The organism is Micromonospora sp. NPDC005194 (assembly GCF_040608335.1).
In the GTDB taxonomy this organism is placed as follows: Bacteria; Actinomycetota; Actinomycetes; order Mycobacteriales; family Micromonosporaceae; genus Micromonospora.
The window spans coordinates 167,099-223,360 of sequence record NZ_JBEXIA010000006.1 but is presented as its reverse complement, the minus strand read 5'-3'; the positions used below and the strand labels follow the sequence as shown (position 1 = coordinate 223,360).

Here is a 56,262-nt window from a genome sequence, read left to right as displayed (position 1 = left end):
TGGGCGTACGACTACACGCCCGGTCGGGCCCTCTGGTCCGGCGTGTTCCACGCCGTCCAGGCGTTCAACAACGGCGGCTTCTCGCTCTACTCGGACGGGCTGCTGGCCTTCGACCGCGATCCGTGGGTGTCGTTGCCGCTGGCGTTCGGCGCCATCGTCGGCGGGCTCGGGTTTCCGGCCCTGTTCGAGGCCGTGCGCGAGTGGCGCAGGCCGGCGGGCTGGGCGGTGGCGACCAAGCTGACCATCTGGGGCAGCGTGGCGCTGCTGATCCTCGGCGTCGTCGGCCTGCTCGCCGCCGAGTGGACCAACGTCAGCACCATCGGCTTGTACGACGCCGAGGGCAAGGTGCTCGCGTCCTTCACCCAGATCGCGTTGAGCCGTACCGGTGGCTTCAACGTGCTGAACATCACGGACCTGCAGGAGGAGAGCTACCCGCTGCTGATCGTGCTGATGTTCATCGGCGGCGGCAGCGCCAGCACGGCCGGTGGAATCAAGGTGTCCACGTTCTTCCTCCTGGCGTTCACCATCTGGGCGGAGCTGCGCGGCGAGCCCGACGTGACGGTCGGGCACCGCCGGGTGGCCACCGCCAGCCAGCGGCAGGCCATCACCGTGGCCCTGCTCAGCGTCGCGCTGGTCACGGCCGGAACGATGCTCCTGTTGCTGCTCACCGAGGGCGTGCGGTTCATCGCCGCCCTGTTCGAGGTCACCTCCGCGTTCAGCACCACCGGGCTGACCATCGGCCTGGCCAGCGAGTTGCCGCCCAGCGGCCAGGTGGTGTTGACCGTGCTGATGTTCATCGGCCGGGTCGGGCCGCTGACCCTCGGGTCGGCGATCGCCCTGAACACCCGGCGCAGGCTCTATCGCTATCCCCAGGAACAACCCATTGTCGGCTGACGAGAAGGAGGGTCGAGGTGTCGGCGAGACGATCGGACGGCAGCGGCATCGTGGTGATCGGGCTGGGTCGGTTCGGGTGCCACCTGGCCGGCGCTCTCACCCGGATGGACCGTGAGGTGCTGGCCATCGACCGCGACCCGGATCAGGTGCAGCGCTTCTCGACCCAACTCGACCGGGTGGTCCAGGCGGACACGACCGAGGAGGGCGCCCTGCGGCAGCTCGGCGTCACCAGCTTCGGCCGGGCCGTGGTGGCCATCGGGGCCTCGGTGGAGGCGAGCGTGCTCACCGTGCTGGCGCTGGTCGAGCTGGGTCTGCCGCAGATCTGGGCCCGCGCCACCTCGCAGAAGCACGCCAAGATCCTGTCGTCGGTGGGCGCGCACCACGTGATCTTTCCGGAGGCGGAGACCGGGGACCGCGTGGCCCACCTGATCGTCAGCCGGCTGCTCGACTTCATCGAGTTCGACGACGACTTCGCGATCGCCACCGTCCGTGTGCCACAGTCGCTGGCCGGTCGTACCCTGCTCGACCTGCGCCCGGAGGAGCGTTACGGGGTCCGGGTGATCGGCGCGAAGGTGCCGGGTGAACGCTTCCGGTACGCCTCGGACGACACCGAGCTGCAGCAGGGCGGGGTGCTGGTCGTGGAGGGTGGGATCGACCAGGTGCAGCGGTTCGCGGGGCGACGCTGACGCCTCATTTGTGGTGCGCGGCGCGCTTATGGGGCGCCTTCACCCTTTTCCCGGACCACCCGGCCCCTTGGCGTCGGTCGGCTTCGCGTGCTCCTTCGCGGGGGCCTTGGCGGGCTTCGGGGGCTTGGGCTTCGGCGCGGCACCGCCGGAGCCGCTGCGTACCGTCGTCTTCTTGGTCGGTGCCTTCGTCGGGGCCTTCGTCGGGGCAGCCTTGCTCGGCGGGGCCGTGGACGGGGTCGTCCCGGCCACCCCGGAGACGCGTACCCTGCAGGTCGCGTCGCCGAGCCGGAACTCCACCGGCAACGGGTTAGCCCCCTTGTACGTCCCGGCGAGGGTGAGCTTCTCGGCCGCGCCCGGCGCCAGAATCGTCCGCTGCGCAGCGGGCCGGATCTGCACCGATCCGCCCTGCTGCTGCACCGGGGCGGGCTCCGCCTTCGTCACCGTCTGTTGGCCGGGGAACGTGAAGTTCATCGTCCAGTCGCGCAGCTCGCGGTCACCGGTGTTGGTCAGGGTCAGCTCGGCGGTGAAGTCCTTGCCGGAGTCGGTGCGCAGCGCGTACGCCACCTCGCAGGGGGCCGTCTCGGGCAGGCCCATCCGCGCCTCGGTCGTGGGCCGGTCCTCGCCGCTGGCGGGGCTGCGGGAGGTGAACCCCCACATCGCCCCGGTGACCGCGATCAGCCCGACGGCTGCCACCCCGGCCTCCACCCGCCGCCGCCGCCGGTTCACCCGTCGGTCGCGGCTGCGCCGGGTACGCGAGAGCGGAAGCGCGTCCGTCTCCGCCGACCAGGGCAGGATCGTGGTGCCGGCGTTGGCCAGCTCGGCGGGATCCAGCGGACCGGCCGCCGGCGACACCGGCACCGCCGCCAGCATGCCGGCCGCCTCGGCGAGGGTGCGGGCCAGCTCGGCGGTGGTCGGCCGGTCGGCGGGGCGCTTGGCCAGGCAGCGCCGCACCAGGTCGGTCACCGCGTCGGGCAGTCCGGGCACCGCCGGCATCGGGTCCGGGTCGCTGTACATGTGCGCACGCAGCATCTGCGTGGTCGTGTTCGCCTCCCACGGCAGCCGGCCGGTGAGCATCCGGTAGAGCAGCAGCCCCACGGCGTACACGTCGGTGGCCGGGGAGACCTGGCCGTTGTCCAGCCGCTCCGGCGCGAGGTACGCGGGCGTGCCGAGCAGCGCGCCGTCCGGCCCCTTCTCGCTCTCCCCGACCAGCGCGGAGATGCCGAAGTCGACCACCTTCACCCCGGTCGAGGTGAGCATGACGTTGCCCGGGGTGACGTCGCGGTGCACGACCCCGCGAGCGTGCGCGGTGGCCAGCGCCGAGCTGACCTCCGCGCCGATGGTCACCGCCGCACGCCACGGCAGCCGCACCTCCCGGCCCAGTCGGCCGGCCAGCGAACCGCCGTCGACAAGCTCCATCACCACGTACGGCACGGTGATGCCGACCTGGTGGGACTCGCCGTAGTCGTACACGTTGGTGATGTTGGGGTGGCAGAGCCGCGCGGCGGCCTGCGCCTCGATGCGGATCCGGTGCCGGAAGGCCCGGTCGCTGGCCAGCCGCGAGGCCAGCACCTTCACCGCGACCTGGCGGCCCAGCACCTCGTCGTAACCGCGCCAGACCACCGACATGCCGCCCGCGCCGAGCTGCTCGATGAGCCGGTACCGCTCATCGAGGAGTTGTGCGCCGTTCCGGTCCCCACCGCCCATGGTGGCCGTTGTTGCCCGCAGGAGACCGGGCTACACCTGAAGGATCGGAATCGGTCAGGAATATCACCCGTTCAGGCGGTCGCCAGCAGTTGGTCCACCGGGGCGTAGTCGTCGGTCAGCACCGTCGCCTCCCCGACGAATTCCGTGAGGCCCGCGCCGGAGAGCAGGCTGACGCTCCGGTCGACCTCGTCGAGGCGGGCGCGGACGGCGGCCAGCGGCAACGGCGCGTCGGAGCCGACGATGAGGAAGTTGCTGCCCCGCTCCTCGGCGAGCGCCTCCGGCGGGGCGATCAACGCGACGTGGGTGAACTCGGCGGCCACCGTGGCCAGCTCGGCGCGGATGAACCGCAGCGGCGGGTAGTCGATGACGTTCTGCACGTACACGCCGCCGGGGCGGGTCACCCGCCGGATCTCGGCGGCCATCTCCCGGGTCGCCAGGTGCCAGGGCACCACCAGGTGACCGAACGCGTCGCCGACGACCAGGTCGCGGCTGTCCGCCGGCTCACCGGCGACCAGCATGCGGGCGTCGCCCACCACCGTTCGCAGGCCCGGCCCCGGGCGTACGCCCAGTTCCCGCTCGCCCAGCTCGACGAGCCCGCCGTCGATCTCGAACACCACGTTGTCGGTGCCCGGTCGGGTGGCGCTCAGGTACGTCGGCACGGTGAACCCGCCGCCGCCCAGGTGCAGCGCGTCCAACCGCTGCCCGGCCGGCGCGACCACGTCGGCGACCGCGCCGATCCACTTGGTGTACGCGTACTCCAGGTGTTTCGGGTCGGCCAGGTCGACGTACGAGTGCTGGGCCGAGTTGAGCAGCAGCGTCCGGCCGCTGGGCCGGAGCGGGTCCGTGGTGACCCGGGCGCAGTGGTACGCGGTCTCGATGTCGCACGGGTTCGGCGCGACGGTGGTCAGCCCCGCCCCGAGCAGGCCGAGGACGGCCAGCGCGGCCCGGGTACGGGCCGGACCGGGCAGGTCGGTGCGCGCCTGCCGCCGCAGATACCACCCCAGGCCGATGCCGGCCAGCCCGAGCGCCACCGCCAGCGACAGCAGGATGACCGTGCTGGGCAGGGCGGCGACCAGCACGAACCCGGTGAGCAGGGTGGCGGTGATGCCGCCCAGGGTGCCGATGCCGGACAGCCGGCCGACCACCTGGCCGGTACGACGCAGGTCGGCGAGCTGGAGCTTCACCACCAGCGGGGTGACCGCGGCCAGCAGCGCCGCCGGCACGAACACGGCGAGCGCCACCAGCAGCAGGATGGCGCTGGCCGCCCCGCCCCGCAGGACCTCCCCGGCGTAGCGCACCACGGGCAGGGTCACTGCGGTGGCGATCCCGGCCAGCACCAGGGCGGGCGCCAGCAGGCCGCGTGGGTCACGCCGGTCGGCGAGCCAGCCGCCGGCCCAGGCCCCGTACGCGATCGCGGCCAGCGCGATGCCGATGACCGAGCTGGTCACCTGGAGGGTCACCCCGACGTACGGGCCGACCAGGCGCAGCGCGACCGTCTCCAGCACCAGCACGGCGCCGCTTGCGAAGAAGACCAGGAAGGCGGCCAGGCCGCCGGGCAGCGCCCGGCCGGTGACCGGCACGGACGGGCCCGAGGAGACCGGCGTGGTCGCGACGTCGGACGGTGGGGAGCTCATCGTCGCGATGGTACGCAGCGAAGCGGGCGCTTCGGGTCAGTACATCGAAAGATGAACATGGTTTGTGTGGCTGGCGGCCGGGCTGCCGCTGCCGCTGTACGACCGCCAGCCCGTGCCCGGATGCCAGATCTGCCGGTACCAGATCACGTAGAGCACACCCAGTCGGTCGGCGTTGCGCACGTGCCAGGCGGCGAGGCTGTCCCCGTACGCCTTGTCGCCGCCGGTCGCGTTCTTGTCCTCGAAGCCGTTCGTGGCGGCCGAGAAGTCGCAGGCCCGCCCCTTTGGGTGCTCGCCGCCGCCGCCCTCACGCTTGCAGGAGACGTGCCGCTTGTAGCCGGCGGCCTGGGTCTGCTTGAGCGCGTTGAGGGTGCGCGGGGTGATGCAGCCCGAGGTCGTCGGGTCCTTCACCGAGCAGGACTCCGACGGCCAGGACCCGTCGGAGTTGCGCGGCGCGGGCTTCGCCGACGTGGAGCTGCCGCCGCTGAAACCGTTGCTGCTGCCCGAGCTGACCTCGGCGAGAGCCGCCTCGGCCTCCTTCTTCTTCTTCGCCATCACGGCGAGCTGCTTCTGCTGCTCACGGACCTCGGTGTCGATGGCGATCTTGGCCTGCTGGGCCTGCTGCCGGGCCTCGGTGAGATCGCGCAGCCGCTTGCTGTCCCGCTGGGCCATCAGGTCGAGGTCGGCGGCCCGTTGCAGGAACGCCTGCGGGGTGGCGGTGTTGAGCAGCATCGCCGTCGGGGTGAGCCGACCGGCCCGGTACGACTGCGCGGCCACCTCGCCGACCTGGGCGGTGAGCCCGACCAGCCGAACCTCGACGGCCTTCAGCTCGCCGGTCAGCGCCGTCTGCCGGCGCTTGGAGTTGTCCAGCTTGGCCTTGGCCTCGATGTGACCCTTGGCGGTCAGCTCCAGCGCGTCCTGCAGCTTCTTGGTGCCGCCCTCACCGGGCTCGGCGTACGCGGGCACCCCGCCGGCGAGCACCAGCGCGACGGCGGTGAGCAGAGGGAGCAGTACGCGGCGAACGCGCCGCTGGCTGAGCCTGGTCCTGGGCACGACAGCGTCCTTCCGTCGACCGCCGGCCCCCGGTGACCTCTGCGCGGCGGCGTCCCCGCCGGCGCCGGTCGGCGGCCTGCTGGCGGAGACCGCCGGTCACAATACCGGAACGCGCGCCGGTGACCAGCCCCGCGAGCGCCCGCCGGCCCCAGTGTCGACACAGCGTGCCGCCGTCGTCGCGCACTGCGCGCCGATGCCGCGCTGGCCGTCGTCGCACACCGGGCGGAGACGCCCCACGGCCGTCGTCGTCGACGGCCTGGAGTCGCGGCGCGGACGTCCGTCACACGGTCTGGAGACGTCGCGCGGTGTGCGGATCAGGAGCCGAGCAGGGCCTCGTGCACCTCGGCCCAGACCTGCTCGTTGGCCGCGACCAGCAGCCCGCGGCCATCGTCGGCCGGGTGGTAGTCGACGCCGTCGAACCGGCGGGCGACACCCCCCGCGGCGCGGACCAGCAGGGTGCCCGGCGCATGGTCCCACGGCAGGGTGCGCCAGAAGAGGGTGAACTGCTGCTCGCCGGTGAGGATGTCGAGGTATTCCCGGCCGGCACAGTGCTGGCCGGGCAGCAGCTCGCCGAGCCGCCGACCGCCGGCGCGGACCCGGTCGCGGGCCTCCGCCGGCAGGAACCGCGTCATCGCCGCGCCGCGCAGGTCGCCCAGTGGCGGCACGGCGTCGGCGGCGTCGACCGGCTGGCCGTTGACCAGGGTGCCCTCGTCGGCCCGACCGGCGGCCAGCGTCCCGGCCAACGGGTCGAGAATCCAGCCGGCGGTCGGGCGGCCGTCGGTCAGCAGGGCCACCATCAGGGCGAACGGCCGGCGGCCGGCGGCGAAGTTGGCGGTGCCGTCGACCGGGTCGACCAGCCACACGTCTCCGCTGTCGCGCAGGTGCCGCAGCAGCCCCGGATCGTCGGCGACACCCTCCTCCCCCACCACCGTCGAGCCCGGCCGCAGCCTGCGCAGCCCAGCGGAGATCAACTCTTCGGCGCGGCGGTCGGCGACGGTGACCACCTCGCCGGGCGCCTTCTCCGACACGTCGGCGTCGTCGAGCTTGCGGAACAGGGGCAGCACGACCTGGTCGGCGGCCTCCAGGAGCAGGTCACCGACGTCGTCGAGCAGGGTGTCAGCCACGAGGCGGCAGCTTGACCACGCTGACGAAGAACTCGTCGATCTGCCGGACCACGGCGATGAAGCGCTCGAAGTCCACCGGCTTGGTCACGTAGGCGTTGGCGTGCAGCTGGTAGCTGCGCAGGATGTCCTCGTCGGCCTGGGAGGTGGTGAGCACGACCACCGGAATCCGGCGCAGCTCGTCGTCCTTCTTGATCTCTTCGAGCACCTCGCGGCCGTCGCGGCGGGGCAGGTTGAGGTCGAGCAGGATCAGGTCGGGCGCCAGCGCGTCGGCGTACTGGCCCTCCCGCCGCAGGTAGGCGAGCGCCTCGGCGCCGTCGGAGACGACGGTCAGCCGGTTGCGCAGCTTGTGCTCCTCGAACGCCTCCTGGGTCATCAACACGTCACCCGGATCGTCCTCCACGAGCAGGACCTCGATCGGGCTCTTGCCGTCCGCCGGCGCGGTCATCCCACCGTCTCCCTCATGTCACCCGTTCTACCGCTTTCCGGCGACCCGTCGGCCCGGTCCGGCTGGTCCGCTCCGGCGGAGTGCTCCGGCAGCGCGGACGACGCCTCGTCCGCGGGCGTCGTGTCCCCCGGCGTGGCCGGCTGCGGCTGCTCGGCGGGGTCGGTGGCGGCAGCCGCCTCCACGTCCTCGGGACGTGCCGGGAGGGTGAACCGGATGGCCGTGCCCTCCGGTACGTCGGTGTCCACCCAGACCCGGCCGCCGTGATATTCCGCGATCTTCTTGACGATCGCCAACCCGATGCCGGTGCCCGGGTACGCGTCCTTCGAGTGCAGCCGCTGGAAGATCACGAAGATCTTGTCGGCGAACTCCGGCTCGATGCCGATGCCGTTGTCCTGGCAGCTGATCTCCCACTCGGCCCCGACCAGCCGGGCCGAGATGTGCACCTTCGGCGGCACGTCGGGACGGCGGAACTTGATCGAGTTGCTGACCAGGTTGGCCAGCAGGTTGGTGAGCAGCGGCTCCTCGCCACGGATCACCGGCAGCTCGGTCCAGGTCAGCTCGGCGTCGGCGTACTGCCGGGCAGCCTCGGTCTGACCGGCCACGTCGCCCATCACCTTGTTGAGGTCGACGTCGACGAAGCCGGTGGTGAGCCGGCCGATCCGGGAGAACGCGAGCAGGTCGTTGATCAGGCGCTGCATCCGCTGCGCGCCGTCCACCGCGAAGGCGATGTACTGGTCGGCCCGCTCGTCGAGCTGCCCGGCGTAGCGGCGCTGGAGCAGCTGGCAGAAGCTGGCCACCTTGCGCAGCGGCTCCTGCAGATCGTGGGAGGCCACGTACGCGAACTGCTCCAGGTCGCGGTTGGACCGGGTGAGCTCCTCGGCCTGCTTCTGGAGCTGGCTGTTGACCCACTCGATGCGCTCGCGGGCCTCCCGCACCTCGGCCAGGTCGGAGGCGATCTTCTGGCGCATCGCGTCCACGTCGTCGCCGAGCCGGATGAACTCGGGTGGGCCGACGGTGGCGATGCGGTGCTGGTAGTCGCCCTCGGCGACCTCGCGGACCTGGGTGGCCAGCCCGGTCAGCGGCCGGATCACCATCCGGTCCAGCGAGAGCAGCAGCACCGTGCCGGCCACGACCACCACCACGGCCGCGATGATCAACAGGATGACCAGCACGTTGCTGCTGTTGCGGACGTTCGCCGCGGACTGCTCCCGGGCGGCCAGGATCTCCTGCTGGAGGTCGTCGACGGCCGAGCGCACCTCGTCGAACCGCTGCCGGGCCTGCTCGGTGACCAACGCCTGGCCGGCGCGGGTGCCATCCTGTTCGGTCGTGGCGATGACCGGCTCGGCCACGGCCCCCCGCCACTGCTCGGCCCTCTCCTCGACTACCCGCAGCTCCTGGCCGATCTGCGGGTAGTCGTCGAGCAGCGCCCGCATCGCGCTGATGGTGGCCTTCTCCTGCTCGAGCCCCGCCTCGTACGGACTCAGATCAGCCGGGTCACCGCTGACCGCGTACCCGCGAACCGCCGTCTCCTGGTCGAGCACCGCGTTGAGCAGCTCCTGCGACTGCACCCGCAGCGGGCCGGTCTGGTTCAGGATGGCGTCGATCTGGGTGCGGTTGCGGGCGGCCATCGCCGCCTCCGCGGTGGCCAGGCCGATCAGCAGCACGCCCACGACGGTGAGCAGGGTGATGACCCGGCGGCGCAGACTCCAGCCGCCGCTCACCGGCTTCACCGGCCACCGCCCCGGCTGACCAGCAGCATGGCCACGTCGTCGGCGAGCGGGCCGCCGTTGATCTGCTCGGCCCGACCGACCAGCCAGGCCGGCAGTTCGGGCAGCGACACCTCCCGGTTGGCCGGCTCGTCGAGCAGCCCGCTCAGGCCCGGCACGTCGAGCCGTTCGTTGCCGGCGCCCACCCGCCCCTCGATCAGGCCGTCGGTGTACATCAGCAGGGACCAGTCATCGGTGTCGAACTCCAGGTCGTAGGCGATCGGCCGGCGAGGTCGTACGCCCAGCAGCAGGCCGCCGGGCGCGGGCACCGGGACGACCCGGCCACCGGAGAGCAGCAGCGGCGGCGGATGCCCGGCGAGTCGGACGGTGGCCCGGTTGGCGTCCAGGTCGAGTCGGGTGGTGGCCACCGTCGCGAAGATCTCCTGAAGTCGGCGCTCACTCATCAGCACCTGCTCCAGTGCGGGCAGCACCTCGTCGTCCGGCACCCCGGCGAGCACCAGGGCCCGCCAGGCCACCCGCAGTTCCACACCGAGCGCGGCCTCGTCCACCCCGTGCCCGCAGACGTCCCCGACGATCAGGTCGAGACGGTCCGGACGGGTCTGCACCACGTCGAAGAAGTCTCCGCCGATCAGCGCGGCGTGTCGACCCGGCCGGTAGAAGGTGTGCACCGCCACCTGGTCGGTCGTCATCAACGGTTGGGGCAGCAGGCCACGTTCGAGTCGGGCCGACTCGGCCTGGCGCAACTCGACCTCACGCAGCCGGCGGGCGTTCACGTCGGCGCGCTTGCGCTCGACCGCGTAGCGCAGCGCCCGCGTCAGCAGCACCCCGTCGACCTGGCCCTTGACCAGGTAGTCCTGTGCGCCCTCGGCGACGGCCACGATGCCCATGTGCTCGTCCGAGCGGCCGGTCAGCACACAGACGGCGGCCCCACTGGGCATCTCCAGCACCTGGCGCAGCCCGTCCAGCCCCTGCGCGTCGGGCAGGCCCAGGTCGAGCAGGACGCAGTCGACGCCGGTGATCCGCTGCCGCGCCTCGCTGAGGCTGGTGGCGACCACCAGGTCGATCATCGAGTTCGTCTCGGCGAGCAGCTCACCGACCAGGAAGGCGTCACCCTCGTCGTCCTCCACCAGCAGCACCCGCAACCGCTCGCCGGGCGGCAGGTTGGCGTGCCGCGCCAGGCCACCGTGCGGGTACGGCACAACTGGGGACGCGGCCAGGCCGCCTCCCCGGTGCGGCCGGGTCACCGCCGCGAGACGCGGGAGTTCGCTGGTGATGTCGGGCTCCTTCCGAGTGCCCTGCTGATCCTGTATTAGACAACGGTCGCACACAACACGATGGGCGCGGCACGGGCGGGGATGGGCCGGATCACTGCTCGTCACGGGGCAAACCGGGCGGCCGGGCGGTGCGCGGGTGGCCGAGCGCCCCCGCCGACGGGCGGGAGATCGGTGGACGCCCGGCCATCCCGTCCCCGGCCAGCGGAGGGCAGGATGGTGCCACCCCAGGCCCCACCACCTTCGAGGAGTTCGGATGGGCGCACCCCCCACCCCCGTCACGGCGGGCGTACCGCTCCGGCCGGGTCCGGGCGTACCCCCGGCCGACCGTGCGCTGACCCGACCGCGCCGACGGCTCCTGGCCGCCGCGGCGGCGCTGGTCGCGCTGGCGGCCGTCGGCGCCGGCAGCCTGCTCGACCTGCGCACCCCGGCGCCGAGGCCGGCGGACGCGCCGGCGGGCGAGTTCAGCGCCACCCGGGCGTACGAGGACGTCCAGGTGATCGCGGCCCGGTCGCACGTCGCCGGGAGCCCGGCCAACGACCAGGTTCGCGCGCACGTCGAGCAGCAGTTGCGCGGCCTGGGCCTGGAGACGGAGGTGCAGGACACCGTCGCGCCGGAGGCCGGCCAGCTCAGTGGCGCGGCCGGCGGGGCGACCCTGGCCCGGGTGCGCAACGTGGTGGCCCGACTGCCCGGCACCGACCCGACGGGTCGGGTGTTCCTGGTCGCCCACTACGACTCGGTGCAGACCGGGCCGGGCGGCAACGACGACGCGGCCGGCACCTCGGCCATCCTGGAGGTGGCCCGCGCGCTGACCACCGGCCCCCGGCCCCGCAACGACATCGTCTTCGTGCTGACCGACGCCGAGGAGGCGTGTCTCTGCGGGGCGGCCGCGTTCGCCGCGAGCCACCCGCTCGCCGCCGACGGCGGTGTGGTGCTCAACCTGGAGGCGCGCGGCTCCACCGGCCCGGTGATCATGTTCGAGACGTCGAAGAACAACGCGAAGCTGGTGGACGTCTTCGGCCGGGCCGCCCCGCACCCGGTCGGCACCTCGTTCGCGGTGGAGATCTACCGGGCGCTGCCCAACGACACCGACTTCACCGCCTTCCTGGACCAGAAGTTCGTCGGGCTGAACTCGGCGTACATCGACGGCGGCGCGATCTACCACACGCCGCTGGACACCCCGGCCGCGATGGATCGGAGCAGCCTCCAGCAGCACGGGGACAACGCGCTGGGCCTGGCCCGGGAGTTCGGCCGCACCGATCTCACCGACCTGCGCTCCGGGTACGACGCCACCTACTTCCCGGTCCCGCGTGGGCTGGTCCGCTACCCGGGCTGGCTCGTCCTGCCGCTGGCCCTGCTCGCGGTACTCGCCGTCGCGGCCCTGGGTTGGCTGACCCGCCGCAGCGGTCGGGCCAGCACGGGACAGCTCGCCGCCGGTTTCGGCCTCGCTCTCGGGCCGATCGTGGCCGCGCCGGTCGCCGCCCAACTGCTCTGGCTGGCGATCACCGCGATCCGTCCGGGGTACGCCGAACTGCTCGACCCGTACCGGCCGATCTGGTACCGGATGGCCGTGCTGGCGCTCGCCGCCGCCATCCTGTTCACCTGGTACGCGCTGGTCCGCCGCCGGATCGGCCCGGCCGCGCTCGCCGTCGGCGGGCTGGCCTGGCTGGCCCTGCTCGGGGTGCTGCTCGCCGTGGCGGTGCCCGGCGGGGCGTACCTCACCACCCTGCCGGCCCTGGCCGGCGCCCTCGGCGGGCTGGTCGCGCTGCGGACCCGGCAGACCGGGCCGTGGCCGGTGGTGGCGGTGACGGCCGCCGCCGCGGCCGGCGTGGTGATCCTGCTGCCGACAGTGGTGCTGCTCTTTCCCGCGTTGGGCATGGCGATGGGTGGGGTGGCCGCGCTGGTCGCGGTGCTGCTCGGCCTGACCGCGCTGCCGGTGGTCGACCTGCTGCACCCGCAGGCCGGCGGGCAGCGCGGCCTGGTGGCGCTGCGGGCCCGACGACTCGCGGCGCTGCCGGCCGGGGCCGCCGCCCTGGCGGCGGTGGTGCTCGCCGGGGTCGGGCTGGCCGTGGACCGGTTCGACGCCGCCCACCCCGCGCCCACCCACCTGATGTACGCCCTGGACGCCGGCACCGGGCAGGCCCGCTGGCTGAGCCACGAGACCGACCCGCAGCCGTGGACGGACGGCTACGTGGACGGGGTGGCCAGCGTGGCGGACGACTTCCCCGGCCTGGGCGACGCGGAGCTGCGCGCCGGCCCGGCGCAGGCGGCGAACCTGCCGGCGCCGAAGCTCGACGTGCTGGCCGACACCAGCGCCGGCGGTGAGCGCACGCTCCGGCTGCGGCTCACCCCGCAGCGGGCGGTCCGGCTCGCCACCCTGCACGTCGACACGGCGACCGCCACCGTGGTGCGCGCCGAGGTGGCCGGCCGTCCGGTGCCCGTGGAGCCCCGCGCGGGCAGGTGGGGCTTCGGACTGGTCTTCCACGCCCCACCGCCGGAGGGCGTCGAGGTCACGTTGACGCTGCGGCCGATCGCCGCGCAGGTGGCGCTGCGGGCGATGGACGCCAGTGACGGGCTGGACGCGCTGCCCGGCTTCCGGCCCCGGCCGCCGGCCGTCGGCGTCGTCGGATCACACAGCTCCGAGATGCTGGCGGTCGCCCGCACGTATCCCCTCTGAGAAGAAAAACCGGTGGTCCGGCGGCACGAATCAGCCGCCGGACCACAGTCGTTGGAATTGCGTTTCGGTCAGCTCACCGGCTCGGGTTGACCGGAGCCGATACGCCGCCAGCGGTTTCCGTCATGATCGGTGAAGGTGAGCTCCACCAGAACGGTGTCGGTCGCCGCTTGTAGCCGATGCTCCGCCGTGACGGTGACGAACAGATCCGAACTTTCCCGGCCGTGGATCCGGCGGACCTGTTTCGCACCGGCCAGGTCCACGGGGGTGCCCTCCGGATCGTCGGACGGGACCAGTCGCGGCAGCGCCGTCACGTCCAGGACCGGCGCGTCACTCTCGTTGGCCACGGTCACCCGCAGCACCGACTTGCCCCGGATCTCGGCCACCGCCGAGACCAGCCGGGCCTGGGTGGCGCGGAACCGCAGCTCGTCGGTGCGCCGGGCGCGGATCTCCCGGCGCAGCCCGAGATAGACGAAGAGCACACTCGCGATGGAGCCGAGCGCGCCGAACCAGTCCGGCACCGAACCCCAGTCGGTCACATCGTCGTACGGCAACCAGTTCATGCGTCCATCGTGGAACCGCCGCGCGAGGAACGAGCACGGCGGATCGGCCCGAATGGACGGCGAATTGGAATTCCCGGTGCCGATTCCGGTCAGCCGGGCGACCTAAACGGAGAGTGTGCAAGCCAGCACAGTGGTGGATACCCTTGCGGTTGACGTAGGGCGGGTAACTATCCCTCCGAATGTCCACTCAGTGGACATGATCTTTTCTGCCACCCGCCGCGCCGCAATTTCGCCACCGAAGGGGGACCGCATTGACTGCGGACGTTCCACCCGAGGATGCGGGCGTGCGCCGGCCGGCCTACGACCGACCGAGTCGCGTCTCCGTCGACCCGCCACTCGGGCGCCTGGACAGCCCGCTGCACGGCCGGGACGACCTGATCGACGAGATCATGCATCCGGCAGACGCCGACGGCGAACAGCCGTCGGTGCACATCCTGTGCGGCATGGGCGGCTCCGGCAAGAGCCACGTGGCCCTGGAGATCGCCCGCCGGGCCCGAGCGGACGGCCGGACCGTCTGGTGGGTGCAGGCCGGCCGGCTCAACTCCGGAATGCGCGAGGTGGTCAGTCAGCTCGGCGCCTCGGAGAGCCAGGTCGACCAGGCGTGGGCCGGCATGATCAGCGCGACGGACCTGGTCTGGCGCTACCTCAACCAGGCCCAGCAGCCCTGGCTGCTGATCTTCGACAGCGTGGACGAGCCCGGCACGCTCGGCCCCACCGACGGGGTGCTCGCCGACGGCACCGGCTGGCTGCGCAGGCCGGAGGCCGAGGACGGGATGGTCCTGGTGACCACCCGGGACGGCAACCGGGCGACCTGGGGCACCTGGTCGATTCTGCACCAGGTGCGCCCGCTCGACGCCGACGCCGGGGCGCAGGTGCTCATCGACCGGGCCGGCGCGCAGGCCGGCGGCCTCGACGACGCCCGCGAACTGGCCCGCGAGCTGGGCGGGTTGCCGCTGGCGCTGCGGGCGGCCGGCAACTACCTCCGCTCGGTCAACGCCAGCCCGGTCTGGCGCGGCTCGTCCACCATCACCACCTTCGCCGACTACCGCTGGGCGGTGCAACGCCGGTTCCGCTCGCCGCGCGACGCCGCCGACGTCGACCTCGACGAGTCGCTCGGTCTGGAGATCGTCCGCGAGGTCGACGACATCTCACTGGACCTGCTGGCCCGCCGCCAGCTCCAGCAGAGCCGACCGCTGCTCAACGTGCTGGCCTGCCTCAGCATCTCCCCGGTGCCCTACGAGGTGGTGCTCAAGCCGGCCATCCTGGCCGGGTCGCCCCTGTTCGAAGGGCTGACCGCCCGGCAGCGGGTGAAGGTGCTGGAGGGCATCGGCGACCTCGCCCTGGTCGACTTCGACGTCCAGGAGGACGTCACCGACCCGGCCTTCGCGCACGTGCTGTCGCTGCACCCGCTGGTGCACGCGATGTTCCGCGACCGCGACGAGGTTCGCGAGCAGATCGCCGAATACCACGGCGTGGTCATGAAGCTGCTGCTCGCCGCCACCGAGGGGCAGAGCCCGGACGACTCGGCGGTCTGGGCCAACTGGGACGTGCTGGTGCCGCACCTCGTCGAGGCGGTACGCGAATACCTCGTGCCGCAGCGACAGAAGCACGACCCCGAGACCGTACGCCGGGCGCTGGAGCTGACCCGGCTCACCGCCCGCTACCTCATCGCGATCGGCCTGCCGGGCTCGGCCTTCGACATCCTCGACCCGATCGTGCGGGGCTGCGCCGCGTACGACCACGACCTGGACCGGCCCCAGGTGCTGGCGCTGCGCCACGAGCTGGGCCGCACCTGGCTGGAGCGCAACCAACCGGAGATGGCCGACCGGGTGCTGCGCGACGTGATCGCCGACCGCACCCGCGTGCTGGGCAGCGACGACCCCGACACCCTCGCCAGCCGGCACAAGCTCACCAAGGCGATCATGGCGCAGCGCCAGTGGCCGGAGGCCGAGTCGGAGCTGCGGCAGATCGTCGCCGCCGAGGACCAGGTCCGTGGGCCCGAGCACTGGGACACGATGATCGTGCGGCACAGCCTCGCGCTGGCCGTCCTCGCCCAGCACCGGGCCCCCGAGGCGGAGGAGATGCTGCACGCCATCCTGGAGGTCCGCTACCGGCTGTGGCCGCTCAACCAGCCCGAGACGTGGCAGGCCCGGCACACGCTGGCCCGGTGCATGCAGGAGCAGGGCCGCCTCGCCGAGGCGGAGGCGGAGCTGCGGGCCACCCTGGCCACCGTGGAGCCCCGGCACGCCGACCGCAGCGAGGTGCTCGCCATCCGGGCCACGCTCGCCGTGGTGCTGCTGCTCGACGGGCAGGTCGACGCGGCGATCGGGGTGTACGAGCACCTGCTGGCCGACCGGCGGCGGCTGCTCGGGGACACCCACCTGGACACCCTCCAGGTGGAGCACGCCCTGCGCCGCCTGCGCAACGGCGGCTGACCCGTCAGTGCGGCGCCGCCGGGCCCAGGTCGCTCGGGTCGGTGTTGCCACCGCAGACGATCAGCGCCACGCGCTCCCCCGCCTGCGGCACGTACGCCCCGCCGACCAGCGCGGCCAACGCGGCGGCGCCGCCCAGCTCGGCGGCGACCCGCAGCTCCGACCAGAGCAGCCGACGCGCCCGCACCAGGTCCTCGTCGCGCACCAGCACGGACACCACGCCGGTACGACGGGCGGTGTCGAACGCGATGTCGCCGATCCGGCGAGCGCCCAGTGAGTCCGTGGCGATGCCGCCCACCTCGATGTCGACCGGTCGGCCCGCCTTGAGGGCGGCGTGCAGGGTGGGGATCTGCTCCGGCTCGACGGCGACGACGCGTACCGACCCGTCGAACCAGGTCGCGATGCCCGACACCAGCCCGCCGCCGCCGACCGCCACCAGCACGGTGTCGATCCCGTCGAGCTGGCGTTCCAACTCCCGACCCACGGTGCCCTGACCGGCCACCACCTCCGGCTGGTCGTACGCGTGAACCACCAGCGCCCCGGTCTCGCCGGCCCGCTCGGTGCTGGCCGCCAACGCCTCGGCGTAGTGCTGGCCCACCTGCCGCACCTGCGCGCCCAGGCCGGCCAGCCGCTGCACCTTGACCGGCGAGGCGGTGACCGGCACGAAGACCTCCGCCGGCACGCCCAGCGACCGGGCCGCGTACGCGACCGCGAGGCCGTGATTGCCCCCCGAGGCGGCGATCACCCCGGCCGACGGCAGCGAACCCTGGAGCATCCGGTTGAACGCGCCGCGCGGCTTGAACGAGCCGGTGTGCTGGTGCAGCTCCAGCTTGAGGCTCAGCAGACCGGGCACGCCCAGGTCGGCACCGTCGACGGAGATGACCGGCGTCTGCCGGACCCGACCCTGCACCAGCGCCGCAGCCGCCTCGACGTCGCTCTTGTCCACCATGGGGAAACGCCCTTCGCTACGACCAGAGAGCCAGTCGACCGTCGTCGGTGAGCCCGACGAAGCATCCTATGGAGATTCGCCGGCCATCCGTCGCCGGACGCACCGTGTGATAGTGACGCGGGTCAAACAGAAATCCCTCTCCCAGTTCGGGCCGCAACGTCAACGACTGCGCGCCGTCGGCCACCGACTCGTGATAGCCGTACCCGCCGGGAATCCGCAGGTCCTCGTCGCTCGGCTGCCACCGGCGACGCCACAGCACCGTCTCACCGCCGACGGGCGGCACCCGGACGTAGATGTTGAACGCCAACTGGGCCACCACCTCCGCGTCGAGCAGCCGGCCGGCGTACTCCCGGACCGCGTCGTCGAAGTGCACCTGCAGGCCGGCGTTGATCTCGCGGACGACGCCGACGTGCATCTCCCGCCGCTCCCGCCGCCCGGGCGCCACATCCGGCCAGGCGGACCGGAACGCGGCCACGCACAGCTCGCGCGGCGCGTCCGGCAGACCCAGCGTGGACCAGCCCTTCTCGGCGGCACGAGCCGCCTCCCAGTAGTCGTCGCGCAGGTCGCCGCCGTCCCGGTGATCGTTGATGGCCGGGCCGAACTTGGCGACGACGGGAAACACCCGGCTCTCGTCGTAACGGTCCATCTCCGCGTCGGCGAGTGCGGCGGTGATCGCGTGGCAGCGGGCGGCGGGCAGCAGCCCCGGCACCCGGACGGCGGCGATCCGCCCCGCCACGAGTCCGGCGACGTCTGCCCGGGTGATCGCCGCGGACACGACGGCCACGAACAACGGATCGGTTCTGCTCGGTTGCCGCACGGCGGTCCTCCCGTACCGAAGATCCCTCACCGGACAAGTCGCGCCCCCCGACCCGCGCACGGTGCAATGTAGCCACCGGCGGCAAACCCGCACCTCACCATTGACCGCAGCGCATGTCGTGAACACTTCCGCAGTTCAAGGGCGGGGTGGCGGATGCGCCGTTACCATCGGCCCCACCAGGGGTACGTCACACAGGGCCGTACGGCGGGTCGATTCCACCGATCGGGGAATGGTGACGGCTCCCGGCCCGGTGGATGATGCGAGTAGTTCGAATGCGGACGAGGAGTTCGATTATGGCTGGCGCCGGCCCGACCGATCTTGACGCGTACGTCGACCGCCTGGAGATGGCGCGTCGAATAGCCCGGGAAATGATCGAGTCCGACCACCTCGCTCTGGAGCTGGCCGTACGGCAGCGCCCACAGTGCTGGTCCCGTCGCCCGGTCGTGCACACCTCCCGCACCGACGCCTGACTCGCGGGGCCACCAAATGTGGCACGGCCGGGCAGAATGCCACCCATGCGCCGGCTCGCCACCGTTCTCTGCCTGCTGACTGCCGCGGTGCCGGGAGTGGTTGCCTGCGCGGCTCCCCAGACAAGGCCCGGAGACGGCTCCGCCGTGTGGGGCACCTACGAGGCCGAGGTGAGCGGCGTGACCCCCGGTCCGGGCGACCGGGCGGTCACCGTGCACGTCAAGGCGCTCGCCGGTCGCTACGGCTGCTCGCGCAACGTCCAGGTCGGCCACCACGAGGAGGAGAACGGCGTCATCTTCGCCAACATCGTGCAGGAATCGGCCGAGTCGGACACGTTCGGCGCCTGCCCGACCTTCGCGCCCGCCGAGGTGACCCTCACGTCGGCGGAGCCGACCGGCGACCGTCCGCTGTCGCTCAACCAGAAGACGTGGGCGCTGAAGAACGGCGCCTACACCCGGTGTGACGAGAACCTGGGTTGCAACCCACCGAAGGACCGCTGCGACCCGACCTGGACGCGCGCGGCCGTACGCGGGATGGACGTGTCCCGCCACTCGCAGGGTCACGTCGAAGCCTGCGACGGGACGTGGCTGGTCATGACGGTGGCCGACGACCCGACATCGTGCGGCGCCGAGCCACGCCCTGGGTGCGAGGTGAACACCGCCGTGCGGCGCTACTTCCTGCGTAACGAGCCGGCCGGATGGTCGATTGTCGCCCGAACCACGTCGGGTGGGTGCGACGCGGTCTGCGAGGCCGCGCCTGCCTTCCCCCGGAATCTCTGTGCCAACCTGGAACCGACGCCCCGGCTCGTCACCGTGGCACCAACGCCGCCGCCCGATCGGCCGGGCGGCTGATCAGACGACAGCCGCTACTTCCAGCGGCATTGATCTTTGCCGGGGATGCTTCCGAAGGACGAGATTGCGATTGGCATTCCGACAGAGGAAAGCTTGTTTGGCAGGCTACGCACAGCGGTCAAAGTTGAGTCAAACCAGCATCAAGTTGCCCCAACTCAGCGTCCTCGGCCGTCCAGTCCAGCCACCCCGGCCACATCCGATCGCCCCTGGCCATCCCGTCGGCCTTCGTCCGCGCCTCGGTGGAGTGGGTGGGGCCTGCCCGGACGGAGGTGGTCGGGATGGCGTCACATCCCGGAGTGCCCGAGGACCCCGCCAGAGGCCCCGCCCTCCCTGGCACAGCCGGAAGAACTGGCCGCAGCATGCCTAGGCGTGCTGCGGGTAGGCGTGCACGCGGCAGCGTTGCCACCTGGTACCACAGGTAGTACCATCGAGGCGTGCCCTCGGTAAACAAGATCATAGAAGCGATGCGAAGCAACCCGCAGAACATCGCCTACAACGATCTCAAGAGGGTCTGCAAGCACTACTTCGGGGAGCCCCGACAAGACGGGACTTCCCACGCGGTTTTCAAGATGCCGTGGGCGGGGGACCCGCGCGTGAATATTCAAGACGATAGAGGCAAGGCAAAGGCATACCAGGTACGGCAAGTGCTAAAGGCGATCGAGAAGAAGGAGGCCATGTGATGCAGACCGTTGCCGATCCAGAGGTAACTCACTATACCTACCGCGTTACATGGTCGGCCCAGGACAACGAGTTCGTCGCCACCTGCGCCGAGTTTCCTTCCCTTTCGTGGCTGGCTTCCTCTCAAATCGAGGCCCTGCAGGGACTCGAACAGCTACTGCGTGAGGTGATCGCGGACATGGAGCAGCAAGGCGAGGAGGTGCCGGAGCCATTCGCCGAACGTAGCTACTCAGGCAAGTTCAATGTCCGCGTCGGAGAAAGCCTGCACCGCGAGCTGGCAACCCATGCCGCCGAGGATGGACTGAGCCTCAACCAATATGTCGTACGGAAGCTGACAGCAGCCTGATCAACGCGAAAGGCCCGGCTCCCGCAAGGAAGCCGGGCCGCGTCGGATACCACTTCAGCCGATGCAGGGCGAGCCCCGACGCCGGAAACCGTGGTCAATGCGAAGCCGCACTGATTGGTGGATCTGCAGATCCTCTAGTTCGTCGTGAGCCACCTGCTGCCGACGAGCGAGGACCGCACCCGCCGCGTCATCGACAAGGCGCTAGGCGAGGACCAGGACCCGGAGGACGCTCCCGAGCCCGGCAACGGCCTGGAGACGGCATGATCTTGTTTCGGACCCGCCGCCAAAGACCTCAGCCGCAGGTCAGGGCGCATGCCGTCGCTACTTCCAGCGGAAGTGGACGAAGAGGCGGCCGAAGTTCTTCGAGTCCTTCTCGACGCGGTGGTAGAGCTGTTTGACGTCCTTCTGGTCGAGGAACCGCAGCACCCGCTTCTTGAGCTGCCCCGACCCCTTGCCCGGGATGATCTCCACGAGGGTGGCCTTCTTCGCCACCGCCTCGTCCATGATCCCGCGCAGCGCGCGGTCGATGTCCTGGCCCTTGTTGAAGATGTCGTGCAGGTCCAGCTTGAGCTTCATGCCGCAGCCCCCGGCCGGTCAGGTCCCATGTCCGCCATCCTAGGCACGCCCGTCGGCCCGTCCGCCGGACGACGAAGGGGCGGTCCGCAGGACCGCCCCTTCGTCATCACCAGGTCTCCGCTCAGCGCGTGCCGCCCACTCGGGTCTCCACCCGCTGCAGCGCGATCCGGTAGTCGTCGTTGGCCGCGTACATCGCTGCGGCGATCCGCAGGTGCCGCAGCGCGTCGGTGTGCCGGTTCAGCCGCTCCAGCGTCCGGCCCAGCACGTGGTGCGCGTAGTGGTCGCTCGGGTCCCGGTCGACGAGCTCCCGCAGCTGCTCCTCGGCCCGGTTGAGCTGGGCAGACTGGAAGTACGCCCGGGCCAGCAGCTGCCGGACAGCGGCGTTGCCGGGTTCGGCGTCGACGATCGGCTCCAGCAGTCGGGCCGCTCGGCTCGGGTCACCGGTTTCGAAGAACATGGTCGCCCGCCGGTAGTCCGCCAGAAGATCCATCTGCCCACCTCCTCGGGTCGCGCCGTCACCTGTTCCGACGCTGGCACAACACTCGACGTTTGGCGACTGTTCCCCGGGTGGAAATAGGGTCAGGCGCGAGCGTCCCGGCGGCCGGCGGCCAGCTCCCAGGCGCGGACGCCGCCGACGATCCCGGCCGTGTTCGGCACCACCACCACATCGTCGCCCATCCGGGCCAGCTGCTCCGGCCGGATCAGCCGGGAGTTGCCCCCGCCCAGGTAGAGCCGGTCCCACCGGAACACCGGGCGCAGCCCGTCCACCACCTGCCGGATCCGCCGGGACCAGAAGGCGTCGCCGAGCCGCCGACGCTCCGGCTCACCCACGTACGTGTCGTAGGTGGTGCCCCAGCGCACCGGCGCGTGCGACAGCTCCAGGTGCGGTGCGAGCACGCCGCCGTCGAAGAGGGCGCTGCCCAGCCCGGTTCCCAGGGTCAACACCAGTTCACAGCCGGTGCCGGCGACCACACCCGCTCCGTGCACCTCGGCGTCGTTGAGCACCAGCGCGGGCACCCCGAACGCGTCGGCCAGCGCGCCTCGCGCGTCCCAGCCGGACCACTCGGCCAGCAGGTCCGGGTCGATGCGGGAGCGGGGGCCGCTGCGGGTGACGTAGTGCGGGGTGGCCACCACCACGCCGTGCCGGATCATCCCGGGTACGCCGACCGTCAGCCGGTCCGCCGTGGGCAGCCGCCCGCCCAGCTCCAGCAGGGTCCGGACGAACAGGGCGGGAGGCAGCGGGTACGGGGTCGGCACCCGCAGCGGGCGGGCGCGCATCGTGCCGGCCTCGTCGAGGACCGACGCCTTGATGCCCCCGCCACCGCAGTCGATCGCCAGAGTGGTCACCACGCCGTTGAGTCTGCCCGCTGCCGTCGGCTCTTATGCGAGCAGCCGGATAGGCTGCCGTCCTGATGAGCGCCACGATGATCGTCAAGGACCTGGCCGCCGGGCACGGGGACCGCCCACTCTTCTCCGGGTTGGACCTGGTCGTCGCCCCGGGCGACGTGGTCGGCCTGGTCGGGCCGAACGGGGCCGGCAAGTCGACGCTGCTGCGTACCCTCGCCGGATTGTTGCCGGTCGAGGCCGGCAGCGTGCGACTCAGCCCGCCCACCGCGAGCGTCGGGCACCTGCCGCAGGAGCCGGAACGGCGACCGGGCGAGACCGTACGCGACTTCCTGGCCCGCCGGACCGGGGTGACCGCCGCCCAGGCGGCGCTGGACGCGGCCACCGAGGCGCTGACCGCCGGGACGGCGGGCGCCGACGACGCGTACGCCGACGCGCTGGAGCGCTGGCTCGCCCTCGGCGGCGCGGACCTGGACGAACGCGCCGAGCAGGTGAGCGCCGACCTCGGGCTCGCGGTCGACCTGGACCACCCGACGACCGGGCTCTCCGGCGGTCAGGCCGCCCGCGCCGGGCTGGCGTCGCTGCTGCTCAGCCGGTACGACGTGTTCCTGCTCGACGAGCCGACCAACGACCTGGACCTGGCCGGCCTGGAGCGGCTGGAGGAGTTCGTCACCGGGTTGCGGGCCGGCACGGTGCTGGTCAGCCACGACCGGGAGTTCCTCACCCGCACCGTGACCCGGGTGGTGGAGCTGGACCTGCCGCAGCAGCAGGTGCACCACTACGGCGGCGGTTACGCGGCCTATCTGGAGGAGCGCGAGGTGGCGCGGCGGCACGCCCGCGCCGACTTCGAGGAGTACGCCGACACCAAGGCCGGCCTGGAGGCGCGGGCCCGCACCCAGCGCGGCTGGATGGACAAGGGCGTGAAGAACGCCCGCCGCAAGGCCACCGACAACGACAAGATCGGCCGCAAGTTCCGCAGCGAGGCGAGCGAGAAGCAGGCCGCCAAGGCCAAGCAGACCGAGCGGCTGATCGAACGGCTCGACGTGGTCGAGGAGCCCCGCAAGGAGTGGGAGCTGCGGATGGAGATCGCCGCCGCGCCCCGCGCCGGCGCCGTCGTGGCCACCCTGCGACATGCGGTGGTACGCCGGGGAGGCTTCACCCTCGGGCCGGTCGACCTCCAGATCGACTGGGCGGACCGGGTCGCGGTGACCGGGGCGAACGGTTCGGGCAAGTCCACCCTGCTGGCCGCACTGCTCGGGCGGCTGCCGCTTGACGAGGGCACCGCCTCGCTCGGGCCGGGCGTAGTGGTCGGCGAGGTGGACCAGGCTCGGGGACTGTTCCTCGGCGACGCGCCGCTGATCGACGCGTTCCACGCGGCCGTACCGCATCTGTCGCCGGCGGACGCGCGGACCCTGCTGGCCAAGTTCGGGCTGCGGTCGGCGCACGTGCCGCGGCCGGCGGCGACCCTCTCCCCCGGCGAGCGGACCCGCGCGGCGCTGGCCCTGCTCCAGGGGCGCGGGGTCAACCTGCTGGTGCTCGACGAGCCCACCAACCACCTCGACCTGCCCGCCATCGAGCAGCTCGAATCGGCGCTGGCCAGCTACCCCGGCACGCTGCTGCTGGTCACCCACGACCGGCGGATGCTGGCCGCCATCGAGACGAACCGTCGGCTGCGGGTCGACGCCGGGCGGATCGCCGAGGATTGATCCGTGCCGGAGGGCCGGGCCGGGGTGAGAATGACGCCATGCTCAAGTGGGAGTACGCGCTGCTGGTCCGCCGCCGCCAGGCGGCGACCAACGACCTCGGCTGGGAGGTCGTCTTCGTCTGGTACGGCCCGGACGGCTCGATGGTCGACGTGACGCCGTACGGCGACACGGCGCTGGCTCACCTGAACCGGGCCGGCGACCAGGGCTGGGAACTGGTCGCGATGAGCGAGGACCCGTCCCTGCCCGGCCACAACGAGTTGCACCGCTATCACCTGAAGCGGCCGAGGGCCGCCGCCCCGCAACCCCGCCAGCGGATGCGCGGCAGCCGGCGCACCCTGTCCGGCTGACCCGGCCGTCCGCGGGGCCGATGGCCCTGGTGAGCGGTATACCTGTGAGTCATATTGATGACTCACAGGTATACGGCTCACCACGGTGGCCGCCGTGGGCTGCGACACGCCTGCGACGAGGCGGCGGCCCTACGGCGTGGTGGACGAGCGGGGCATACCGGGCGCGAATGCGGGTAACGCGCGGCGGGAGGTGGCCCGAATGGTCGCTTTGGCACAGACTCCGCCCTCGGCCGACCGGCTGCGGTTGATCGACGAATCCCTCGCGCAGGCGTGGGCGGACCAGGCCCGGCACGACGACCGGCTGCGTGCTCTGGCGGTCGAGGTGCGGTTCGACCGGGGGGTCGCCCATCTCACCGGCGAGGTGGCCGAGCCGGCCGAGCTGCGGCTGGTACGGGACCTGGTGGGACGGCTGGCCGGCGTCTACGGCGTCTGGTGCCGGGTCGGCGTCGGCGGTCGGGCGCCGGTGGTGGTGGACCTCGGTTGCGGTCCGACCAAGCAGTGGTCGGGCAACCTGGGGCTGGACATCTACCCGGCGCCGGGGGTGGACGCGGTCGCGGATCTGTCCGGCTCGCTGCCGCTCGCCGACGATTCGGTGGACGTCCTCTTCGCGGTGCACATCCTGGAGCACCTGATCGACTTCCTGCCGCTGGTGGACGAGTGCCATCGGGTCCTCCGTCCGGGTGGCGTGCTGCACGTGATGAGCCCCTGGTGGGGGCACGTGAACGCGGTTGCCGACCCGACTCACGTCCGGCTGATGGATGTGCAGACGTTCAAGGGGATCTGCCAGCTCCGCCCGCCGGGCACCCCGCGGTGGTACCCGCTGCACGCGGGCTGCGACGGCGCCTCGATCTTCGCCGATCTGACCCCCCTCCCCCCAGAGGCCGACCCGGCACCCCGACCCCACCTGGCCCGCTTCTTCGACTAGGGCCTGGTGGACTCGCGGATCTCCAGGCGGTACGGGGCGGAGAGCTCCTTTGCCGGGGCGGCGCGGTCGCCGTCCAGGCGGTGGGCCAGGAGTTCGACGGCCAGTTGGGCGATCCGCTCCTTGTCCGGGGCGACCGTGCTCAGTGTCGGGATCGAGAACCGGCCGTCCTCGATGTCGTCGAAGCCGACCACCGCCACGTCCTCGGGCACCCGCAGGCCGGCCTCGTGCAGGGCGCGCAGGGCGCCCAGGGCGAGCGTGTCGTTGAAGCAGAAGACGGCGTCGGGGCGTACCCCCGCGGTGAGCAGGCCGCGCATCGCGGCCGCGCCGTCGGCGCGGTGCCAGGCCGGCGCGGGCGCCACGAGGGCTTCGTCGTAGGCCAGGCCGGCGGCGCGCAGCGCCTCGGCGTAGCCGGCCAGGCGCAGGCGGGCGCTGGCGCCCTCGTCGGTGCGCTGCGAGCCGATCGCCGCGATCCGGCGGTGGCCGAGCTGGATCAGGTGGTCGGTGATCTCGCGGGCGGCGGTCACGTTGTCGATCACCACGCGATCGGCGGGGCCGTGGTCGACACGCTCGCCGAGCAGCACCATCGGGGTGCCGTCCAGACCGGCCAGGTCCTCGGCGGTGAGCGCCAGCGGGCTGAAGATCAGCCCGTCGATCAGGTGGTCGGTGATGCCGGAGGCGACCACCCGTTCCTGCTCGCGCCGGCCGCCGGTCTGGTCGATGAGCACCGTCCAGCCGTAGTCGGCGGCGGCGGTGACCACGTAGCGGGCGAGTTCCGCGAAGTACGGGATGTCCAGTTCCGGCACCGCCAGGGCGATCACCCCGGTACGTCCCTTGCGCAGGTGGCGGGCGGAGAGGTTGGGCCGGTAGTTCAGTTCGGCGATGGCCTCCTCGACCCGGGCGCGGGTGTCCGGACGTACGTGCACGTAGCCGTTCACCACGTTGGAGACGGTCTTCACCGAGACGCCCGCCCGTTCGGCCACGTCCTTGAGCCTGTTTCGCACGCCGCAACCTCCCCGATGCAACCCAGCGCACCATACCTCGTCATCAGCTCTTTACAACGTTGACTACAACGTTGTAGAAACGAGGGACGCCGGGTGGGCGGTGACTGCGGTCACCCGGTTCCGGCACTGAGGAAAGGTGGCATCCCTTGCGGACCGCGCAGCTCACGATCGACCCGGCCTTCTCGATCGGGCCGGCCGACCGACGTCTCTTCGGCTCGTTCGTCGAGCACATGGGGCGGTGCGTCTACGGCGGCATCTACGAGCCCGGCCACCCCAACGCCGACTCCCGCGGCCTGCGCCGCGACGTGCTGGACCTGACCCGCGAGCTGGGCGTCTCGGTGGTCCGCTACCCGGGCGGCAACTTCGTCTCCGGCTACCGCTGGGAGGACGGCGTCGGCCCGGTCGGGAACCGGCCGCGCCGGCTCGACCTGGCGTGGAAGACGATCGAGACCAACGCGTTCGGGCTGGACGAGTTCATGACCTGGGCCGCCGAGGCCGGTGTCGAGCCGATGATGGCGGTCAACCTGGGCACCCGGGGCGTCCAGGAGGCGCTCGACCTGCTGGAGTACGCGAACCACCCGGGCGGCACCGAGCTGTCCGACCTGCGCCGCAAGCACGGCGCGGAGGACCCGTACGGCGTGCAGCTGTGGTGCCTGGGCAACGAGATGGACGGCCCGTGGCAGGTCGGCCACAAGACCGCCGACGAGTACGGGCGGCTGGCCGCCGAGGCGGCCCGCGCGATGAAGATGATCGACCCGTCGATCAGCCTGGTCGCCTGCGGCAGCTCCAACCGGCGGATGCCCACGTTCGCCGCGTGGGAGGCGACCGTGCTGGAGCACACCTACGAGCACGTCGACTACATCTCGGCGCACACCTACTACGACCCGTCCGACGGCGACCAGGCAAGCATCCTGGCGTCGGCCGTCGACATGGACAACTTCATCACCGAGGTCGTCGCGACGGCCGACCACGTGGCCGCCAAGCGGCGGCAGAAGCGCAAGCTGAAGATCTCGTTCGACGAGTGGAACGTCTGGTACGAGTCCCGCCTCCAGGCCGACCTGGACCGGCGTGGCTGGGTCGAGGCGCCCGCGCTGATCGAGGACGACTTCACGGCGGTGGACGCGGTGGTGGTCGGCGACCTGCTGATCACCCTGCTCCGGCACGCCGACCGGGTCGGGGTCGCCGCCCAAGCCCAGTTGGCCAACGTGATCGCGCCGATCCGCACCCGCAACGGCGGCCCGGCCTGGCGGCAGAGCATCTTCCACCCGTTCGCGCTGACCGCCCGGTACGCCCGGGGCACCGTGCTGCGCACCGAGCCGGTGTCGCCGCGCTACGACACGAAGAAGTACGGGGACGTGCCGGTGCTCGACACGGTCGCCGTGCACGACGAGGAGACCGGCGAGCTGACCATCTTCGCGACGAACCGTGACACGACGGACCTCGCATTGGACATCGACCTGCGCGGCCTGCCGGGACTATCCGGTCAATCTTTCCAGAGCATCGCTGCCGGGTCCGACCCGTCGGCGACGAACACCGAGGCCGAGCCCGACCGGGTGACGCCGCGGGAACTGCCCACCCCCACCCCCGACGGCGGCCGGTGCACCGTGCGCCTGCCCGCCGTGTCGTGGAGCGTGCTGCGCTTCGGCCCGACCGGCGTCTGAAGTCGTAACGGTTCTGCGCAGGCACAATTCATCCCGTCCCCCTCCAAGGAGAGATACAGCATGATCCAGAACGACATGAGCCGGCGACGCCTGCTCGGCCTCGGTCTCGGAATCGGTGCCGCGGCCTCGCTGACCCTCGCCGGCTGCGGCGGCGACGACAGCACCTCCGGGCCGGCCGTCGGTAACGGCGGCAAGGAGTACACCGGCCCGAAGGTCGACCTGAAGCTGTGGAACGGGTTCACCGGCGGCGACGGCGACATCTTCAAGGCGCTGGTCAACCAGTTCAACACCGAGCACAAGAACATCGCGGTGTCGGTGGCCACGTACCAGTGGGAGGACTACTACAACAAGCTCCCCGGTGCTGCCTCCAGCGGCAACGGCCCGGACATCGCGGTCATGCACATGGACCAGCTCGCCACCTTCGCCGCTCGTGGCGTGATCACCGAGCTGGACGACGTGGCCAAGAACCTGGAGCTCTCCGAGGGCGACTTCGCCCCGACCGTCTGGAAGGGCGGGATCTACAACAACAAGCGGTACGGCATCCCGCTGGACATGCACCCGCTGGGCTTCTACTACAACAAGGCCGTCATGCAGAAGGCCGGCCTCGACCCGAACAAGCCGCCGACGACGAAGGACGACTACACGGCGGCCCTGGTCGAGCTGAAGAAGGCCGGTGTGCAGGGCTTCTGGGTCAGCCCGTTCCAGTTCACCGGCGGCATGACGTTCTACTCGCTGCTTAACCAGTGGGGCGCCACCCTCTTCGACGCCGAGGTGGCCAAGGCGACGTTCAACTCCGACCCGGCGGTCGAGGCGTGCACCTGGCTGGTCGACGTGATCAAGCAGGGCTACTCGCCGGCCAACGTCGGACAGGACGCCGACTACCTGGCGTTCAAGAGCGGCAAGAACGCCTTCACCTGGAACGGCATCTGGCAGATCAACGACCTCAAGAAGAGCCCCGAGGTCCAGTGGGGTGTCGCCCCGCTCCCCCAGATCGGCAGCAAGCCGTCGGCCTGGGCCAACTCGCACAACTTCACGATCGTGAAGCAGCGGGCCAACGACGCCAACAAGGTCTCCGGGGCGAAGGTCTTCATCAACTGGCTGAGCCAGCACTCGCTGGACTGGGCCAAGGGCGGGCAGATCCCGGCCCGCAAGGAGGTCCGTGACGGCGCCGAGTTCAAGGCGCTGCCGGAGATCTCGTCGCTCGCTCCCGAGCTGGAGTACGCGGCCTTCCCGCCGGCGGCCCCGGGGCTGGGCGAGGTCATGACGACCTTCTACAACTCGTTCAACGAGGCCGCGCTGGGCAAGAAGTCGCCCAAGCAGGCGCTCGACGACGGCGTGTCCAAGGCCAACAAGCAGCTTGAGGACAACCGCAAGAAGTACGGGAGCTGATAACCCGTGGCGGACGTGATCGAGGTCGGGGCGGCGCGCGGTGACGCGCCGCCCCCGGCGGCCACCGCAGCCCGCCGGGGCGCCTCGGCGCGCCGGACCGGACGGGCGACGCCATACCTGTTCCTCGCCCCGTACCTGGTCCTGTTCGGGGTCTTCGGCCTGCTGCCGATCATCCTCGGCCTCTGGCTGAGCGTGCACCAGTGGGACTTCCAGCTCCCCAACCGACCCTTCGTCGGGTGGGACAACTACAAGCAGCTGTTCTCCAGCGACTCCGCCGTCTACGGCGACTGGTGGCAGAGCGTCCGGGCCACCGCGATCTTCACGGTGCTGTCGGTGCCGCTGCTGGTGGTCGTACCCCTCGGGCTGGCGCTGCTGTTGAACCGCTCCTTCCCGGGCCGCACCTTCTTCCGGGCGATCTACTTCGCCCCGTACGTGCTGGGCGTGGCGGTGATCGGCCTGCTCTGGCGGTTCCTGCTCGACGCCAACCTGGGCCTGGTCAACCGGCTCCTCGGAGTCGTCGGGTTGCCGTCGGACACCCCGTGGGTGACCAACATGCCGTGGGCGTGGATCTCCCTGGTCGGGGTGACCGTCTGGTGGACCTCCGGCTTCAACGCGGTGATCTACCTGGCCGGTCTGCAGGACATCTCGCCGGAGCTGTACGAGGCGGCCCGGATGGACGGCGCCAACGCGTGGCAGCGGTTCCGCAACGTCACCCTGCCCGGGCTGCGGCCGGTGCTGCTCTTCGTGATCACCACGACGGTGCTCGCCTCGGCGAACATGTTCGGCCAGTCGTTCCTGATCACCCAGGGAGCGCCGGGCACGGAGACCCGCACTGTGGTGTGGTTCATCGTCGAGGAGGGCCTGCGCAACAACAACGCCGGTCGAGCCGCCGCGATGAGCATCGTGTTCGCCCTGCTGCTGGCGGTCGTGAGCATCGCCAACTTCCGCCTCTTCCGCTACCGGGAAGACTGAGGGGACCGCCATGACGACGCCTACGCCGACCACCAACGGCTCCGCCTCCGGGCTGCGCCGGGTCGTCTTCTACGCCACTCTGGTCGCGCTCACCCTGATCTTCCTGACCCCGCTGGTGTGGATGGTCATCACCTCGCTGAAGACCTACACCGCCGCCCAGCAGATCCCGCCGAGCTGGCTGCCGGACCCGCTGGCGGGGTACGGCTACGAACAGATCATCAACAACTCGGCGAACCCGGTGCTGCGCTGGTTCCTCAACAGCATGCTGGCCGCCACGCTGCACTCGCTGCTGGTGCTGGTCACCGCCTCGATGGCCGCGTACGCGCTGGCCCGGCTGAAGTTCCGGGGACGCGGGGTGAGCTTCGCGCTGATCGTCGGGACGCTGTTCATCCCGCCGACCTCGCTGATCATCCCGAACTTCCTGATCGTCGACCAGCTCAACTGGATCGACACCCTCGCCGTGGTGGTGGTGCCCGGCGCGGCCAGCGCGTTCGGGGTGTTCTTCCTGCGGCAGTTCTTCCTGTCGCTGCCGAGCGAGCTGGAGGAGGCCGCCACTCTCGACGGCGCCAACCAGTGGCAGATCTTCTTCAAGGTGGTGCTGCCGCTGTCCAAGCCGGCGCTGGCCACCCTGGCCGTGCTGTCGTTCCTGACCAACTGGAACGACTTCCTGTGGCCGATCTTCGTGCTCTTCAGCCCGGAGAAGCTGACGCTGCCTCCGGGCCTGGGCCTGCTCCAGGGCTCGTACGTCACCGACTACCCGGTGATCATGGCGGGTGCGGTGCTGGCCAGCCTGCCGGTGCTGATCCTCTTCGTGCTCGCGCAGCGGCACATCATCCAGGGCGTCTCCCGCAGCGGTCTGAAGGGATGACGCGGGCGACAACTCGGCGAGTCGGCGCGGCGGCGATCACCCTCGCCGCCGCGCTGCTCGCCACGGGCTGTTCCGACGGCGACGAACCCACCTACACGAGCAACGGGAGCGGCACCAGGATGTTCACCAACCCCGTCGTCAGCACCGACGCCCCGGACCCGCAGGCGATCCAGGTGGGCGACACCTGGTACCTGTTCCACACCAACTCGCAGGGCCGCAACGTCCCGGTGCGCACCTCGACGAATCTGGTCGACTGGACCGAGGCGGAGGACGCCCTGCCGACGCTGCCGGACTGGGCGGACCCCGGCAAGACCTGGGCGCCGGAGGCGATCGAGCTGGCACCGGAGAAGTTCCTGCTCTACTACACCGTCGCGGGCCGGGAGTCGGGCCGGCAGTGCGTCGGGCGGGCGGTGGCCAGCGCGCCGCAGGGGCCGTACTCCGACGACGCGACCGGCCCGCTGATCTGCCAGGCCGAGTTGGGCGGGGCGATCGACGCCAGCCCGTACCGGGACACCGACGGCAGCCTCTGGCTGCTGTGGAAGAACGACGGCAACGCCATCGGGGTGGACACCTGGCTCTGGTCGCAGCGCCTCGCCGACGACGGCCTGACCCTCGTCGGTGAGCCGACGAAGCTGCTCAAGCAGACCGAGCCGTGGGAGGGCACCCTGATCGAGGGGCCGTTCTTCCACCGCCAGGACGGTCGGCTGCTGCTGTTCTTCGCCGCCAACGCCTATGACCGGGCCGAGTACGCCGAGGGCTACGCGGTCTGCGAGAGCCCGAGCGGGCCGTGCGTGAAGGCCGCCGAGAACCCGATCCTGAAGAGCAACGAGGCCGCCTCCGGCCCGGGCCACGCCTCGATGGTGGTCAAGGACGGCCGCACCTGGCTGCTGTACCACGCCTGGCCTCCGGGCCAGGAGGGCAGCACCGACCCCGGTCGTCAGGTGTGGCTCGACGAGGTGACCTGGGTCGACGGCAAGCCGGTCGTCAAGGGTCCGACGGCCACGCCGCAGACCCGCCCCTGACCTGGTCAGACGGAAGGGCCCCCGGATCGGGGGCCCTTCCGGCGTTCGTGGGTCAGGCGCTCGGTTCGCGCGGCGCCGGGGCGACGGCGGGTTCGTGCCGGGCCAGCCGGTTGCGGCGGTAGCCGTAGCCGAAGTAGATGACCGCGCCGAGCAGCATCCAGGCCAGGAACCGCAGCCAGGTCTCCACCGACAGGTTGAGCATCAGGTAGAAGCAGGCCAGCGCCGAGACGACCGGCAGCACCGGGGAGAACGGCACCCGGAACGGCCGCTCCAGGTCGGGGCGCTTGCGGCGCAGGATCGGCACCGCGATCGAGACCAGCACGAACGCGCAGAGCGCGCCGATGCTGACCAGGTCGGCCAGGGCGGAGAGCGGCAGGAAGCCGGCCAGCAGCGCGACCGCCACCGTCATGATCGCCGAGATCCGGTACGGGGTGCCCCAGCGCGGGTGCACGGCCGCGATCGAGGGCGGGATCAGGCCGTCCCGGGCGATGGCGAAGCCGATCCGGCCCATCGCCACCAGGTCGACCAGGATGACGCTGGTCAGGCCGGCAACCGCGGCGATGGAGACGAGCGTCGCCGCCCAGCCGGCGCCCACCGACTCGAACGCCGAGGCGATCGGGGCGCCCCGGTCGATCTCGGTGTACGGCACCATGCCGACGAGCACCAGCGAGACGCCGATGTAGAGCACGGTGGAGATCAGCAGCGTGCCGAGCAGGCCCAGGGTGAGGTCCCGCTTGGGCTTGCGCGTCTCCTCGCCCAGGTTGGCGACGGCCTCGAAGCCGGTGTACGCGAAGAAGACCACCGCGGCGGCGCTGAGCACCCCGACGAAACCGAAGACCGACGGCTCCAACCCGAACAGCGCCTGCGTCACCGGCTGCTTGATGCCATCGTCGCCACTGCCGGCGGGCTCGGCCGGCGGGATGAACGGGGTGAGGTTGGCGGCCTTGACGAAGAACAGGCCAGCGACCACCACGAAGACGCAGATCGACACCTTGACCAGCACCAGCAGGTTGGTGATCCGGGCGGACTCCCGGATGCCGACGATCGCCACGATGCCGAGGATCAGCACGATGGCGATCGCGCCGATGTTGACCGTGCTGCCCTCCTCGCCGAACCACCGGGTCGGCAGGTCGAGCAGCTCGGCGAGGTAGCCCGACCAGCCGCGGGCCACCACCGCCGCGCCGAGCGCGAACTCCAGCAGCAGGTCCCACCCGATGATCCAGGCGACGATCTCGCCCATCGTGGCGTACGCGTAGGTGTAGGCGCTGCCGGCCGTCGGCACGCTGGAGGCCAGCTCGGCGTAGCAGAGGGCGGCGAGCAGGGCGACCACGCCGGCGATGGCGAAGGAGATCACCACGCCCGGACCGGCGCTGTCGCGGGCCTCGATCCCGGTGAGCGTGAAGATGCCCGTGCCGATCACGATGCCGATGCCGAAGCCGGTGAGGTCGATCGCGCCGAGCCGCCGCTTGAGCCCCAGTCGGCCGTCGGTGCCGTCGGCGTCGCCCTGGGCTATGACGTCCTTGATTGGTTTGGTTCGCAGCACCGACATGCGCTCACCCCTCCCACCGTGCGACCACCACCATGGCGGCCGGTGACCGGCGTTGCTACCCACCCCGGATCCCGGCCAACCGCCACGGATCATGCCGATCAGGTCACGACGCGGCGTGCGGTCCCGATCACTACCCGCAATCGGGCGCTCGGCGCGAATCGTCCGATCCGGTGACCGGGGAATCGATCAGGCCCGGCCCCTTGCGGGACCGTGCCGAGTGTGAAAATTTCCTACCAGCGGCACATTGCCCACGGCGAATCTTGCCGGGACGCCGCGAGAACCCCTGACACGGGAGCCCCAACGAAGGGACACACCGCATGAAGGCACCTCGACTCGGAGCGGCCGGGCTGGTCGCAGCCCTGCTCGGCACGCTGGTCGCCGCCACCCCCGCCCACCCCGCGAGCGCCGCGACCGATGCCGCCACCACCACCACCTGCGTCACCGACCCGGCCACGCCGAAACGACAGTTCCGGGCGATGTGGATCTCGTCGGTGGTCAACATCGACTGGCCCAGCAAGGCGTCCCAGACCAGCCCGGACCGGATCGCGGCCCAGCAGGCCGAGTACCGGGAACTGCTCGACCTCGCCGAACGGCTGCACCACAACGCCGTCGTGGTGCAGGTCCGACCGACCGCCGACGCGCTCTGGCCCTCGCCGTACGAGCCGTGGTCGGAGTACCTGACCGGCGTACGCGGCCAGGACCCGGGCTGGGACCCGCTGGCCTTTCTGGTCGACGAGTCGCACAAGCGCAACCTGGAGTTCCACGCCTGGTTCAACCCGTACCGCGTCTCCATGCCGGCCCCCGGCGGCGCCGGCGCCGACCTCAACCTGCTCGCCCCCGGCCACCCGGCCCGGGCGCACCCCGACTGGACCTTCGCCTACCCACCGGCCGGCGTGGCCGGCAGCCGGCTCTACTACAACCCCGGCATTCCCGAGGTCCGCGAGTTCGTCCAGACCGCGATGATGGACGCGGTCAAGCGGTACGACATCGATGGCGTGCACTTCGACGACTACTTCTACCCCTACCCCAGCGGCACCTACCAGGTGCCCGACGATGCCGCCTTCGCGGCGTACAACCGGGGCTTCACCGACCGGGCGGACTGGCGGCGGGACAACATCAACCTGCTGATCCAGGAGATGAACGGCAAGATCAAGGCGGCGAAGCCGTGGGTGAAGTTCGGCGTCAGCCCGTTCGGCATCTGGCGCAACAAGAGCGCCGACCCGCTCGGCTCGGACACCACCGGCAGCCAGTCGTACGACATCATCTCCGCCGACACCCGCAAGTGGGTCAAGCAGGAGTGGATCGACTACGTGGTGCCGCAGCTCTACTGGTACATCGGCCAGTACCCGGCGGCCGACTACGCGCGGCTGGTCCCGTGGTGGGCCGAGACCGTGCGCGGCACCCGTGTCCAGCTCTACATCGGCCAGGCCGACTACAAGAGCGGCGACCCGGCGTACGGGCCGTACTGGCAGAACCCGCGTGAGCTGTCCGACCACCTGACGCTCAACCGGTCGTACCCCGAGGTGCAGGGCAACGTGCACTTCTCGGCCGTCCAGGTGCGGGCCAACCGGCTCGGCGCCACCGACATCTACGCGGCCGAGCACTACTCCCGCCCGGCTCTCGTGCCGGCCATGCCGCACCTGCCGTCGAAGCCGTTGCTCCTCCCGGTGGTCACCAGGGTCGCCCGGGAGGCCGACGGGGTGCGGCTGACCTGGCGCCAGCCCGCCGACGGCGTGGGCCCGCTGGGCACGGCCACGTCGTACGCGATCTACCGGTTCGACGGCACCACGCTGCCCGGGCGGTGCGCCACGGCGGACGCCACGCACCTGGTCGACACCGTCCGGGCCACCCCCGGCGGCACCCAGTCCTGGGTGGACACGTCGGCCGAGCCCGGCCGGCGCTACACCTACCGGGTGACCGCGCTGGACCGTACCGCCAACGAGAGCCCGGCCAGCCCGCCGGCGTTCCTGCTGCACTGACCCGTTCCGCGGAATGCCCCGGGTGCCTCGCGCACCCGGGGCATTCGTCTGTTTGAACGTATGTCACCAATAGTTGGCGGCGCACATACCGCCCAGTTGATCAGCTGATCGACACTCATCGACATCCGGTAACCCGCCGGTAACTTCCGTCCCACCGCTCACCCCGCGGAGGTAAACCGTGCCCCGACGTCTCGCCACCCTGTTCGCCTCGGGCGCGCTAGCGCTGCTCGCCACCCTCGCCGTCGCCTCCCCCGCCGCCGCCGTCACCCCCGCGGAGCGACTGTCCGTGCTGTCGAGCTGGACCCAGACCAGCGCGTCCAGCTACAACTCCTGGAACAGCGCCCGCGTCAACCGGGCCCCCTGGGCCGAGTACAACTTCGACTGGTCCACCGACTACTGCTCGTCCAGCCCGGACAACCCGCTCGGGTTCACCTTCAACCTGAGCTGCTACCGACACGACTTCGGCTACCGCAACTACAAGGCGGTCGGCCAGTTCTCCGCCAACAAGTCCCGCCTGGACAGCGCCTTCTACGAGGACCTGAAGCGGGTCTGCGCCACGTACAACTCGGTCGTCCGCCCGGCCTGCTACAGCCTGGCCTGGACGTACTACCAGGCGGTCCACATCTTCGGCTCGGTGGCCGCCGTCCAGCAGGCCGACATCGACCGAGCCGCCCGCATGAAGGCCCAAGCCGAAGCCAAGGCCGCAACCCACTAACCCCACCCCACCCCCACCCGGCCCACCCACCCCACCCCACCCCCGTCGCGGTGATCATGAAGTTATTGCCCGTCCGCCCGGCGTGTCGTGGCAATAACTTCATGATCAACAAGCAGGGGTCAGGCGCGTTCCGTTCGGGTTGCGGGGTGGCGGTTGGGGTCGGCGGGGCGCGGGGGCGGCGCGTGTTGGGACAGGTCGGTGCTGAATCGGGTCGAATCCGCTGCCAGGTCCGGGTGTTCCACGTCGAGCGCCAGTGCCACGGCCTCGTCCAGGCCCATCTCGGCACCCTCCCCGTACGCGTCGTCGAACGCGGCGTCACCCGCCATCGACCGCAGCTCCGCCTGCTGGTCGGCCCAGTAGCCGCCGTAGATACCCGGCGTCGCTCGCATGCTCGCCCGGGTGGCCTGGGCCGCCCCGAACAGTCGCGCGGCCGTCAACCGGTCTCCACCGAGAGCGCAGCGCACCGCGATCGCGTTCAGCGTGTCGCAGGCCCGGCCGTGGTAGCCGTGACCCATCCGTGAGCGCAGCGCCACCAGCAGGTGCTCGTGCGCGGCGATCACGTCGCCCCGGGCCAGCGCGACCATCCCGAGCAGCATGTCCACCGAACGCCGGCCCCGCTCGACCGGCCGGGCGGCCTCCACCGGACGCGCCGCTCCCAGCAGCTCCGCCGCCTCCTCCAACGCGCCGCGCCGCCACAGCAGCTCGGCCAGGCTGAACACCGCGAACAGCGCCTCGCCAACCACGTCCTGCCCGTGGGCCCAGTCGATGACCTCCCGACAGACCCGCTCGGCCTCGAAGAACTGGCCCATGTCCACCAACGGCGCGGCCCTGCCGGCGAGCACCCGGGCCAGCAGCCCGGCGTCGCCGGCCTGTCGGGCGGCTGCCTCCGCCCGCTGCGAGTAGCGCAGCTCCTCGGCGAACTCGCCGTCGGCGCCGGCGTGCAGCGAGTGCATGTGGTACGCCGCCGCCAGCTCCGCGTCGGGGATCCGCTCGCCGGTCTCGGCGATCCGTCCGTACAGCCGGAACAGCCAGAGTCGACCCTCCCGGGCCAGCCCGCGCTCGCGCCACCACTGGTCCAGCCCACCGGCCAGGCGGAGACCGGCACGGGCGCTGCCGCCGGTGGCGCACCAGCGCAGCGCGGCCCGCAGCTCGTCGGCCAGCGGGTCGAGGGTGTAGAGCGACAACGTCACCGGCCGGCCGTCCGGCCCCAGGTGGGCCCGCTCCAGCGCGTGCGCCGACCAGGCCACGTGCCGGTCCCGGGCAGCCTGCTCCTCACCCGCCTCGGCCAACCGCCGTGCCGCGTACGCCCGAATCGGGTCGAGCATCCGGTACGAACTGCCGGCGGCGCGCGGCTCGGCCAACACCATCGACTTGTCCACCAGCACCGACAGTGGATCCAGCGGATCGTCGCCCAGCAGCCACTCCACAGTCGGCAGATCCACCGGCCCCGCGAAGACCGCCAGCCAGCGCAGCAGCCGCGCGGCCCGCGGCCCCAACGTGCGGTACGACCACGTGACGGTCGCCTGCATGGTCAGGTGCCGTTCGGTGGCCGAGCGCTGCACGGCCCTGCTCGCCGGGGTCGGCGGCGGTGTCCCGATCGCCGCGGCCACGAGGTCCACGGTGTCCTGCTGGTTGCCGGACCAGCCCCGCTCGACCGGCGGTGGATCCGGATCCTCCCGGCCGGCGTCCAGCGTGCCGAGGACGTCGTCCAACCGCTCGGCCAGCTGACCCACGGAGAGCACCCGCAGCCGGGCGGCCGCCAACTCGATGGCGAGGGGCAGCCCGTCCAGCCGCTGCACCACCCGGCGCAGGTCGGCCGACTCGGACGGGTCGGGCCGCCGACCGCCGCGGGCCGCCGCCGTACGGTCCAGCAGCAGCGCGACCGCGTCGCTCTCCGCGCCGTCCGGGCGGGGATCGACCGAGAGCGGCGGGATCCGCCAGACCACCTCGCCGGGCAGGCTGAACGACTCGCGGCTGGTCGCCAGCACCCGCACGCCACCCCCGCCGGAGAGCAGCCGCGAAATGACCTCGCCGCAGGCCGCCGGTTGCGTGTCGCAGGTGTCCAGCACGACCAGCATCCGGCGGGCGGCCGCGTACTCGACGAGGGTGTCCAGCATCGGACGGCCCGGCTCGGGCCGCAGCCCGAGCACCGCGGCGATGGCGAACGCCACCAACCCCGGGTCGGTCACCGCGGCGATGTCGACGAACCAGACCCCGTCCGGGTACGCCTCGACGACGCCACCGGCCAACTCCACGGCGAGCCGGGTCTTCCCCGCGCCGCCCGCGCCCAGCACGGTGACCAGTCGGTGCCGCTCCACCAACCGGCCCAGCTCGGCCCGCTCGACCTCCCGCCCGACGAACGAGGTCACCTGGGTCGGCAGGTTGTGCGCCACCGCGTCGGCGGTGCGGGGGCGGGGGAACTGCCGCTCCAGGCCGGGCGCGACCAGTTGGAACAACCGCTCCCGGTCGTCGAAGCCACGCAGCCGGTGCAGGCCCAGGTCCAGCAGGGTGGCGCCCGGGGGCAGCGGCTCGGCCCGGCGGGCCGTGGACGCCGAACAGAGCACCTGTCCGCCGTGCGCGGCCGCGGCCACCCGGGCGGCCCGATGCACCTCGGGGCTCGCGTACTCCCCGTCGCGGGGCTCGGCGTAACCGGTGTGCAAGCCCATCCGCACCCGGGGCGCGGCCTCCTCGGTCGGCCAGTCGTGGCTCGCCAACGCCCGCTGGGCGGTCAGGCAGGCGGTCAGCGCCGCCGCCGCGTCGTCGAAGGCCAGGAAGAACGAGTCGCCCTCGGTCAGCAGCTCCGCGCCACCGGTGGTGGCCAGGGTGCGACGCAGCAACCGGCGGTGCTCGGCGAGCACCGGGCGGTAGTCCGCGCCGAGCAGTTGGGCCAGCCGGGTCGAGCCCTCGATGTCGGTGAACACGAAGGTCACCCAACCGCTCGGGAGCTGGATCCGTGGCGACATGCGTGGAACCTCCGCCCGTGACGTCGGGTTCATGCTGCCTGACTCCGAGCGGTCACGCATCGTGAGAACGGCCGGGCACGTGCCGCCTCAAGGTGCCACTCGAACCCGCTCCCGGCAAGGCCGGCCCACCGGCCGGTCACCGGAACGCCCGGCTCAGCAGCCGCAGGCACCCCCGCAGCAGCCACCGCCACCAGCGGGAGCTTGCGCGCCACCAGCGCCCCGACCGGTGACCGACACCGCCGAGAGCAGCTTGACCGTGTCGACATGGCCCTGCGGGCAGGTGGCCGGCGCGCCGGCCTCCGCCATCGGACGGTTGACCTCGAAAGTGTCGCCGCAGGCGCGGCAGCGGAACTCGTACCGGGGCATGGCGATCAGGGTACGTGGGCCTGACGGTCGCCGGGGACATGAGTGATACTCGACGGGTGGTGGACGGCGAGGACAAGACGCGTGTGCAACCGCTTCGGCCGGCCGCGCCGCTGGACGGGCCGCTGGCCGAGTCGGGCGCCGCGCCGGATCCGGTGCCCGCGGCCATGCCCCGCCCCCGCCGGCCCTGGCTCAGCGGCCGCACGACCGACGCGAAGGCCAAGACCCCCGCGACGCCCGTGACCGCACCCCTGCCCCCGAGCGTCGATGCCGCGACCGGTGACCAGCTGGGGGACACCGCCACCGGCGACATCACCGCGGCCAAGCCCACTTCGGACACCACCGCCGCCCCGCCGACCACCCCAGCCGCCGACGTCCCAGCCGCCGCCGACGACGCCCCAACCGCCGACACCGACACCGACGCCGCCAACGCCGACAGCGCCGACGCGAAGGCCGACGACGGGGCAGTCACGGTCGCGGCGGGCGCCACCGCCACCGACCTGACGGCGACCAAGGTAGACGGTGTCGCAGTGGTGCCGACGCCCGAGCGCGGCCGCCGGCGGCGGGTGCCGTTCGCGCACGCCGTACGGGTGCCACCGCCACGTCAGGCCGCGGTGACCGCCGCCCGGGCGACCCGCGACTGGGCCCGCCGGCCCAGCGGTCGACTCACGGTCCCGGGGGTCTTCCTGCTGGTCCTGGTGGCCGCGACCGCCGCGGCGGGGGCGTTGCTCGTCCCGGCCACGATCCGTGGGTCCCGACCGGTGGCGGTCGACGTCACTGCCGCGCCGACCGTGGCCGTGCCGCCGGCGGTGCCGCTCGACCCGCGGCCCACCGGCCCACTGCCCACCGGCCCTCTGCCCACCGGGCCGATGCCGACCGCACCGCTGCCCACCGGAGCGTTCCCGAGCGGCGGCATGCCGACCGGGCCGGCCGTCGGTCCGACGACCGGCGGCCGTCCGTCGGACTCCCTGGCCGCCTGGGCGCAGCAGGTCGGGGCCAAGGTCAACATTCCCGCGACCGCGATGCAGGCGTACGGGTACGCCGAGCTGATGCTCGCCCAGACCAACCGCAGCTGCGCGTTGAGCTGGACGACGTTGGCCGCGATCGGCCAGGTCGAGTCCGGCCACGGCTCGGCCAACGGCGCGCGGTTGGGGACGGACGGCAAGGCGCTGCCCCAGATCATCGGGCTGCCGCTGGACGGGAACGGCGGCCGGATGCGGATCATCGACACCGACCGTGGGTTGCTCGACAAGGACAGCACCTACGACCGGGCGATCGGGCCGATGCAGTTCATCCCGACCACGTGGCAGGAGATCGGCGCGGACGCCGACGCCGACGGCGTGAAGGACCCTCACGACCTGGACGACGCCGCCCTGGCGGCCGGCAACTACCTGTGCAAGGGCGGCCGCAACCTGAGCATCCCGGGCGACTGGTGGAACGCGATCCTGTCGTACAACGACGTGCGGCGGTACGCCCAGGCCGTCTACGACACCGCTGACCGGTACGGACGGGCCAGCCGTACGTGATGTGATCGTCCGCGTACATTGGAGAACTGGACACTTCCCCCGAGCAGCCGTTAGCGGCAAGCTAGACGGGTGATGGTGCGCGAGTGGGACCCCAGGACCGCGTCGTCCGCCGAGATCGCGTCGCTGCTGACAACGCTGAACGCGGTGCTGGCGGCCGATCTGCCGCAGGACCCGCCGTGGCGGGAGACCTCCCTGCGGGAGTATCTCGGCGAGGTGATGCCCGGTGAGCGACGGATCTCCTGGCTCGCCCAGGCCGAACCGAGCGCTCCCGGCGAGACCGGCGCCGTCCTCGGGCAGGTCCACGTGCTGCTCCTCGGCGACATCGGGGTGCTCGAGGTGCTGGTGCATCCCTCCGTACGACGCAACGGCCTCGGCCGTGAGCTGGTGCTACGCGCCGCCCGCCGCGTCTACCAGGAGGGTTTCCAGTCGATCGGGGTCGAGGTGGTCGGCGACACGCCGGCGGTGGGCTTCTACGAGTCGCTCGGCTTCACCCGGGAGTACGTGGAGACGCGCAGCGTGCTCGACCTGACCTCGGTGGACTGGGCCGAGCTGGCCGAGATGGCCATCGGGATCGGCGCGGGCTACCACCTGGAGTTCTACCCCGGTGGGCCACCGGACGACCTGATCGAGTCGTACGCGCGGGCCAAGGCCGAGGTGCGCGACGTCGACGACGGCGAGTTGCGTCCCAGCTCGTATGACCCGGAGCGGCTGCGGGACAGCCTGGACACCCTGCACCGGCGGGGCATGAAGCCGTACATCGTCCTGGCCCAGCACGAGCAGAGTGGCGAGGTGGCCGGCCTGACCGAGGTCGTGGTGCCGGCGCAGCACCCGACCCGCGCCGATCAGTACGACACGATCGTCGCGCAGGACCACCGGGGTTACGGCATCGACCGGGCGATCAAGGCGCGGATGCTGCTGGAGCTGCGCTCCGCCGAGCCGGAACTGGCCGAGGTGCAGACCTGGAACGCCCAGGCCAACGAGGCGATGCTCAAGGTCAACGCGGAGCTGGGCTACCGGCCCGACCGGGACTGGTGCGAATACAGCGTCGACGTCGCCGAGCTGGTGCACCGCCTCGACCAGCCGCGCTGAGGAATTCACGAAACTGTCCGGTGGGGGATGGACGATGGACGGTTACGCACCTTAACGTGCGTTGACCCCCATCCACCCATCGTGGAGGCCCTATGCGCCCGCGCCGCACGACAGCCGCGCTCGCGATCGCCACCGCCGCAGTGACCGTCACGGCCCTCGGCGTCACACCCACCGCGGCCAGCGCCGCGCCTACCGACCTGTTCATCTCGGAGTACGTCGAAGGCTCGTCGAACAACAAGGCGATCGAGCTGTTCAACGGCACCGGCACCGCCGTGGACCTCACCGCGGGCGGCTACCAGCTCCAGCTCTACTTCAACGGCTCCACCACCCCGACCACCATCGCGCTGGCCGGGAACGTGGCCGCCGGGGACGTGTTCGTGTTCGCCAGCGCCTCGGCCGGGGCGGCCATCCTCGCCCAGGCCGACCAGACCACCGGGGCGAGCCTGTTCAACGGCGACGACGCGATAGTGCTGCGCCGGGGCACCACAGTGCTCGACTCGATCGGCCAGGTGGGCGTCGACCCGGGCACCGAGTGGGGCGCCGGCGCGACCAGCACGGCGGACAACACACTGCGCCGGCTGCCCACGGTGACGGCGGGCGACACCGACCCGTCGGACGCGTTCGACCCCGCCGCACAGTGGACCGGTCTGCCGGTCGACACCTTCGACGGGCTCGGCTCGCACACCGTGGACGGCGGTGGCCCGGTCGACGCGCCGGCCACGCTGACCTGTGGTGGGCCGCTGGTCACCGCCGCCGGAACGGCCGCGAGCCGCGAGGTGACCGCCGCCGACCCCGACGACACGATCGTCGACCTGGCGGTGACCGCGATCAGCCCGAGCCCGACCTCCGGCTCGATCACCCGTACCGCATTCACCCCGGCCGACGGGGTGGGCGGCACCGCCCGCGCCACGATCAGCGCGAGCGCCGACCTCACCGCCGGGGCGTACACCGTCACCGTGACCACGACCGACGCGGGCGGTGGCACCGCCACCTGCGCGCTGGCCGTGCAGGTCACCCGGGAGCTGACCGTCGGCGAGGTGCAGGGTCCGACCACCGACACCGAGTCCGGCCCCGCCGACCGGTCACCGCTCGCACCGGCGAGCGGCAACGGCACGAGCAGCACGATGTACGACGTCCGTGGCGTGATCACCCAGTTGACGCTTGCCCGTACGGCGGCCGGCGCGGAGCAGAACGGGTTCTTCCTGCAGAGCCGCAGCGGTGACACCGACGGTGACCCGACCAGCTCCGACGGCATCTTCGTGTTCATGGGCACGTTCACCTCGCTGATCGGCGGCTACGTGCCGACGGTCGGCGACGAGGTGGTGCTCCGGGCCCGGGTGTCGGAGTACTACAACCTCACCCAGCTCTCCGGCGCGTCGCTGGTCCGCCGGATCGCCACCGGCCTGGACGTGGACACGGCGGTCACGGTGACCGACGCGGTGCCGCCGGTCGAGCTGACCGACGCGCAGCGCTGGTGGGAGCGACACGAGGGCGCCCGGCTGCGCGTACGCGCGGGCAGCGGCGCGGTGAGCGGTCGCGACGTCTTCTCCTCCACGGCGGACGCGGAGCTGTGGGTCGTCGACCGGGACGACCCGCTGCTCGACCGCGCCGACCCGTACGCCCGGCGGGTCTTCCGGGACTCCCACCCGCTGGACAATGACCCGAGCCGGCGCTTCGACGACGGCAACGGTCAGCGCGTGCTGCTCGGCAGCATGGGTGTGAAGGGCACCGCCGGGGACAGCACGGCGCTGCTCCCGCCGGCGCACACCTTCGACACGCTGCGCGCGGACGCGGTGGGCGGCGTCTACTACTCGTTCGAGAAGTACGGCGTGCAGGTCGAGCGGGCCGAGTTCGACGCCGGGGCCGACCCGTCGAAGAACAACCCGCCGAAGCCGGCCGACCGTTCCCAGGAGGTCGCGGTCGCCACGTACAACGTGGAGAACCTGTACGACTACCGCGACGACCCGTTCGACGGCTGCGACTTCGCCGGTAACGCCGGCTGCCCGGGCGTCGCCCCGCCGTTCGACTACGTGCCGAGCAGCGAGGCGGACTACCGGGAGCATCTGACGTCGCTCGCCGACCAGATCGTCAAGGACCTGCACGCGCCCGATCTGATCCTGGTGCAGGAGGCCGAGGACCAGGACATCTGCACGGTCTCCGGGGCGGCGCTGGCCTGCGGCGACACCAACAACGCCGACGGCGCTCCGGACAGCATCCAGGAGTTGGCGCTCGCGGTGGCGGCGGCCGGCGGGCCGGCGTACGCCGCCACCTATGACCGGACCGGCGCGGACGCCCGCGGTATCACCGCCGCGTTCCTGTACCGCACCGACCGGCTGTCGTTGGCGGCCGCGACGGCGAACGACCCGCTGCTCGGCTCGGCGCCGACCGTCCAGTACCGGGCCCCCGGACTGCCCGGCAACGCCGACGTGCAGAACCCGAAGGCCCTCAACGCGGTGCTGCCGGCCGATGTGGACACGTCGACCGGGAAGGACGGCAACAACGTCTTCACCCGGGCACCCCAGCTGGGCAAGTTCACGGTGGCCGCGGCGCCCGGCGCGGCCGAGCGGTTCACCCTGTACGCGCTGAGCAACCACTACTCCTCCGGCCCGGACAGCCGGATCGGGCAGCGGCGGGAGCAGGCGGCGTACGGCGCGGCGATCGTCACCGCGATCGAGGCGGCTGATCAGAGCGCCCGGGTGGTCTACGGCGGGGACCTGAACGTCTTCCCCCGCCCGGACGACCCCATCGCCACCGGCGCTCAGCCGACGCCGTCGGACCAACTCGCCCCGCTCTACGAGGCCGGCCTGCACAACCTGTGGGACACCCTCGTCGCGCAGGTGCCGGCATCGGCCTACTCGTACAGCTTCGAGGGGCAGGCGCAAACGCTGGACCACCTGTTCGTCAACGACGCGCTCTACGGTGACCTGGTGCAGGTGCGGGCGGCGCACGTCAACGCCGACTGGCCGGCGGAGTTCACGGGTGACGGGTCGCGGGGCTCCAGCGACCACGACCCGCAGGTGGCCCGTTTCCGGTCCCGGGCGTCGTTGACCGTCACCGACACGTCTGTGGTCGAGGGCGACCAGGGCACCCGTCAGCTCACCTTCACGGCGACCGTGTCCCGTCCGTTGTCCCAGCCGGTGCTGCTCTGCGCCGCGACCGTCGGCCTCACGGCGCAGGCCGGTTCGGACTTCGAGCCGTACGCCGGCTGCAAGGTGCTGGCCGCCGGTGACACCTCGGTGGCTTTCCCGGTCACCGTGCGGGGTGACCGGCGGCGCGAGTCGGACGAGAAGTTGACCCTGCTGGTGGCCGGGGTGCCCGGCCTGCGGCTGGCCGACCCCCTGGCGACCGGAACGATCACCAACGACGACTGAACGACGGCGCTGACGGCCCACCGTCCGGTTTCCCCGGAGGGTGGGCCGTTCGCGGTGTCAGTAGTATTCGTCGATGATCGGGGGCGGTGGCAGGTGCCGATACTGCGCGACCCGCACCTCCCACTGGCTGCGTCGGCGCCGCGCCTCGCGGTCCGCCGAGCTGCGGTGGTAGGTCTCCGGCGGCCGTGCCAGGCCGTAGATGTCCCCCCACCACTCCCCCGGCTCAGGATCGAGGATCGTATCGAGGTGGGCGGGGTAGCGGCGTCCGGCGCCGTCGTGAACGTCGTCGCGGTCGGCCATCGGTCGAATCACCCGGCCCTCCTGGTCCACCACCACCAGATAGAGCCCGGCCGCGCCGAGTAGGCGCTCCAGCACCGCCAGACTCGGTGTCAGACTGCCGGCCTCGACCTTGCCCACGGTCGACGGTGAGACCTTGGCGAAGCGGGCCATCTGGCGTTGACCCAAACCCTTCATCCGACGGGCCCGCCGGACCAGGCCGGTGATGGGAAACCGCCCGACGGTCGGGCCGGGTGGCGGAGGAGGAACGAGTGCGGAAGCCATCCGACAACCATTCTCGGCCGAGACCCGCCTCTCAACCCCTGTGGATAACCCTGTGGAAAGCTGGCCGGCTCAGGGACTCGCCGCACCCCCCACGCATCCTTTGCTCTGCTTCAACGGAGGCGACAGTGTGAGGCTCTTAGTGTTGCCTCCGCTGAAGCAGAGCAAAGGACGTCAAGGTGGCCCTTGGGCCTTGGGCCTTGGGCCCATGCCGGTGAGCTGCTCGCCGCCGTCGTCCGGATGGCCGTGGTTGACCAGCCGGGGCACCTGCCCTGATCGTCAGGGCGCGCGGGCGACGATCAGCGGACCGCGGACCGGTCGAGGTCACAGCTCGCAGAGGCGGCGACCGGAGCCGATGTCGTCCAGTGCCGCGTGCAGGTCGCGGATGCGCCGCTCGGCCTCGGCGGTCAGCCGATCGTGCAGACTCTGCCAGTCGGCCAGCTGGGGGTCGGGTGGCAGGGCCGCGAGCAGGTCACGGATCTCGTTGACGGTCAGGCCGACGCGCTGGGCCACCCGCGCCACCCTGATCCGGCAGGCCGCGTCGGCGTCGAAGCGCCGCTGGTTGCCGCCGGTACGGGCAGCCGTGATCAGGCCCTGCCGCTCGTAGAACCGCACCGCGGAGCCGCTGACCCCGCTCTCCCGGGCCACCTCGCCGACCGTCAACGTGCCCATCGCCACTCCCCCGCCGCCATTGACTTCACCATTAGTTCAAGTCCTAGCGTCCGAGGCATGACTACGCAAGAGGACACCGCACCGCCGACCGTCGCCGTGCTCGTCGGGAGCGTCCGGCAACCTCGGGTGGGCCGCTCGATCGCCGACTGGTTCGTCGCCCACGGGAGCCGCCGCCGGGACCTCGACCTGGACCTCGTCGACCTCGCCGAGGTGGCGCTGCCATTCGCCGACACCCCTCCCGGGGGCAATTCGGCCAGCCCGATCAGTGCCCGGTTGGCCGCCGCCGACGCGTTCGTGGTGGTGACACCCGAGTACAACCACAGCTTCCCGGCCGCCCTGAAGAACGCCATCGACTGGCACTACCGGGAGTGGGCCCGCAAGCCGGTGGCCTTCGTGTCGTACGGCGCCGGTTCCGGCGGCATCCGCGCGGTCGAGCAGCTCCGGCTGGTCTTCGCCGAGGTGCAGGCCGCCACGACCCGCTCCGGGGTGGTGCTTCGGGCTCCCTGGGAGCGACTCGACGTCGCCGGTCGGCTGGTCGACGACGAGCCGCTGCGGCAGGCCGCCGACGCCACGCTGAGCGAGCTGGCCTGGTGGGCCGAGGCGCTGCGCACCGCCCGCCGGGTCCGGCCCTGAGCCGACGACATGGACGCCTCCGCGCGACGGCTCGGCTGGTACCTGACCCTGGGTGGTCTGCTCGCGGTGATCGACACCACGGTCACCGTGGTGGCCCTGCCGAGGCTGGTCGACGACCTCGACACCAACCTCACCACATCGGCTGGGTCACCAGCGGCTATGCGCTCGCCCTGGTCGCGGTGATGCCGACCGCCGCCTGGGCGATCGGCCGCTTCGGCGCCCGCCGCACCTACCTGACCGCGCTGCTGATGTTCACGGTCGGCTCCGTGTTGGCCGGGGCCGCCTGGGGCGTCGGGTCGCTGATCGCGTTCCGGGTGCTCCAGGGGCTCGGTTGGCGCTCGCCTGGCTGACCAGCCGGCGACTTCCGGCCGCCGTCGCGGGCGCCGACGAGGTGGCCACCCCGGCGGGACCCATGGAGTCGGTCAGTAGCGCTGGCGGAGCAGACCGGCGGCTTCGACCGCCCAGTAGGTGAGGATGATCTGCGCGCCGGCCCGCTTGATCGAGGTGAGCGTCTCCAGCATGACCCGCTCCCGGTCGATCCAACCGTTCGCGGCAGCCGCCTCGACCATCGCGTACTCCCCGGAGACCTGGTAGGCGGCGACCGGGACGTCCACCGCGGCCCGCACCGCCGACACCACGTCGAGGTAGGGCAGCGCCGGCTTGACCATCACCAGGTCGGCGCCCTCGGCGACGTCGAGCGCCACCTCGCGCAGCGACTCGCGCAGATTGGCCGGATCCTGCTGGTAGGCGCGTCGGTCGCCCTCCAGCGCCGACTCCACCGCCTCCCGGAACGGGCCGAAGAACGCCGAAGCGTACTTCACCGCGTACGCCAGCACCGCCACATCCTGGTGGCCGGCGGCGTCGAGCGCCCGGCGGACCACGCCGACCTGGCCGTCCATCATCCCGGACGGCCCGACCATGTGGACCCCGGCTTCGGCCTGGGCGACCGCCATCTCGGCGTACGCGGCCAGGGTGGCGTCGTTGTCCACCGCACCGTCCGCGGTGAGCACGCCGCAGTGCCCGTGTGAGGTGAACTCGTCCAGGCACAGGTCGCTCATCACGACCGTGCTGTCACCCACCTCGGACACCACGTCGCGGATGGCGACGTTCAGGATGCCGTTCGGGTCGATGCCGCCGGACCCGGTCGGGTCACGCCGCTCGGGCACCCCGAAGAGCATGATCCCGCCGACGCCGGCCTGGACCGCCTCGGTGGCCGCCTTGCGCAGGGAGTCCCGGGAGTGCTGGAGCACCCCCGGGAGCGACCCGATGGCCCGGGGCTCGGTCAGCCCTTCCTTGACGAACATCGGCACGACCAGCTCGGCCGGGTCGACCCGGGTCTCGGACACCAGCCGACGGATCGCCGGGGAGCGGCGCAGGCGGCGGGGCCGGATCTCGGGGTACGACATGGGAGGGCCCTCCTGAAGACGACTACCGGAAGCGGAGGGCGGTCGGCCCCTGCACCTTCGAGCCACGGCGCTGCTTGGCCGGCATGGCGGCCAGCTTCTCGCGCAGCTCGACGGCGTAGGCGGCGAGCGCCTCCACCAGGTCGGGCACCGAGGCGTGCGGTGGCTGAACGTCGACCCGAAGGCCGAACTCCGTCGCGGTCTCCGCCGTCTTGGGCCCAATCACGGCAACAACGGTCCGCGCGTGCGGCTTCCCGGCGATGCCGACCAGGTTCCGCACAGTGGAAGAAGACGTGAAGAGGACCGCGTCGAACCCGCCCGACTTGATCGCGTCCCGGATCTCGGCGGGCGGCGGCGCGGCCCGCACCGTCCGGTACGCGGTCACGTCGTCGACCTCCCAGCCGCGCTCGGTGAGCCCGGCGGCGAGCGTCTCGGTGGCGATGTCGGCGCGCGGCAGCAGCACCCGGCCGACCGGGTCGAGGATCTCGTCGTGCGGCGAGAACTCGGCCAGCAGCCCCTCGGAGGACTGCTCCCCGGCGGGGATCAGCTCCGGCTGGATGCCGAACGCGCGGACCGCGTCCGCGGTCGCCTCGCCGATGCAGGCGATCTTGACGCCGCCGAAGTGCCGGGCGTCCAGACCGTGCTCGGCGAACTTCTCCCAGACCGCGCGGACCGCATTCACCGAAGTGAAGATCACCCAGGCGTACCGGCCGTCGACCAGGCCCTTGACGGCCCGCTCCATCTGCGCCGGGGTGCGCGGCGGCTCGACCGCGATGGTCGGCACCTCGCACGGGATCGCCCCGTACGCCCGCAGCCGGGCGCTCATCGCGCCAGCCTGCTCCTTGGTGCGGGGCACCAGCACCTTCCAGCCGTACAGCGGGCGGTTCTCCCACCAGCTCATCTTGTCGCGCTGGCCCACACCCGCGCCGACGGTGAGCACCACCCGGCCGGTGAAGCCGAGCGCGGCGGCCACGAAGCTGTCCACGGTCGACGTGGTCGTGTACTGGGTCTCGCCGGTGCCGTCGCCGGTCACCCCGACACCGGTGGTGCCGTCGACCCCGGCGGCCAGCAGGCCGTCCCGGACGGCGGCGAGGTCGCCGGCGTCCACCGCGAGCGCGAGCGAACCCCGGCCGACGGCCGCGGCCAGCGCCTCGAAGTCCAGCGTACTGACGTCCTCGACGTCGGCGGCGGTACGCACACCCGGCAGCGGGACCCCCGCGTAGGTGGCGACGCCCTCGGCCTGGCCGACGCCCGGCACCACCTCGAAGTGGGCGGCGGTGCGGGCCACCGCCTGCACCTCCTTGACCACCGAGTCGTGGCCGAACGGGTCACCGGCAACCAGGTGCACCGCGTTCAGCCCGGACCGGGCCGCGGAGATCAGCACCTTCGCCACGTCCCCCGGCGCGCCTTCGGCCGGGGTGAACTCGGCGTCGTCTCTGGCCTCGGCGCGGACGACGGCGAGCAGCGACTCGGGGACTCCCCGGTCGTAGATCACCTGGTCGGCGTCGACCAGGGCGTCGTGCGCCCGACGGGTCAGCAGGCCCGGGTCACCGGGGCCAGCCCCGACGAACGCGATACGGCCGACGGGCTTACGGGTGCGGGTCATTCTGTGCTCCCAAATTGCTGGGTCCCCGGGCCGGTGTGTCCTTCGTGGCCGAGGATCGAGTCGGCGCCGAGTTCGAGGAGTTCGGCGGCGAGTGCCTTACCGATCTCCGCCGCGTCGGCGGGCGTTCCGGTGCGGGACAGCCGGAGGTCACGAGTGCCGTCCGGGCTGATCACCGCCCCGCGCAGGTAGATCTCATCGCCGGTCTCGCCTTCGGCGAGTTCGGCATAGGCGGCGACGGGTGCGCTGCACCCGGCCTCCAGGGTTGCCAGCAACGCGCGCTCCGCGGTGACCGCGGCGCGCGACGGTGCGTGGTCGAGCGTCCCGAGCAGCTCGACCAGCTCCTGGTCGTCGACCCGGCACTCCACGGCCAGCGCGCCCTGGGCGGGCGCGGGCAGCATGAGCATCGGGTCGAGCGTCTCGGTGATCGCGTCGGTCCGGCCGATCCGGGCCAGTCCGGCCCGGGCCAGCACGACCGCGTCGAGGTCGGCCTCGGGGCCGAGCACCCGCGCCAGGCGGGTGTCGATGTTGCCGCGGATCGGGGTGACCTCCAGTTGCAGCCCGAGAGCGTGCAGCTGGGCGATGCGGCGCAGCGCGCCGGTGCCCACGGTGGCGCCGGGCGGCAGCTCGGCGAGCGTCCGCCCGCCCTGGGCGATCAGCGCGTCGCGCGGGTCCTGTCGGGCCGGCACGGCCGCGATGTGCAGCCCGGCGGCACCGGCCGTGGGCAGATCCTTGTAGGAGTGCACGGCGAAGTCGATCGTCCGGGCGGTCAGCGCGTCACGCAGCGCGGAGACGAACACCCCGACGCCGAGCCGGTGCACCGGCGCGCTGGAGCGATCGCCGGCGGTGACCACCTCGACCAGCTCGACCGGGCGGCCGGTGGCGACGGTCAACGCCTCGGCGACCTGGCCGGACTGGGCCAGCGCCAGAGCGCTGCCCCGGGTGCCGAGGCGCAGGGGGGCGGTCATCGCGCACCTCCGGTGGGCGGGATCTGCTCGGTGGCGTCGGCGCCGGTCACCGGGTAGTTGGCGGGAGTCAGCACGTCGGGGACGGTGTCCACCGGCGAGGTCTGCGGCACCTGGAGGTCGAACAGCTCGCGCAGCAGCGCCGCGTACTGGTCGCCACCGGGCTCGGCCGCCAGTTGGCGGACCTTGACGGTGGGCTGGTGCAGCAGTCGCTGCACCACGCGGTGCACCGTACGGGCCACCTCGGCCCGCAGGTCGTCGCCGAGGTCGGGGCGGCGCTGGGCCAGACGACGCAGCTCGGCGGTGACGACGTCGTCGGCGCGACCGCGCAGCGCCGCCACGGTGGGCGCCACGTCGGCGCCGCGCAGCCAGGTGAGGAAGCTCTCCACCTCGCCGAGCACGATCCGCTCGACGGCGGCGGCGTCCGCCGCGGCCGGGCCGTCGGCGAGCAGCGCCGCCATCCGGTCGATGTCGATCACCTCGACGCCGGGCAGGTCGGCGACGCCCTCCTCGACGTCGCGGGGGACGGCCAGGTCGAGCAGGACCAGCGGACCCCGCGCGGGGCCCCGCTCGGCGAGCGCGGCGCTGACCACCGCCCGGGTGAGGACCGGTTCAGTCGACGCGGTGGCGGCCACTACGATGTCCACTGTGGAGAGCGTGGCGGCCAGCTCGGTCATCGGCGCGGCGTCCGCCCCGTACGACTCGGCGAGCCGGACGGCCCGGTCGGCGCCCCGGTTGGTGACCGTGAGCGGCCCGGCGCCCTGCCGGGACAGCGTGGCCACCCCGAGCGACCCCATCGCGCCGGCCCCGATCACCAGGGCCGGGTGGCCGGCGAGGCTGCCGTCGAGGTGCCCGGCGGCCAGCTCCAGAGCAGCGGTGACCACGCTCTGGCCGGCCCGGTCGATGCCGGTCTCGGCGTGCGCCCGCTTGCCGACGCGCAGCGCCTGCTGCATCAGCTCGTGCAGCAGGCGGCCGGCCGAGTCGGCGCCGGTGGCCCAGTGGTACGCGTCACGCAGCTGGCCGAGAATCTGCGCCTCGCCCACGACCATCGAGTCCAGCCCGGTGGCGACCCGGAAGACGTGGTCCACGGCGGCGGTGTCGTAGTGCACGTAGAGGTGGCTGGCGAGCGCCGCCGGCGAGCTGCCGGCCTGCTCGGCCAGGACGGCGCAGATGTCGCCGAGCCCGCCGTGGAATCCGGACACGGCGGCGTAGACCTCCACCCGGTTGCAGGTGGAGACGAGTACCGCCTCGCTCACGTACGGCTGGGCGACCAGGCGGTCCAGGGTGCGGGTGAGGTCGGCGGGGGGCACGGCCAGCTGCTCCAGCGTGGCGACCGGGGCGGTCCGGTAGGACGCGCCGACGACGAGCAGTTTCACGTGCCGATCGCCTCCTGGGTGTCGGTGGCCGCGAGCCCGCCGGGCAGGGCCGTGAGAGCGGACCCGCCGGTGGCGGGCAGCGCGGTCAGCGACGCCTTGCGGTGCTCGTGGAAGGACAGAATCTGCAGCTCGATGGCGAGGTCGACCTTGCGCACGTCGACCCCCTCCGGAACAGAGAGTACGCACGGCGCGAAGTTGAGGATGCTCGTCACGCCGACCGCGACCAGCTGATCGGCGACCCGCTGGGCCGCGGCGGCCGGGGTGGCGATCACGCCGATCGCGATGGATTCCTCCGTGGCGACCGCCGGCAGCTCGTCGACATGCCGGACAACCAGGCCGTTGATCTCCTCGCCGACCCGGGAGGGATCGGCGTCGAGCAGTGCGGCGATCCGGAAGCCCCGGCTGGCGAAGCCGTCGTAGCCGGCCAGAGCGTGACCGAGATTACCCACGCCGACCAGTGCGACCGCGCGACGCTGAGTGAGCCCGAGCACGTACTCGATCTGCTCGATCAGCAACGCGACGTCGTAGCCGACGCCCCGGGTGCCGTACGAGCCGAGGTGGGAGAGGTCCTTGCGGAGCTTGGCGGAGTTGACCCCGGCGGCGGCCGAGAGGCCCTCGCTGGAGATCGTCTCGTGCCCGGCGTCGGCGAGGTTGTGCAGCGCGCGCAGGTATTCCGGGAGCCGAGCGACGGTCGCCTCGGGAAGGTCCGGGAGCGCCGGTACGGCACCGGCGCGGCCGGGCGCACCTGGGTGACGGTGCTGACTCATGAGACTCCGTGCGGTGCGATCCTCGGCCAACTCCGCTGGTCGGCCGCTTATGGACTCCCGCTGGCGACCGAGGTTGCCGGCTGTGCTAGCAGGGCGCGTCGGAACTAGAGAGTAGGCGCTTGTGAAGACGTGCACAAATCGCGATCTTGCCGCTCCGGGACGCGACCCCACCAGCACCTCCATTCCACAAGATCGATTGACCGGCCCTGCGCGCCCGCCACCTGGGCGATTATTGCTCAATCCCGACTTCTCTGACCAATCCCGCGTCGGCCGGTCCCGACGGCGGTAGGGCCCCTGGTCACGGGCGACGGTAGGGACAGCACTACGAGGGAGAGGCGGGGCTTCGGGATGGGGACACCGAGCCCAGGTGCCTAGCCTTTGGGCTATGACCGCCGTTGCCGCCAGCGACCATCCGACGCTGGCACCGAGCATCCCCCGCCAGCTCTTCGTCGACTCCGGGTACGTGCTGCTCGGCCTCCCGCTGGCGGTGGCCAGCTTCGTCGTCCTCCTCGCGGGCCTCGTGGCCGGCGTCGGCCTGGTGGTCACCGTGATCGGCCTGCCGATCCTCAGCGGCACCCTGTACGCGGCCCGAGGGCTGGCCGACATCGAGCGGCTGCGGCTGCCCGCCGTGCTGCGGCAACCCCGGATCCGCCCGCACTACCGACTGCCCGAGGCGGGCGCGAACGCCTGGCGGCGGATCTTCCTGCCGATGCGCGACGCCCAGTCCTGGCTCGATCTGGCGCACGGCATCCTGCGGGTGATCGTGGCGCTGGTCACCTTCGTGCTGACGCTTGCCTGGTGGATCGCCGCGGCTGCCGGCTCCCTCTACTGGGTGTACGACTGGGCGCTGCCGCGCGGCGAGGGCGACGGCGACCTGGCCCAGCTGCTCGGCCTGGGCGAGTCGACCACGGCCCGGATCGGGGTGACCACCGCGATCGGCGTGTTCTTCCTGATCACGCTGCCGATCGTGGTCCGGGGCTGCGCGCTGCTCCAGGCCAGCTTCGCCAAGGCCCTGCTGACCGGGGTGGCCGAGATGCGGGACCGGATCACCGTGCTGGAGGAGCAGAAGCGGGCCGCCGTGTCCGCCGAGGCGTCCGCGCTGCGCCGGCTCGAACGCGACATCCACGACGGCCCCCAGCAGCGCCTGGTCCGGCTCGCGATGGACCTCAGCCGGGCCCGGATGCAGCTCGCCTCCGACCCGGAGGCCGCCGGCCGGACCATCGACGAGGCGGTGACCCAGACCCGGGAGACGCTGGCCGAGCTGCGGGCGCTGTCCCGGGGCATCGCCCCGCCGATCCTGGTCGACCGGGGTCTGCCCAGCGCCCTGGCCGCGCTCGCCGGCCGCGGGCTCATCCCCATCGAGCTCCAGGTGGACCGGCAGCTCGGCACGCCTGGCGGCCGGCTCGATCCGGCGGTGGAGAACACCGCGTACTTCGTGGTGGCCGAGGCGTTGACCAACATCGCCAAGCACAGTCGGGCCACCGAGGCCGTGGTCGCCGTGGCCCGCCAGGAAGCCCAGCTCCAGGTGCGGGTGGGCGACGACGGGCAGGGTGGCGCCCACCTCGCCAAGGGCCACGGGCTGGCCGGCATCGCCGACCGGGTCCGGGCGGCCGGCGGGGAGCTGGCCGTGGTGAGCCCGAGCGGCGGGCCCACCGAGATCCGTGCGGAACTTCCGCTGTGAACCAACGAGAGCCGGGCCGGACGTGGTAGACACCACAGCCATGCGCATCGTGATCGCGGACGACGCCGTCTTGCTCCGGGAGGGGCTGGTGCGGCTGCTGACCGAGAGCGGGCACCAGGTGGTGGCCGCCGTCGGGGACGGTGACGCGCTGGTCGAGGCGGTGGTGGAGCACCGGCCGGACGTGTCGATCGTCGACGTCCGGATGCCGCCGTCGCACACCGACGAGGGGCTGCGGGCCGCGGTGGAGGCGCGTCGGCTGGTGCCGCGTACGCCGATCCTGGTGCTCTCCCAGTACGTCGAGGTCTCGTACGCCGATGATCTGCTGGCCACCACCGGCGGCGCCGGCGGTGGCATCGGCTACCTGCTCAAGGACCGGGTGGCCGCGATCGACGAGTTCCTGGACGCGCTGCGTCGGGTGGCCGGCGGCGGCACGGTGCTCGACCCGGACGTGGTCGGCCAGCTCTTCGCCCGACGCCGCCGCGACGACCCGCTGCGCGAGTTGACCCCGCGCGAGCGGGAGGTGCTCGCCCTGATGGCCGAGGGCCGGTCGAACACGGCCATCGCCCGCGCCCTGGTGGTCAGCGACGGCGCGGTGGAGAAGCACGTGCGCAACATCTTCACCAAGCTCACGCTCCCGCCGGACACCGAGCAGCACCGGCGGGTGCTGGCCGTCCTCACCTACCTGCGGAACTGACCTCCCGGGCGGCCAGGGCCACCGCGTCGGTGAGGGTGTCGGCGACCGGGTGGCCGGAGGCGCGCAGCCGGGCCGGGTCGGTGAAGCCGCCGGTGTAGAGCACCGCCCGGCCGCCCACCGCGAGGGCCGCGTCCGCGTCGTCGATGGAGTCGCCGATCAGCACCACCGCGCTGCCGTCCACGCCCAGCTCGGCCAGGTGCCGCCGGAGCGACTCGGCCTTGCGGTCGCCGC

At 72.1% G+C, this 56,262-nt stretch carries 51 protein-coding genes (2 of these 51 only partly in view); 26 read left to right on the top strand and 25 right to left on the bottom strand.

From position 1 onward, the window contains the following. Window positions 1-894 carry the 3' portion of a potassium transporter TrkG gene (locus ABZU53_RS07800; protein ID WP_355064567.1) on the top strand. It extends 441 nt beyond the left edge of the window, so only the last 894 of its 1,335 coding nucleotides appear in the window; the start codon falls outside the window, past its left edge; it ends in the stop codon at window positions 892-894. Between the two features lie 17 nt (window positions 895-911). Then, complete coding sequence (locus ABZU53_RS07795) at window positions 912-1,580, top strand: TrkA family potassium uptake protein (protein WP_355064565.1); 669 nt, start codon at window positions 912-914, stop codon at window positions 1,578-1,580. A 39-nt stretch (window positions 1,581-1,619) separates the two neighbouring features. Here ABZU53_RS07795 and ABZU53_RS07790 read toward each other — a convergent pair whose 3' ends face one another. The 7 genes from ABZU53_RS07790 to ABZU53_RS07760 form a co-directional block, all read right to left on the bottom strand. Beyond that, window positions 1,620-3,284 (bottom strand): serine/threonine-protein kinase, encoded by a 1,665-nt coding sequence (locus ABZU53_RS07790; protein ID WP_355064563.1) that lies wholly within the window; start codon window positions 3,282-3,284, stop codon window positions 1,620-1,622. Window positions 3,285-3,355: 71 nt separating this feature from the next. Next, window positions 3,356-4,918 carry a fused MFS/spermidine synthase gene (locus tag ABZU53_RS07785; RefSeq protein ID WP_355064561.1) on the bottom strand — a complete coding sequence of 521 codons (1,563 nt, stop codon included), beginning with the start codon at window positions 4,916-4,918 and terminating at the stop codon, window positions 3,356-3,358. 36 nt (window positions 4,919-4,954) lie between these two features. Beyond that, on the bottom strand, window positions 4,955-5,968 hold the full coding sequence (locus ABZU53_RS07780) for a hypothetical protein (RefSeq protein ID WP_354854432.1): 1,014 nt from the start codon (window positions 5,966-5,968) through the stop codon (window positions 4,955-4,957). 314 nt (window positions 5,969-6,282) lie between these two features. After that, a complete protein-coding gene (locus ABZU53_RS07775) occupies window positions 6,283-7,092 on the bottom strand; it encodes an inositol monophosphatase (RefSeq protein WP_355064560.1) in 810 nt (269 codons plus the stop codon). Next, window positions 7,085-7,537 carry a response regulator gene (locus ABZU53_RS07770; RefSeq protein WP_354854435.1) on the bottom strand — a complete coding sequence of 151 codons (453 nt, stop codon included), beginning with the start codon at window positions 7,535-7,537 and terminating at the stop codon, window positions 7,085-7,087. The genes ABZU53_RS07775 and ABZU53_RS07770 overlap by 8 nt, the downstream gene beginning before the upstream one ends. Continuing rightward, on the bottom strand, window positions 7,534-9,267 hold the full coding sequence (locus tag ABZU53_RS07765) for a CHASE3 domain-containing protein (RefSeq protein WP_354854437.1): 1,734 nt from the start codon (window positions 9,265-9,267) through the stop codon (window positions 7,534-7,536). Before ABZU53_RS07765 ends, ABZU53_RS07770 begins: the two co-directional genes overlap by 4 nt. After that, a complete protein-coding gene (locus tag ABZU53_RS07760; protein WP_354854439.1) occupies window positions 9,264-10,463 on the bottom strand; it encodes a fused response regulator/phosphatase in 1,200 nt (399 codons plus the stop codon). The genes ABZU53_RS07765 and ABZU53_RS07760 overlap by 4 nt, the downstream gene beginning before the upstream one ends. A 328-nt stretch (window positions 10,464-10,791) precedes the next feature. Between ABZU53_RS07760 and ABZU53_RS07755 the strand changes: the two genes are divergently transcribed. Then, window positions 10,792-13,212: a M28 family peptidase gene (locus tag ABZU53_RS07755; RefSeq protein ID WP_355064558.1), complete on the top strand. Its 2,421-nt coding sequence runs from the start codon at window positions 10,792-10,794 to the stop codon at window positions 13,210-13,212. Between the two features lie 68 nt (window positions 13,213-13,280). Here ABZU53_RS07755 and ABZU53_RS07750 read toward each other — a convergent pair whose 3' ends face one another. After that, window positions 13,281-13,772, bottom strand: coding sequence for a hypothetical protein (locus tag ABZU53_RS07750; protein WP_355064556.1), 492 nt, complete (start codon window positions 13,770-13,772; stop codon window positions 13,281-13,283). A 284-nt stretch (window positions 13,773-14,056) separates the two neighbouring features. Here ABZU53_RS07750 and ABZU53_RS07745 point away from each other — a divergent pair, with 284 nt between their 5' ends. After that, complete coding sequence (locus ABZU53_RS07745) at window positions 14,057-16,207, top strand: tetratricopeptide repeat protein (protein ID WP_354854443.1); 2,151 nt, start codon at window positions 14,057-14,059, stop codon at window positions 16,205-16,207. 4 nt (window positions 16,208-16,211) lie between these two features. On the opposite strand, the gene ABZU53_RS07740 is transcribed toward ABZU53_RS07745, so the two are convergent. After that, the gene (locus ABZU53_RS07740) at window positions 16,212-17,153 is read right to left on the bottom strand and encodes a threonine/serine dehydratase (RefSeq protein WP_354854444.1); all 942 of its coding nucleotides are present in this window, start codon (window positions 17,151-17,153) and stop codon (window positions 16,212-16,214) included. Window positions 17,154-17,169: 16 nt separating this feature from the next. Beyond that, window positions 17,170-17,937 carry a hypothetical protein gene (locus tag ABZU53_RS07735; RefSeq protein WP_355064554.1) on the bottom strand — a complete coding sequence of 256 codons (768 nt, stop codon included), beginning with the start codon at window positions 17,935-17,937 and terminating at the stop codon, window positions 17,170-17,172. Window positions 17,938-18,263: 326 nt separating this feature from the next. On the opposite strand from ABZU53_RS07735, the gene ABZU53_RS07730 reads away from it, so the two are divergent. The 4 genes from ABZU53_RS07730 to ABZU53_RS07715 all read left to right on the top strand — a co-directional run bounded on the left by ABZU53_RS07730 (window position 18,264) and on the right by ABZU53_RS07715 (window position 20,313). Continuing rightward, window positions 18,264-18,440 (top strand): hypothetical protein, encoded by a 177-nt coding sequence (locus ABZU53_RS07730; protein WP_354854448.1) that lies wholly within the window; start codon window positions 18,264-18,266, stop codon window positions 18,438-18,440. Window positions 18,441-18,485: 45 nt separating this feature from the next. Beyond that, the gene (locus ABZU53_RS07725; RefSeq protein ID WP_355064552.1) at window positions 18,486-19,289 is read left to right on the top strand and encodes a hypothetical protein; all 804 of its coding nucleotides are present in this window, start codon (window positions 18,486-18,488) and stop codon (window positions 19,287-19,289) included. A gap of 434 nt (window positions 19,290-19,723) precedes the next feature. Next, on the top strand, window positions 19,724-19,969 hold the full coding sequence (locus ABZU53_RS07720) for a toxin HicA (RefSeq protein WP_354854451.1): 246 nt from the start codon (window positions 19,724-19,726) through the stop codon (window positions 19,967-19,969). Further along, the gene (locus ABZU53_RS07715; protein ID WP_334498534.1) at window positions 19,969-20,313 is read left to right on the top strand and encodes a toxin-antitoxin system HicB family antitoxin; all 345 of its coding nucleotides are present in this window, start codon (window positions 19,969-19,971) and stop codon (window positions 20,311-20,313) included. The genes ABZU53_RS07720 and ABZU53_RS07715 overlap by 1 nt, the downstream gene beginning before the upstream one ends. 321 nt (window positions 20,314-20,634) lie before the next feature. Here ABZU53_RS07715 and ABZU53_RS07710 read toward each other — a convergent pair whose 3' ends face one another. The 3 genes from ABZU53_RS07710 to ABZU53_RS07700 all read right to left on the bottom strand — a co-directional run bounded on the left by ABZU53_RS07710 (window position 20,635) and on the right by ABZU53_RS07700 (window position 22,239). Continuing rightward, on the bottom strand, window positions 20,635-20,889 hold the full coding sequence (locus ABZU53_RS07710) for a Smr/MutS family protein (RefSeq protein ID WP_088987488.1): 255 nt from the start codon (window positions 20,887-20,889) through the stop codon (window positions 20,635-20,637). A 121-nt stretch (window positions 20,890-21,010) separates the two neighbouring features. Continuing rightward, window positions 21,011-21,379, bottom strand: a complete 369-nt coding sequence (locus ABZU53_RS07705) for a tetratricopeptide repeat protein (RefSeq protein ID WP_354854452.1) — start codon at window positions 21,377-21,379, stop codon at window positions 21,011-21,013. 89 nt (window positions 21,380-21,468) lie between these two features. After that, window positions 21,469-22,239: an ROK family protein gene (locus tag ABZU53_RS07700; RefSeq protein ID WP_354854454.1), complete on the bottom strand. Its 771-nt coding sequence runs from the start codon at window positions 22,237-22,239 to the stop codon at window positions 21,469-21,471. Window positions 22,240-22,301: 62 nt separating this feature from the next. Between ABZU53_RS07700 and ABZU53_RS07695 the strand changes: the two genes are divergently transcribed. From ABZU53_RS07695 to ABZU53_RS07685, 3 genes are all read left to right on the top strand, one after another. After that, on the top strand, window positions 22,302-23,939 hold the full coding sequence (locus ABZU53_RS07695) for an ABC-F family ATP-binding cassette domain-containing protein (protein ID WP_355064549.1): 1,638 nt from the start codon (window positions 22,302-22,304) through the stop codon (window positions 23,937-23,939). Window positions 23,940-23,977: 38 nt separating this feature from the next. Beyond that, a complete protein-coding gene (locus ABZU53_RS07690; protein ID WP_354854457.1) occupies window positions 23,978-24,286 on the top strand; it encodes a hypothetical protein in 309 nt (102 codons plus the stop codon). A gap of 199 nt (window positions 24,287-24,485) precedes the next feature. Next, complete coding sequence (locus ABZU53_RS07685; protein WP_355064547.1) at window positions 24,486-25,211, top strand: methyltransferase domain-containing protein; 726 nt, start codon at window positions 24,486-24,488, stop codon at window positions 25,209-25,211. On the opposite strand, the gene ABZU53_RS07680 is transcribed toward ABZU53_RS07685, so the two are convergent. After that, window positions 25,208-26,212 carry a LacI family DNA-binding transcriptional regulator gene (locus ABZU53_RS07680; RefSeq protein WP_355064545.1) on the bottom strand — a complete coding sequence of 335 codons (1,005 nt, stop codon included), beginning with the start codon at window positions 26,210-26,212 and terminating at the stop codon, window positions 25,208-25,210. The two genes, ABZU53_RS07685 and ABZU53_RS07680, sit on opposite strands and share 4 nt — an antisense overlap. Window positions 26,213-26,358: 146 nt before the next feature. Here ABZU53_RS07680 and ABZU53_RS07675 point away from each other — a divergent pair, with 146 nt between their 5' ends. Genes ABZU53_RS07675 through ABZU53_RS07655 form a run of 5 tightly spaced genes read left to right on the top strand, consistent with a single transcriptional unit; the run spans window position 26,359 to window position 32,124 of the window. Further along, a complete protein-coding gene (locus tag ABZU53_RS07675; protein ID WP_354854462.1) occupies window positions 26,359-27,873 on the top strand; it encodes an alpha-N-arabinofuranosidase in 1,515 nt (504 codons plus the stop codon). Window positions 27,874-27,933: 60 nt separating this feature from the next. Next, window positions 27,934-29,262: an ABC transporter substrate-binding protein gene (locus ABZU53_RS07670; RefSeq protein WP_355064543.1), complete on the top strand. Its 1,329-nt coding sequence runs from the start codon at window positions 27,934-27,936 to the stop codon at window positions 29,260-29,262. 6 nt (window positions 29,263-29,268) lie between these two features. Further along, window positions 29,269-30,234 (top strand): sugar ABC transporter permease, encoded by a 966-nt coding sequence (locus ABZU53_RS07665; protein WP_355064541.1) that lies wholly within the window; start codon window positions 29,269-29,271, stop codon window positions 30,232-30,234. A 10-nt stretch (window positions 30,235-30,244) separates the two neighbouring features. Then, window positions 30,245-31,102 (top strand): carbohydrate ABC transporter permease, encoded by an 858-nt coding sequence (locus ABZU53_RS07660; RefSeq protein WP_355064539.1) that lies wholly within the window; start codon window positions 30,245-30,247, stop codon window positions 31,100-31,102. Continuing rightward, the gene (locus ABZU53_RS07655) at window positions 31,099-32,124 is read left to right on the top strand and encodes a glycoside hydrolase family 43 protein (RefSeq protein WP_355064537.1); all 1,026 of its coding nucleotides are present in this window, start codon (window positions 31,099-31,101) and stop codon (window positions 32,122-32,124) included. Before ABZU53_RS07660 ends, ABZU53_RS07655 begins: the two co-directional genes overlap by 4 nt. Window positions 32,125-32,176: 52 nt before the next feature. On the opposite strand, the gene ABZU53_RS07650 is transcribed toward ABZU53_RS07655, so the two are convergent. Next, a complete protein-coding gene (locus tag ABZU53_RS07650) occupies window positions 32,177-33,673 on the bottom strand; it encodes an amino acid permease (protein WP_354854471.1) in 1,497 nt (498 codons plus the stop codon). A gap of 317 nt (window positions 33,674-33,990) precedes the next feature. Between ABZU53_RS07650 and ABZU53_RS07645 the strand changes: the two genes are divergently transcribed. After that, on the top strand, window positions 33,991-35,652 hold the full coding sequence (locus tag ABZU53_RS07645; protein ID WP_355064536.1) for a family 10 glycosylhydrolase: 1,662 nt from the start codon (window positions 33,991-33,993) through the stop codon (window positions 35,650-35,652). Between the two features lie 178 nt (window positions 35,653-35,830). Further along, window positions 35,831-36,367 (top strand): phospholipase, encoded by a 537-nt coding sequence (locus ABZU53_RS07640; protein ID WP_354854474.1) that lies wholly within the window; start codon window positions 35,831-35,833, stop codon window positions 36,365-36,367. A 119-nt stretch (window positions 36,368-36,486) separates the two neighbouring features. Here the strand turns inward: ABZU53_RS07640 and ABZU53_RS07635 are convergent, their stop codons facing one another. Together ABZU53_RS07635 and ABZU53_RS07630 are read right to left on the bottom strand one after the other, a co-directional pair. Continuing rightward, the gene (locus ABZU53_RS07635; protein WP_355064534.1) at window positions 36,487-39,330 is read right to left on the bottom strand and encodes an adenylate/guanylate cyclase domain-containing protein; all 2,844 of its coding nucleotides are present in this window, start codon (window positions 39,328-39,330) and stop codon (window positions 36,487-36,489) included. Between the two features lie 153 nt (window positions 39,331-39,483). Beyond that, window positions 39,484-39,696 carry a zinc ribbon domain-containing protein gene (locus tag ABZU53_RS07630; RefSeq protein ID WP_354854477.1) on the bottom strand — a complete coding sequence of 71 codons (213 nt, stop codon included), beginning with the start codon at window positions 39,694-39,696 and terminating at the stop codon, window positions 39,484-39,486. Between the two features lie 56 nt (window positions 39,697-39,752). Here ABZU53_RS07630 and ABZU53_RS07625 point away from each other — a divergent pair, with 56 nt between their 5' ends. From ABZU53_RS07625 to ABZU53_RS07615, 3 genes are all read left to right on the top strand, one after another. Beyond that, window positions 39,753-41,219, top strand: coding sequence for a lytic murein transglycosylase (locus ABZU53_RS07625; protein ID WP_355064587.1), 1,467 nt, complete (start codon window positions 39,753-39,755; stop codon window positions 41,217-41,219). A gap of 72 nt (window positions 41,220-41,291) precedes the next feature. Continuing rightward, window positions 41,292-42,308 (top strand): GNAT family N-acetyltransferase, encoded by a 1,017-nt coding sequence (locus ABZU53_RS07620; RefSeq protein ID WP_354854567.1) that lies wholly within the window; start codon window positions 41,292-41,294, stop codon window positions 42,306-42,308. 92 nt (window positions 42,309-42,400) lie between these two features. Continuing rightward, window positions 42,401-45,679, top strand: a complete 3,279-nt coding sequence (locus tag ABZU53_RS07615; protein WP_355064532.1) for a lamin tail domain-containing protein — start codon at window positions 42,401-42,403, stop codon at window positions 45,677-45,679. A gap of 57 nt (window positions 45,680-45,736) precedes the next feature. On the opposite strand, the gene ABZU53_RS07610 is transcribed toward ABZU53_RS07615, so the two are convergent. Both ABZU53_RS07610 and ABZU53_RS07605 read right to left on the bottom strand, forming a co-directional pair. Then, window positions 45,737-46,240, bottom strand: coding sequence for a helix-turn-helix transcriptional regulator (locus tag ABZU53_RS07610; protein WP_354854483.1), 504 nt, complete (start codon window positions 46,238-46,240; stop codon window positions 45,737-45,739). Window positions 46,241-46,561: 321 nt separating this feature from the next. Next, window positions 46,562-46,909, bottom strand: a complete 348-nt coding sequence (locus ABZU53_RS07605) for a MerR family transcriptional regulator (protein WP_354854485.1) — start codon at window positions 46,907-46,909, stop codon at window positions 46,562-46,564. 57 nt (window positions 46,910-46,966) lie between these two features. Here ABZU53_RS07605 and ABZU53_RS07600 point away from each other — a divergent pair, with 57 nt between their 5' ends. From ABZU53_RS07600 to ABZU53_RS07590, 3 genes are read left to right on the top strand one after another with little or no spacing between them, the layout of a single operon-like run. Next, entirely contained in the window at window positions 46,967-47,542 is a 576-nt protein-coding gene (locus ABZU53_RS07600) for an NAD(P)H-dependent oxidoreductase (protein WP_354854487.1), read from the top strand. A 9-nt stretch (window positions 47,543-47,551) separates the two neighbouring features. Beyond that, window positions 47,552-47,725 (top strand): hypothetical protein, encoded by a 174-nt coding sequence (locus ABZU53_RS07595; RefSeq protein WP_355064530.1) that lies wholly within the window; start codon window positions 47,552-47,554, stop codon window positions 47,723-47,725. Beyond that, a complete protein-coding gene (locus tag ABZU53_RS07590) occupies window positions 47,725-47,892 on the top strand; it encodes an MFS transporter (protein WP_355064529.1) in 168 nt (55 codons plus the stop codon). Before ABZU53_RS07595 ends, ABZU53_RS07590 begins: the two co-directional genes overlap by 1 nt. 72 nt (window positions 47,893-47,964) lie before the next feature. On the opposite strand, the gene hemB is transcribed toward ABZU53_RS07590, so the two are convergent. The 5 genes from hemB to ABZU53_RS07565 are packed head-to-tail and all read right to left on the bottom strand — an operon-like array spanning window position 47,965 to window position 53,656. Next, complete coding sequence (gene hemB / locus ABZU53_RS07585; RefSeq protein ID WP_354854490.1) at window positions 47,965-48,948, bottom strand: porphobilinogen synthase; 984 nt, start codon at window positions 48,946-48,948, stop codon at window positions 47,965-47,967. Window positions 48,949-48,970: 22 nt separating this feature from the next. Further along, window positions 48,971-50,551: a uroporphyrinogen-III synthase gene (locus ABZU53_RS07580; protein ID WP_354854492.1), complete on the bottom strand. Its 1,581-nt coding sequence runs from the start codon at window positions 50,549-50,551 to the stop codon at window positions 48,971-48,973. Further along, window positions 50,548-51,516 (bottom strand): hydroxymethylbilane synthase, encoded by a 969-nt coding sequence (hemC, locus tag ABZU53_RS07575; RefSeq protein WP_354854494.1) that lies wholly within the window; start codon window positions 51,514-51,516, stop codon window positions 50,548-50,550. Before hemC ends, ABZU53_RS07580 begins: the two co-directional genes overlap by 4 nt. After that, window positions 51,513-52,889, bottom strand: a complete 1,377-nt coding sequence (locus ABZU53_RS07570; RefSeq protein WP_354854496.1) for a glutamyl-tRNA reductase — start codon at window positions 52,887-52,889, stop codon at window positions 51,513-51,515. Before ABZU53_RS07570 ends, hemC begins: the two co-directional genes overlap by 4 nt. Next, a complete protein-coding gene (locus tag ABZU53_RS07565; protein ID WP_234582375.1) occupies window positions 52,886-53,656 on the bottom strand; it encodes a redox-sensing transcriptional repressor Rex in 771 nt (256 codons plus the stop codon). The genes ABZU53_RS07570 and ABZU53_RS07565 overlap by 4 nt, the downstream gene beginning before the upstream one ends. Before the next feature lie 385 nt (window positions 53,657-54,041). Here ABZU53_RS07565 and ABZU53_RS07560 point away from each other — a divergent pair, with 385 nt between their 5' ends. Next, a complete protein-coding gene (locus tag ABZU53_RS07560) occupies window positions 54,042-55,337 on the top strand; it encodes a sensor histidine kinase (RefSeq protein WP_354854498.1) in 1,296 nt (431 codons plus the stop codon). A gap of 40 nt (window positions 55,338-55,377) precedes the next feature. Beyond that, window positions 55,378-56,031: a response regulator transcription factor gene (locus ABZU53_RS07555; protein WP_354854500.1), complete on the top strand. Its 654-nt coding sequence runs from the start codon at window positions 55,378-55,380 to the stop codon at window positions 56,029-56,031. On the opposite strand, the gene ABZU53_RS07550 is transcribed toward ABZU53_RS07555, so the two are convergent. Beyond that, window positions 56,012-56,262, bottom strand: partial view of an HAD hydrolase-like protein gene (locus tag ABZU53_RS07550; protein ID WP_354854501.1) — the end only. The gene runs 415 nt beyond the window's last position; the window shows 251 of its 666 coding nt (coding positions 416-666); its start codon lies beyond the right edge, outside the window; its stop codon occupies window positions 56,012-56,014. The two genes, ABZU53_RS07555 and ABZU53_RS07550, sit on opposite strands and share 20 nt — an antisense overlap.

What these genes read in the sequence shown, in the direction of transcription:
- ABZU53_RS07715 (WP_334498534.1), top strand. Translation starts at nt 19,969, where the DNA reads ATGCAGACCGTTGCCGATCCAGAGGTAACTCACTATACCTACCGCGTT.
- ABZU53_RS07610 (WP_354854483.1), bottom strand. Translation starts at nt 46,240, where the DNA reads ATGGCTTCCGCACTCGTTCCTCCTCCGCCACCCGGCCCGACCGTCGGG.
- hemC (WP_354854494.1), bottom strand. Translation starts at nt 51,516, where the DNA reads ATGACCGCCCCCCTGCGCCTCGGCACCCGGGGCAGCGCTCTGGCGCTG.
- ABZU53_RS07790 (WP_355064563.1), bottom strand. Translation starts at nt 3,284, where the DNA reads ATGGGCGGTGGGGACCGGAACGGCGCACAACTCCTCGATGAGCGGTAC.
- ABZU53_RS07695 (WP_355064549.1), top strand. Translation starts at nt 22,302, where the DNA reads ATGAGCGCCACGATGATCGTCAAGGACCTGGCCGCCGGGCACGGGGAC.
- ABZU53_RS07620 (WP_354854567.1), top strand. Translation starts at nt 41,292, where the DNA reads ATGGTGCGCGAGTGGGACCCCAGGACCGCGTCGTCCGCCGAGATCGCG.
- ABZU53_RS07690 (WP_354854457.1), top strand. Translation starts at nt 23,978, where the DNA reads ATGCTCAAGTGGGAGTACGCGCTGCTGGTCCGCCGCCGCCAGGCGGCG.
- ABZU53_RS07785 (WP_355064561.1), bottom strand. Translation starts at nt 4,918, where the DNA reads ATGAGCTCCCCACCGTCCGACGTCGCGACCACGCCGGTCTCCTCGGGC.
- ABZU53_RS07605 (WP_354854485.1), bottom strand. Translation starts at nt 46,909, where the DNA reads ATGGGCACGTTGACGGTCGGCGAGGTGGCCCGGGAGAGCGGGGTCAGC.
- ABZU53_RS07635 (WP_355064534.1), bottom strand. Translation starts at nt 39,330, where the DNA reads ATGTCGCCACGGATCCAGCTCCCGAGCGGTTGGGTGACCTTCGTGTTC.
- ABZU53_RS07615 (WP_355064532.1), top strand. Translation starts at nt 42,401, where the DNA reads ATGCGCCCGCGCCGCACGACAGCCGCGCTCGCGATCGCCACCGCCGCA.
- ABZU53_RS07705 (WP_354854452.1), bottom strand. Translation starts at nt 21,379, where the DNA reads ATGGATCTTCTGGCGGACTACCGGCGGGCGACCATGTTCTTCGAAACC.
- ABZU53_RS07555 (WP_354854500.1), top strand. Translation starts at nt 55,378, where the DNA reads ATGCGCATCGTGATCGCGGACGACGCCGTCTTGCTCCGGGAGGGGCTG.
- ABZU53_RS07590 (WP_355064529.1), top strand. Translation starts at nt 47,725, where the DNA reads ATGCCGACCGCCGCCTGGGCGATCGGCCGCTTCGGCGCCCGCCGCACC.
- ABZU53_RS07750 (WP_355064556.1), bottom strand. Translation starts at nt 13,772, where the DNA reads ATGAACTGGTTGCCGTACGACGATGTGACCGACTGGGGTTCGGTGCCG.
- ABZU53_RS07770 (WP_354854435.1), bottom strand. Translation starts at nt 7,537, where the DNA reads ATGACCGCGCCGGCGGACGGCAAGAGCCCGATCGAGGTCCTGCTCGTG.
- ABZU53_RS07740 (WP_354854444.1), bottom strand. Translation starts at nt 17,153, where the DNA reads ATGGTGGACAAGAGCGACGTCGAGGCGGCTGCGGCGCTGGTGCAGGGT.
- ABZU53_RS07710 (WP_088987488.1), bottom strand. Translation starts at nt 20,889, where the DNA reads ATGAAGCTCAAGCTGGACCTGCACGACATCTTCAACAAGGGCCAGGAC.
- ABZU53_RS07560 (WP_354854498.1), top strand. Translation starts at nt 54,042, where the DNA reads ATGACCGCCGTTGCCGCCAGCGACCATCCGACGCTGGCACCGAGCATC.
- hemB (WP_354854490.1), bottom strand. Translation starts at nt 48,948, where the DNA reads ATGTCGTACCCCGAGATCCGGCCCCGCCGCCTGCGCCGCTCCCCGGCG.
- ABZU53_RS07685 (WP_355064547.1), top strand. Translation starts at nt 24,486, where the DNA reads ATGGTCGCTTTGGCACAGACTCCGCCCTCGGCCGACCGGCTGCGGTTG.
- ABZU53_RS07650 (WP_354854471.1), bottom strand. Translation starts at nt 33,673, where the DNA reads ATGTCGGTGCTGCGAACCAAACCAATCAAGGACGTCATAGCCCAGGGC.
- ABZU53_RS07600 (WP_354854487.1), top strand. Translation starts at nt 46,967, where the DNA reads ATGACTACGCAAGAGGACACCGCACCGCCGACCGTCGCCGTGCTCGTC.
- ABZU53_RS07725 (WP_355064552.1), top strand. Translation starts at nt 18,486, where the DNA reads ATGCGCCGGCTCGCCACCGTTCTCTGCCTGCTGACTGCCGCGGTGCCG.
- ABZU53_RS07645 (WP_355064536.1), top strand. Translation starts at nt 33,991, where the DNA reads ATGAAGGCACCTCGACTCGGAGCGGCCGGGCTGGTCGCAGCCCTGCTC.
- ABZU53_RS07655 (WP_355064537.1), top strand. Translation starts at nt 31,099, where the DNA reads ATGACGCGGGCGACAACTCGGCGAGTCGGCGCGGCGGCGATCACCCTC.
- ABZU53_RS07630 (WP_354854477.1), bottom strand. Translation starts at nt 39,696, where the DNA reads ATGCCCCGGTACGAGTTCCGCTGCCGCGCCTGCGGCGACACTTTCGAG.
- ABZU53_RS07755 (WP_355064558.1), top strand. Translation starts at nt 10,792, where the DNA reads ATGGGCGCACCCCCCACCCCCGTCACGGCGGGCGTACCGCTCCGGCCG.
- ABZU53_RS07730 (WP_354854448.1), top strand. Translation starts at nt 18,264, where the DNA reads ATGGCTGGCGCCGGCCCGACCGATCTTGACGCGTACGTCGACCGCCTG.
- ABZU53_RS07660 (WP_355064539.1), top strand. Translation starts at nt 30,245, where the DNA reads ATGACGACGCCTACGCCGACCACCAACGGCTCCGCCTCCGGGCTGCGC.
- ABZU53_RS07565 (WP_234582375.1), bottom strand. Translation starts at nt 53,656, where the DNA reads ATGAGTCAGCACCGTCACCCAGGTGCGCCCGGCCGCGCCGGTGCCGTA.
- ABZU53_RS07670 (WP_355064543.1), top strand. Translation starts at nt 27,934, where the DNA reads ATGATCCAGAACGACATGAGCCGGCGACGCCTGCTCGGCCTCGGTCTC.
- ABZU53_RS07595 (WP_355064530.1), top strand. Translation starts at nt 47,552, where the DNA reads ATGGACGCCTCCGCGCGACGGCTCGGCTGGTACCTGACCCTGGGTGGT.
- ABZU53_RS07580 (WP_354854492.1), bottom strand. Translation starts at nt 50,551, where the DNA reads ATGACCCGCACCCGTAAGCCCGTCGGCCGTATCGCGTTCGTCGGGGCT.